Raw genomic sequence first — 53,906 nt, forward strand, 5'->3', positions numbered from 1 at the left:
GCCACGCCCGCCCCTGGCGGCCCCGGTCCCCCCCCCGCCCCCGGTCTGCCGGGGCCGGGCCCCGCCGCCCACGCGCGGGGGCGCGTCACCGTGCAGACCCTGCACGAGGTCACCGACGTCGAACGCGGCGCCGACGGCCGCTGGATCGTGCACGTGAACCGGATCGACACGGCGGGCACGGTGCTGGAAAACAAGATCATCACCACCGGCACGCTGATCATGGCGGCCGGAAGCCTCAACACGACCCGCCTGCTGGTCCGGGCCGCCGCCACCGGCCGCATCCCCGACCTGCCCGACGGTCTCGGGCAGGGCTGGGGCACCAATGCCGATCGCATCTACGTATGGCGAAGTCCCGCAGAGGATTTCGGCGCGGCGCAGGGCGGCCCGGTGGTTTACGGCAGCCTGAACTGGGACGACCCGAATTCCGCCCACACGGTCATCCATGCCTCCATCCCACCGCTGCCGGTGGACTCGAGCGGCACCATGATGGTCGGATACGGCGTGAGCGCCGGGCGCGGCGGCTTCGTCTACGATTCCGCCGCCGACGACGCGATCCTGCACTGGCCCTCCGACGGGGATGCCGACATCCAGGACAACCACATCGGCCCCACCGTGCAGCGGATCGCGGGCCCGGGCACCGCGCTGATCGACACCAACGCGCTGTTCCCGTCCACCTGGCATCCCCTCGGCGGCGCCTGCATGGGAACGGTCTGCGACCTCGCGGGCCGGGTGCACGGCCAACGCGGCCTGTACGTCCTCGACGGCGCGCTGATGCCCGGTAACACCGCCGCCTGCAATCCCTCGATGACCATCGCCGCGGTCGCCGAACGAGCGCTCGACCACATCGTCGCCCGAGACATCGGAACCGTCATCTGACCGCGGGTCTGCTCACCCGGTATCGCCGTGTGGTGCCCACGCGCTGGACGCCGAGAACCCCGGCGTCGCGCAGGTTGCGCGGCGGACCGGTGTAGTGGGCGCGCCGGAGTCGGCCTGGCCCGGGGCTATTGTCGAGGACGTGTGCTGCGGGAAGATGTGGGTCGGGTTGTAGAGGGGAGGTTGGTGTGGCGGTGACGAGCGGGCGGTCGGTGCGGGAGGTGCGGCGGCTGCAGACCCGGGAGCGGTTGCTGGGTGCGGCCGTATCCGAGTTCAAGCGGACCGGGATGGCCGAGGCGGACGTGCGCGCGATCGTGGCGGCGGCCGGGGTGGCGCACGGCACGTTCTTCTTCCATTTCCCCACCAAGGAGCATGTGCTGCTGGAATTGGAGAACCGCGAGGAGGAGCGGGTGGCCGCCCAGTTCGAGCGGTTCTCCGAAACCGGCCACGACCTGGCGTCGGCGCTGCGGGAAGCGGTGCGGCTGGTGCTGGATCTGGAGCGGCGGCTGGGTGAGGTGTTGTTCAAAGACCTGCTGGCGCTTCATTTCTCGCAGACACGGACCGCGGTCGAAGCGGAGGACAGCGAGCAGGCGCATCCCTTCATCGTGCTGGTGGGCCGCGAGTTCGCGCTGGCCCGGGAGCGCGGCGAGGTCGCCGACAGGGTCGACCCGATGAACAGCGCGGTGTTCTTCCTGCTGGGGTTGTACGCGCTGCTGATCACGATGAGCGCTCGGACCACGCGGGACGAGGTGATCGAGGACTACCTGGCGCGGACGCTGGACAGCGTCCGGCCGCATTGAGCCCGGACGCGAAGGGGGCCGATGGTCATCGGCCCGGCCCGATCACCTTGTCGTGCAGCCGGTTCAGGGTGTAGGTCAGCGAGCCGATGAGGTTGGTCCAGTCCGTGGCGTCGGGCGGCCTGGCCCCGGAATCGGCCGGGGTGTTCGGATCCGCGGTCGCGCCGATCGCGAGCTGGGCGATATCGATGTTCATGTGCGCGGACGACGCGTCGGTGCCCTTCAGGATGATCGGAATGATCGAGATGAGCCCGTCGAGATTGGCGTCGGGGGTGTTCGAGGCGGTGTCGAGCCCGTCGGCGACCCTGTTCACCGACTCGATCAGGCTGCGGTCGTTGGTTCCCCGCACCGACGGGAACGCGGCGAGCTGCGCCGAGATCCGGTTCACCCGGCCGACGAGGTCGATGATGTTCCGGGTGTTGTCGCCGATGATCTGCAGCGCCGGACCGGCCGACGCCATCGCGTCGGTCACGCTGTGCCGCTGCCCGGCCAGCGTCGCGCTCAGATCGCCTGTGGTCGTGAGGATCTCACGGATTCGGTCGGAGCGGGCCGCGATGCCGTTCACCAGGTCCCGGGTCTCGCGGATCATGTCGGCCAACCGGTCGCCGCGGCCGCCGACGGTCTCACCGAGGCGGTTGGCCAGGCTCGTCATGCTTTCGATGGCGCCGCCGCCGACCAGCAGCGCGGCCCGGGTGAGCACCTCCTCCACGGTCGCCGCCGCGGAGGTCGACGCCAGCGGAATGCTCGCGCCGTCACCGAGATTCGGAGCACCGGAATCCGGCGTGGCCGGGGGTGTGAGCCCGACGAAGACGTCACCCATCGGGGTGGCCGAGCGCAGTTCGGCGGTGGTGCCCGCGGGCAGCCGCACGCCGGAGCGGATGCGCAGCGAGACCACGGCCCTGTAGTTCTCGGCCCGCATCGATTCGACCTGTCCGACGTCGGCGCCGTTGAGGCGGACCTTCGCCTCGGCGGGCAGATTGAGCGCGTCGACGAAGGTGGCCGTCACCGTGTAACCCTCGACGCCCGGCGCCGGGAGCGGCAGGCGGTCCAGGCTCACCGAGCATCCGGTGGCCGACAGGACCACCACCGCGGCGACCCACGAAAGGCGCTGTCGTCGTCCGGAACTCGGCATTACTCGCTCTCTGCTGTCCGGGCGGCGTTGCGGGCTTCGCGTTCGTCGTGGATGCGGACCAGTTCGCGGAATCCGAGCCGGTGGTATCGGGGTGTGGGCTGGGTGCCCCACGTGTCCTGCGCGGTGTCCTTGGCTTGCGCGCCTTCGGGCGATCCGAGGATCGGGTAGGGGACTTGGCATTCCAGGGTGTCGTCGGAGTATTGGTTCTTCAGCAGTTCGCTGCAGATCTGGGTGAGGCTCAGGGTGGGGTAGCCGTAGTAGACGGCCATGAAGGGCAGCGTGAACGCGCCCTCGAGGACGAGCGCGACCAGACATATCAGGGTGGCTCGCTGAATCCATTTGTGCATGTTCGCGTAGTACGGCCGGGTCCCGGCCGGTAGCGCCCGGTCCGGTTCGGTGGGTGACGTCGTCATGGCGGTGCTCCTCGCAAAGGTGTTCAGTCGGTGAAGATTTCGCGGTTGACCGTGTGCAGGTAGGGGATCGCGAGGAAGGGGCTGATGTAGAAGATGTCGTAGAGCCACCAGCCGATGACCGGGAACACGGTGCCCGCGAACCGGACATCGGCGTACATCGTCATGTTCAGCACATACGCGCACCAGATCACCACGCCCATCCAGCAGGTGATGATCATCCACTGCTGGCCCCACCGCTTCATCTGCAGGAAGCCGATGGCGGCGGCGACCCGCATCGAGAACACGGTGAGGATCAGCCCGATCACATACGATTTCTCGCCGGGCCCCGCGGCGCCGCCGACCCACATCTCGTTGAAGTGCCAGTAGTAGCCGCCGTCGAACATGTTGCCCCACCCGACCAGTAGCACGCGGCTGAGCAGGGTGTGGTTGCCGATCATGTCCATGGCCCAGCCGAGGCTGTTGAGGCAACCGTCGATGAGCACCAGGTAGCCGAGCAGCGTCACGATCATCGGCCGCACCGACAGCCCGGCGCGCAGCGCGCGGCGTTGCAGCCACACCCCGCGCAGGAAGATCGGCAGACCGATGAGCCCGGGAGCCCACATGCCCATGAGCGCGGCACCGGCGATCATCCATTTGTCGGCGTGGCGCTGCGCGGTGCGCGATTGTTCGTCGTGGTCCTCGAGCCCGACCGGGTTCACCGGTCCCACCAGCCTCGGGCGAAGGACATGTAGAGCTGGATCAGGAACATCGTCAGCAGATAGCCGTAGATGACGACCTGCAGCACGATGAGTGCCCGTTTCCTGTCGCGTTCTTGGTGGTCCATGGCGGGGCCCTTTCTCGACTCAGGGGGCGTCGGTGGTCAGCAGGGCGGCCGCGGCGACCTCGCGCAGGCCGTCGGTGATCGCTCCGTCGGTGCTCAGCGGGGCCAGGACGCAGGCCTCGGCGGCCTCCAGCTCCGCGGCTCCGGCCGCGATGAGGTGCGCGGCGGTCACCAGGACGCGGGTCGAGGGCGGCTCGAAGTGAAAGACCGCGTCGGCGGTGCGGATGGCGTTGGCGCACCGGACGAGTCGCCGCGCGGTGGCCGAGGCGACCCCGGTCTCGGCGATGATCACCTCCGCTTCCCGATCGGGCGGCAGGTAGCTCATGGCGATCGTGACGAATCGTTGCCGCAGCGACGGCTTGAGCTCCTTCAGCGAGCTGCGATACGCCGGGTTGTAGGAGCAGACCAGCATGAATGTCTCCGGCGCGGCGACGACCTCGCCCGCGCGGTCCAGATAGAGCGCCCGGCGGTGATCGGTCAGCGAGTGGAGGATGGCCAGGGAGTCGTGCCGGGCCTCCACGATCTCGTCGAGGTAGCAGATCGCCCCGGTCTTGACCGCGCGGGTCAGCGGGCCGTCGGTCCAGGCGATGTCGCCACCGGTGACCATGAAGCGCCCGACGAGGTCGGAGCTGGTCAGATCGTCGTGACAGCTGATGGTCACGACGGACCGCCCCAGCAGCTCACCCATATGCTCGACGAACCGCGTCTTACCGCATCCGGTGGGCCCGGTGAGCATGACCGGAATGCGTTGGCGGAACGCTCTTTCGAACAGCTGCGGCTCATCGCCGCCCGCACAGTAGACAGCTCCGGCCATGACTCACCCCCGTGCGGTTCTCATGCGGCGACCAGTCGTCGGTGCACGTGGGCCAGCACCTGCGGCAGCTGGTCCACGCGCCGGATACGTCGGCTGCGCCGCGGTCCGAAGACCTCCGGCAGCGGATCGACACGCGCCGGTCCGACGCCGATGTAGTAGGCCGACACCCCGGCCTCGTCGGCCTCCGCCACGGCGTGCGCCGCGTCGGCCCAGGCGTAGCGGCCTTCGTACCCCTCGTCGGAGATCAGGCCGTCGCCGATCACGACGAGCAGCCGACGGTGCGCCGGCTGCGCCAGCAACCGGCTGGTCAGATGCCGCAGTGGGGCACCGAGCCGGGTGTATCCGCCGGTGGTCAGGCCCTGCTCGCCCGGCGGCAGCAGGCGCGGATCGTCGAAGTCCTTGAGGCAGCGCACATCTACGTGATGTCGGGTGTTGCCGGAGAACACGAATATCCCGTGCCGCTCGCGAGCGCGGGCCATCGCATGCGACAGCGCATCGGCGCAGGCCAGTTCCAGCCGGAAGACACGGCCGCCGTGCACGCCCAGCGAGGCACTGCCGTCCAGCAGTAGCGCGGTCACCACATCGCGGCCGCGCGGTGCCAGGTCACGGAAGATGCGTGGCTGGGCCGCCGCCCCGAGCACCGAGTCCAGGTAGTAGCCGACGTACCGATCGACGTCGAGGTCGGCACCGTCTTCGAGCCGACCGGCCATCGCCCGGTCGGTATCCCGCTCGAACCACCGGAGCAGGTCGGGGGAGACGGGCCCGGTGCGGTGGGTGCGCCCGGTGGCGGCGCGTTCCAGCACCGCGACGTGACCGGGCAGGAAGCGTGCCGTCCAGGCATTCCACTCCGGATAGGGGATGCCGGGGCGCCGCTCCGGTGTCGCGTCGTCGTCCTGCGGCCGGCTCGGCGGCGGCAGGTTCGGGTTGGGCACGCCGCCGTCACCGCCCACCGGCACCGAGTGCGGCCGCGGGAGCCGCTTGTGCCGCGTGGTCCACGGCATCCGGCCGTACCGGCGCCGCAGCGCACCGGTCAGGCTTGTCGGTGTCGTGTATGCCACCGGCAATCGACCCAGCAGCGGATGCACGTCCAGCGGGCCGCGTCGCGCGGCGAGGGCGATCGCCCGGTTGAGGATCTCCGCGCCGTCGGTGTCGGCGGGCGCGACCTCCAGATCGGGTAGCACCCTGCGCATTTCGCCGAGCAGCCCGGGCCAGCGCGACGCGATCCAGCCGAGCGCGACGCTGGCCTCGACGCACACCAGCGCCCGCAGCTCGCGGGCCGACAGGTCGCCGATGCGGTAACCGGCGACCCGTTCCTTCGAGGGTGCGCACTGCAGCGCCACACCGCAGGTCACGGTCCGGCGGGTCCAGTCCCGCGCCGCCCACGGGTGCGGGACGTACACGAAATCCAGTGCGGCACTGAGGCCGAACCCACGCCGCTGCCCGGTGACCAGCCGCGCGCCCGCACGTCGGCCGTCGCTGAGCGACACGGCGGTCACCGCGCAACTGCGCTCGACGGCCGCCGCGTCCGAGGGCCCACTCATCGCGGACCCCCGCCGCGGGCGCTGCCGCGCTCAGAACGTGCCGAGCCGCTCGAACATCCAGTACCAGAACGCGATGACCAACCCGGTGCCGCCGTACGCCGCCAGATATCGGACACCCTCCCAGACCCACAGCATGATCGGACCTCTTTCGTGCGGGACAGCGACATCGGACGGGCGGAGCTTCCTGCTCGAGCTGTCATAGTCAGTCATTGCAGATGACTCACTGACTAAAGTCAATATATTGACAGAAGGAGTGCGCGCTGAATTGACCTATGAGCTGGTGTGATTCGCACGGAGTCTGAGAAAAATACTGATCACAGTCAGTCAAATCACCGACGCCGTACCGCGCGCCCGACTCCGACGACGGTCGAGCGCGGCGCGCCCAGGGATCCTCGGCGCCGTTCACTTCGTCGGCAGGGCGTTCTGCAACCCGCCCACGTCGGTGATCTTCCACCCGGCGTTGCGGTCGATGGTGAGGGCATAGGTGACGGTGGTCTGTGCGCCGTCGGGGGTTTGCGCGCTGGTCGAATTCACGTTGAGGTACGCGTTGACCTTGTAGATGCCGCCGGATTCGGAGGTGACCGCCGCCGAGAGCGGGGTCGCCTTCGAGGTCCACTGCAGGGGCAGCAGGATCTGCTCGAGTTGTGGGGCGGTGGCATCGAACTTCGCGGAGAGCTGGGCTGTGGTGCCGGATTGCAGGCGGGCGATCCATGCCTTGACGTCGTGGAAGTCGATGGTGGAGGCGCCGACCGCGTAGTCGGTCGCGATCTGCTCGGCGTGCCGGGCGTCGGCCGCGCGGGCGTCGCGGTCGGCGAGGTCCGAGCGCGCCGACCAGTAGAGCGCCGCGAAAACCACTGTGGCGACCAGGAGTCCGGCGATCGCGAGGGCGGTCGGTACCGTCGACAGCCGGATCGACAGGGTGCGCGGGGACTTGTACCCGGTGGCGGGCGTGTCCTCGGTGCCGGTGGAGTCTTCGTGTGTTGCTGTGGTCATGCTCTGTTCCTTGGCTGGTGGCGGTCCGGGCTATTTGACGCTGATTCGGAAGCGCACGGTGCCATCGGCGCCGACGCTGTTCAGCGCCTGATCGATGAGCGTGCCGAGGTCGATGCCGGGCGTCCGGCGCACCGCGTCGGCGACCACGGGCTGCAGCACCGGTCCCAGTGGGGCGATGCCCGGCCCGATCTTGTTCAGCAGCGCCGTCGTGCTGTCGAGGAAGGGCACCACGCCGTCGCCGGTGAAGTAGGCCGCCGTCGGGCGGGCGTCGACCAGCCCGGAGCCCTGCTCGACGATGCTGTTCAGATATCGGCCGAACTCGCCGAATTCCGGTCCGGCGGCGGCGAGTGACGGCCCGAGCCAGTCGATGTCGCCGCCCATCGCCTGGATGTCGGTGAACAGCTGGCGGATGGCGGGTGTGCGGCTGAGTAGCGTGGTGGCCAGCAGCGTGGTGGACCGCTGCAGGGTCTGCATCGTCGCGTCCGTGCCGGACAGGGCGCGGCCGAAGGTGTCGACCAGGCGGCCCATCACCTCCGGATGGATCTGGTTCATGAGTTCGACCAGCCGGGACGACAGTGCCGTGATCGTCATCGGGGTGCGGATCCGATCGGTCGGCACGAGCTGACCGTTCTCGAGGTACGGTCCGCCGCCGTCGATCGGCTCGAACTCGATATAGGGCTCGCCGAGCGCCGACAACTGCTCGATGACGACATCGCTGGCGACCGGAATCCGGTACCGGTCGTCGATCTCGAGCCGCACGAGCACACCGGTGGCCTGCTTGCGCACCTCCTGCGTGCGACCGACCTGCACCCCGCGCAGGAGCACCGGAGCATTCGGTCCCAGCCCGCCCGAATCGGCGAGCCGCATCTCGGCCGTGATGTGCGATCGGCGCGGATCCAGGTGCAGCACACCGACGGTCATGTAGGTGGCGCCGAGGATCAGCACCGCGGCGATCGCCGAAAGTGACACGGCGGCACGGAGGTTCATCGCACCAGTCCGATCATGCGCAGGGTGTCGACGATGCGGCCCGTCTGCTCCGGTGGGCTGAGTTCGACCAGGTCGACCTTCGGCCCGTGGTCGGTGAACGGAATGATCTTGGTGTTGATCAGGTCGACCAGCTTCTTCATATTGGACGGCGAACTCGTGTCGAAGGGCCGGTTGCCGAACAGCATGGGCACCACGGCGCGGGCGGTGCCGTCGAGCGACTGCAGCAGCGGGCCCAGCCAGGCGGCGGCCGGTCCGATCGGCCCCAGCGCGGTCAGGACGAGGATGACGCCGATCTGGGCATTCACCGACGCGGTGGTCTGCCGGACGCCGTAGGGGGTGAGCAGTTCGTCCAGATACGGTGTGTTGGCGCCCACTCCGTCGGTCACGGTGGCCTGCAGTCCGTCGAGGACATGGTCGACGGAGTCCAGATTGGTTCCCAGATCGGTGAGGTCGGCGCCGAGCGTGCCCGCGATCGTGGTGGTGTCGCGCGGGTCGCTCGGCAGGACCGCGTTCATCTTGCGGACGATGTCCTGGGCGTCGGTCACGGCGCCGCTGCCGACGAAGGTGGACAGCCCGGCCAGGATGTCCTCGATGGGCGGCGACTGGGTGGTATCGGCGAGCGGGATCGTCGCGCCGGGCCGGAGCCGGTCCGCCGCGGGTAGGGCCGGTTCGGTGAGCGCGATGTGCACATCGCCGAGCGGAGTCTCCTGGCGCAGTTCGGCGGTCGTGCCGGTCGGCAGCCGTACCGAGTCGCGAATGTCCACCTCGGCGACCACGAATCCCTTGCTGCGGGCCGGATCCGGGCCCACGACGGTGACACCGCGCAGCTGGCCCACCCGGACGCCGTTTGCGATGACCTTGGCGCCCTGGGGGAGGTTGAGCACATCGGCGAACTCGATGCGCAGGCGGTAGGTCGGGCCGTCGACGCCGACCCCGGGCACCGGGACGTCGGCGGGCTGGACCTCACATCCGGCGGCGAGCACCAGCGCGAGACCGAGGGCCGCTCGGGCGAGGACACGCCGGGGGCGATGGCGTTTCATCGGGCACTCACCCCCGCGAGCAGCGCGGGCAGGGCGGGCAGGGTGACCGTGCCGTTGTCCGCCGCGGCGCATCGCTGTCCGGTGACGGCCTGCAGAGCGGCGCAGACTCGATCGGAATCCTGTTGCGGCAGTGCGAGTTTCGGCGGCGCGTAGCCGATCCTCAGGCGGCCGTCGACCGGGTCGATCGCACCGGCGAAGCCCGTGGCGACGGCCGGTGTCATGCGGAGGAGATCGGTGAGCGATTCGACTCCGGCCGTGATCAGCCGGGGCAGACCGGGAGTGGCGTCGAGCGCTCGTACCGCCGGGGTGCCGAACATCATGAATACGTCGTTGAGCTGCGGGAGCACGTCGGCCAGTGCCGCGACGATCTCCACGACCGGCGGGAACGCGAGCACGTTGATGTCGTGGAAGGCCCGGGGCAGCCGGATGATCGTGTCCTTCACCTGCGCCCAGCCGCCGTGGGCGCGGTGCGCGAGTTCGCTGAGGGCATCCAGCAGCCGCCCGATGTGCCCGATGGCCGTGTCCGGCGCGGCGAGTGCCTTGCCGAGCTGCTGGATGACGGCGTTGAGGTGCTCCCCGGTGCCCGCGGTCGCGCGGTCGACCGCGTCGAGCCCGGCCCCGAACGCGTTGCGCTGCGCGGGATCCGCGGCGCCGTTGAGCTTGTCGGCGAGCCCGGCCAGGGCGTCGAAGGTTTCCGAAAGGCTTTTGGGCGTCAGGGTTTTGGTGATGCAGGCGCCGGGATCCCGGCCGGGCCCGGCCGGTTCGGCACCGATGAGCGCGAGATTCCGATCGGCGATCAGGTTCTGGCTCACGGTCACCGCCCCGACATCGGGCGGGAGCTTGCGGTCGGACCGGACGGTGAACTCGACACGGGTCGCGCGACCGGCGGGCCGGATATCGGTGACCTTGCCTACCTGTACCCCCATGACGGTCACGGCGCTGCCCTCGTACAGTCCGATGCTGTCGGGCATCTCGGCGCAGTAGGCGCGCGTGCCGGGACCGGATCGGGTCACGTGCAGCGCGGTGGCGCCCGCCGCGACGAGGACGATCACCACCGCCGCGGACATCAGCCCCCGCGAGCCGAGGATCTTCGCGAGCATCAACAACCTCCGCCCGGAACGGGAACGCAGACGCTGGGCAGCGGGATCGTCGCCGCGGACTGGTCGACGGTCACGCCGCCGCCGCTGGGAAGCAGGGGTAGCAGCCGCTGCTCCAGATCGCGCACGGCATCGAGCAGCGTGCCCAGGCGGGCGCCGAGTTCCTCGAGCTTCGGGATCGCCTCGTCGGCGAGCGGGCGGGCGCGCTCCTTCAGCCTCGCGTCCCACGCGCGTCCCAAGGGGGAGAAGCCCTTCAGGACCGTCGCCAGGTCGTCGAGCGCCTGCGAGATCTCCGCCCTGTTGTCGCGGATGACATCCTCCATGCCCGCCAGCGCGGTGATCAGTCGCACCAGCACGTCGGAGTTCTCGCGGAGCGCCGTCAGATGCTCGTCGGCCAGCGCGAGCGTGCGCGAGATGTCGGCGTTCTGCCGGTCCATGATCCCGGTCAGGTCGCCCACCGCCGCGAGCGCGGCGCGGAAGGCGTCCGGGCCGCCGTCGACCGCGGTGGACAGGGAGGAGAGGGTCCGGCGAAGGACGTCGCCGTCGATTTCCCGGACGGGCCGCACGGCATCCTGAAAAACCTGAGTGAGGTTGTAGGGCAGCGTGACTCGCTCCCTCGGTATGCTCGCCGAGCCCAGCGGCGCGGTGCCCGCGGGCCGCACGGCCAGGTAGTAGCCGCCGACGACGGTCAGCATGCGGATGTCCAGCGCCGTCCGGTCCCCGACGAACACCGTGTCCTCGACCGTGAAACGCATCCGGACCCGATCCGGCAGCAGCGTCAGCGATTTCACCTTGCCGACCGGAATCCCGGCGACCCGGACGTCGTCACCGGTCCGGATCGACCCGGCCTCGGCCAGATCGGCGGAATACTCCCGCTCCGGGGTGGTGCCGGTGACGTACACCGCGCCGATCGCGATGATCAGCAGCACCACGGCACCCAAACCCGCTATGCCCCAGCGCAGTTCGGTGCCGCGGGGATCATCCGCGAAACGCGCTCGGCCCCTTACCTTTTGCATAGCGTGATCCTCTGTCCGGAGATGAGCAGCTGCAGGGGCTCGGGTGCCGCGGCGGGTCCGCGCGAACAGGTGGGCGCGGCGTCGGGGCCGCTGGGCGGGACGGCCGCCGCCAGCGCCTGGATCAGGCCGGGTAGTCGCCCGAACACCACCGCGGCCTCGTGCGGATCGGGAATCGCGTTCTGCAGCAAGGCGTCCAGGTCCCGGTCGCGGTCGCCGCTGACACCCAGCGTGGCCAGGGTGCTCCGGAGCGGTTTCAAGATCGGTGGGATGGTGCGGGAGAACTGGACGAGCCCCGGGAGCTTGTCGGTGATGTTGACGAACAGATTGGTCAGATTGGCCATCAGCTCCATGGTGCTGCCCGATTTGCCGCCGAGGTGATCGGAGATCGTGGCGAGGTTCGAAACCAGCGTCGACACCACCGCCTGGCGATCGGAGACATGGCGACTCAGCTTGCCGACGGCGTCCAGCGCCGGTCCCAGACCCGTGCCGTCGCCCTGGATGACCGCGAGCATGCTGGTCGCGAACTGATTGATCTCGGCGGGGGACAGCTCGGCCAGCACCGGCTGCAGGCCCTTGAACAGCGTCGTGATGTCGAAGGCCGGGATCGTGTCGGCGGTCTCGAAGACGGCCTTCGGATCGCGGTGCCGCTCCGGCCGTTCGGGCTGCTGGATTTCCAGATAGCGGAAGCCGGTGAGGTTCTGATACCGGATGGCGACCTTGCCGCCGTCGAACAGTGCATGGTCGCGGGTCACGGTGAATCGCACGCGGGCGAGCGTTCCGGCCAGCTCGACCACCCGGACCTTGCCGACCTGAACCCCGTACAGGCGGACGTCGTCGCCGGTGCGGAGCCCGTTGGCGTCGGTGAACATCGCGGTGTAGGTCTCGGTGTCGCCCCGGACCGGCCGCTCGATCACCCGCAGCACACCGGCCAGCACGACGACCGTGAGCGCCGCGGCCACGGCGAGTCGGAGCAGCAGCGAACGGGTCGTCATGGCTGGCCCCCACCGAGCGTCGCCGACAGTGGTGCGAAAAGCCCCGGGACCGAGTCCAATTCGACTCCGGCGTGCAGCACCGGACCCGTCGGCGAGTCGTGAAACGCGGTGTCGAGCCGGTCGAGCAGCTCGCCCAGCCGACCCGCCGAACGCTCCGGGGTACCGACCGACGCCGACAGCCGATCGAGAATCAGCGGCGCCATGGGCAGCAGCTGGCCGAAGTACTCCCGCGCGGTGCCGAGCGTCCGAGTTGCCGCGGGCAGCAACAGGTTCTGCACGTCGGTCCACAGCTCGCCGTACCGGGTCAGGTTGTCCGGATTCGCGAGATAGGCGTTCTTCAGGTCGCCGTACAGCAGGGTGATCGCGCCGGTCAGCATGGGTGGCAGGCCGGTCAGCACCGAGCCGTACCGGTCGAACAGCAGCGACGGTGGCAGCTGCTGCGTCTCGGTGAACGAACGGATCGTCGTGCCGATCGCCTGCAGCAGCGGGGTGAAGGCCGTGAGATCCTGCGAGGTCTTGCGCAGCAGTTCGGACAGCTGCGGGGTCAGGACGTCGTTGGTGAGCCGCCCGGTCGATCGCAGCAGCGCCGAGAGCGTGGCATCTTGCACGCGGTCGGCGTTGCGGCCGGTCAGGTCGATCGTGGACCCGTCGGCCAGCGTCGCCCCGCCGCCGCGCGAATGCAGTTGCACCGCACTGATTCCGAACAGATTGCCGGGTGCGTAGTCGATGGTCAGAGCGTCGGACAGGCCGAACAGCTGCGAGCGCAGCAGCCCCAGCTCGACGCGCTGGCGGCCCGGCGCCGCGGCGTGGATCGCGGTGACCGAGCCGACCCGCACGCCGTCGAGCCGGACATCGGTGCCCGGTTCGATGCCCTCGCCGACGTGGCCGGTGACCAGCGCGACCCGGATCTCGTCCGCCGGTCGGCGGTCTGGCTGCACGCGCCAGCCGACGACGAGGGCCACGGCCAGCAGCACCGCGCAGGCGCCGAGAACGCGGGCGCGGCGCGGCCCGACCTCGGTGCCGGGCAGGATGTAGGGCGGCGGCATGGGATCACCCGGTGAATGTGATGGGGGACTGGAAGCCCCACAGAACGATGGTGGCGAACATGTCGAGTGCGATGATCGACACCAGGCTGGCGCGGATCGCGCGGCCGGAGCCGATGCCGACGCCCTCGGGACCGCCGGTGGCGAAATAGCCCTGGTAGCAATGGATCAGCACGACGGCGGTCGCGAAGATCATCACCTTGATGGTCGCGGCGACGACGTCCCAGCCGAGGACGAACTGGTCGAAATAGTGGTCGTAGGTTCCGGCCGGAGTGCCGTGCACGGTCGTCACGATCAGTTCGCACGACAGATAGCTGAGGATCAGCGCGACCACGAATGCCGGTGCCACAGCGACGATTCCGGCGATGATCCGCGTCGTCACGACGAACGGCACCGACCGGATGCCCAGCGATTCCAGCGCGTCGATCTCCTCGGAGATGCGCATCGATCCGATCTCGGCGGTCATCCGGCATCCGGCCTGTGCCGCGAATCCGACGCCCGCGGCGATCGGCGCCAGCTCGCGGGTGACACCGAATGCCGAGATGAGGCCGCTGAGCTGGCCCAGGGACAGGAGGTTGAGCGCGCTGTAGGCCTCGATGCCGATCGAGGCGCCCATCGCGGCACCGAGCAGCAGCATCAGCGGGACCACGCCGCCGCCGATGACGACCGAGCCGCGGCCCCAGGTCATGTCGGTGATCACCATGATCGTCTGGCGCCGGTATCGCAGCAGCGTGTAGGGCACCGAGGCGAACACCTGCCAGCAGAAACCGATCACGAAGCCGATCGAGTCGATCGGGCCCAGCGGGTGTACGCGGTGGCGTAGCCGGTTGGCCCACCGCAGTCCGGCCGGAAGGTACGGCGTCGCGGTCATCACGCCATCCTCACCGGGATGAACATCGTGACCACCTGGGTGATCGCGGTATTGAGGAGGGTGACGGCGGCGATCGACATGACGACGGCGGCGTTGACACCGTCGGCGACGCCGCGCGGTCCGCCCTCGGCCTCGAGCCCGCGCTGGCATGCGATGACGACGACCAGGAATCCGAACAGCAGCGACTTGATCAGCGCCACCCACAGGTCGACGGGAAGTGTGAAGGCGCCGAACGAATCCCAGTAACTCCCCGGCGTGACATCGAGTGCGGCGACGGCGACGGCGAAACCCGAGGCGATACCGACGACGATGATGAGCGTGGTCAGCATCGGTGCCACCAGCATCATCGCGGCGATGCGCGGTACCACCAGGCGCTGCACGGGATCCACGCCCATGACGCGCATGGCGTCGACCTCCTCCCGGATGGTCCGGGCGCCGAGGTCGGCCGCGATGGCCGCCGAACCCGCCCCGCCCAACAGCATCGCCGCGGCCATCGGCGCGCCCTGCTTGATCACACCGAGACCGCCCGCCGCGCCGATCATCGAATCGGCGCCGAGCTGCGACACGATATTGCCGACCTGGGCCGAGACGATCACACCGAACGGGATGGCCATCAGGACGCTGGGTATCGCGGTGACTTTGATCAGGAACCATGCCTGCGAGAGCGTCTCGTGGACCTGAAATCGCAGGCGGATCGCGTCCGTCGCCGCGATTCGGGTCGCCTGGGCGCCCATGTGTAGCGCTCGGCCGAGAGTGGCGAGGCTCGACAGCACTGTCTCGGAGAAGTTTCGGCGCAGCGCCGCCGTCGCGGTCGCCTCTTCCTCCACCGGAACAGCCGGATCTGCCGTCGACACCGAACCTCCCTGTTCGACGAAGTCCCGCGAACGGTCCAGTACTGGACAGAGGGCCGGACACTTGTCTGGATGCTATTTCAGGAGGGGGTCCACATCAAGCGATTCGGCGGATTTCGCTGTTATGTACGGGCTGCGTGCGCTCAGCAGGTGAGGTTCGCCGCGGCGAACGACGAGAACGAGACGTGGACGTGGTCGTAGTGATTGGCGGTGGGGGAACCGCGGTCCTCCATGGTGGACCAACCGCTGCCGTCGTTGTATCGCTGCTGCCAGATCACGTAGCTGACGCCGAGGCGGTCCGAGTTGGCCAGGACGAACTCGGCGATCGCGTCGCCCTGCGCGGAATCGGAGACCATGAAGTCGAGGGCGAGACCCGCACCGTGGTCGCCGTCGGAGCGACTGTCGGGGGTGCCACCGACGTCGGCGACGCCGAACGCCCGCGAGAGCAGGTGCCCCGCCTGTGCCACATGGGGTTTGGCGCCACCGAGGGTCGTCGGACATGATTCCTTGAGCATCTTCGCCATGAACGCCGTGTCATCGTCGGCGGGCGGCGGCCCCGAACCGGTCGGCGCGGGAGCCGGTCCGGTGGGGGCGACCGAGGCCGGGGGTGGCGCGACGGCGTCGGCTCGCTCGACCGGACCGGGCCGCAGTGCCATCCACAGCAGCGTGGGAACGGTCGCCGCCACGCCGCACGCGACCAGCGCCTTGCGGCCCATCGGAGCCGTCGTCGGCCTGCGGTGTTGCGCGTGCACGATACCGATCACCAGTCACTGTCGAGAGCAGATCTCCGTCACATTACGAAACGGTCCCGGAGATGTCACGCCCGACCGGACAGGATCGGAGAGCGGCCACCGTCGATACCCGGAATGACGGGCCTGGCGGTGGAGTGGCGATGTCAGGCGGGGGCGCCGAGCGGGGGGTGCTCGAGGATGCGGGGCTTGTACTCGACCAGCTGGATGCGGCCGTCGAAGGTGCGGTGGTCGATCATGTCGAGGGCAACGTCCGGATAGCCGTCGTAGATGCGTTCCGCGCCCGTGGCGCCGGTGATGACCGGGAACATCACGACGCGGAATCGGTCGACGAGTCCGGCTCGTAGCAGGGACCGGCACAGGCTCAGGCTGCCGATCGTGGTGAGCAGCCCCGAACCACTCGATTTCATGGCGCGGACCGCCTCGACGGCGTCGTCGCGGACGAGCGTGGAGTTGGCCCACGTCAGTGGCTCCTCGAGCGAGGAGGAGAACACGACCTTGGACGCTTTGGTGAGCCCGTCGACGGATGCCTCTTCCTCCGGCCTGAACTCCTCCTGGCCGTCGGGGACCTCCCCGGCGGCGAAGCCCGACATCAGCCGGTAGGTGTTCGCTCCCATGAGATGGGTGGCCTCGGGCTGTTCGCCCAGCCATGCGAGGTACTCCGGGCCCTCGAGGCCCCAGAACCCGGGCCATCCCTCTCCCGACGCGTAGCCGTCGAGGGAGGTGATGAAGTCGACGAGAAGCTCCGACATGGTGGTGTCCTTTCCTAGGGTGTCATGAGCTTCGACCGGCCGGGAGCCACAAACTCATCGGTCGATGTGAGTGAGCCGGTGGGTGTGGGCGTAGACCGCGGCGTGCACGCGATCGCGGACACCGAGTTTCGCCAGCACGTTGGACACGTGGGTCTTGACGGTCTGCTCGCCGATGCCGAGGATGTCCGCGATCTCCGGGTTGGTGTGCGCCGCGGCGATCAGGAGCAGGACCTCGGACTCGCGCGTGGTGAGCGAATCCGCTTCCGGCGCGGGCGGAAACGGGTTGGTTCCGTTGGCCAGGCGCGCGGTCACACGACGGGTGAGGCGTGGGTCGATCAGGGCGTCCTCGAGCGCCGTGCGGTGGATGGCCGAGATCAGCTGCCGCGACCCCAGGTTCTTCGTGAGGAGCCCGCTGGCACCGAGACGCATTGCGCGGTAGACGTTCTCGTCGGTGACGTGGTCGGTGAAGGTGAGGATTCGAGTGCTGCCGAACGTCTGTTCCGGGTCGGCGGTGATCATGGCATCGAGGCTCGGGATGTCGAGATCGAGGAGCGCGATGTCCGGCCGCAGGCGCCGGATGTCGGCGGGGAGAGTGGCCGCGTCGGTGGTCTCCGGCAGGTAGCGCAGGTCCGAGCGGCCGCCGACGACCGCGCGCAGGCCCGAACGGAATACTCCCTGATCGCCGACGACCAGTACCGAAATCGTTGCGTTTCGTGCGGTTTCGGCACGCGGTACCGTATCGCATCGGTCGCATTCGACGTTCCGTTCGCCCGGCGCGGCGGCGACCGCGGGATCCGAATCGCACTGGACCACCGTCGAGTCGCCCTGCCCGGCGATCGGGATGTCGGCGTGCGCGTAGCCCGCCGTCAACGCCGTGGCGGTCAGGGCGAGTCCGAACGACGATGCCGCCCGGGCCAGGAAACGACGTGCGGAAGCGGCCATGGTGTGTCCCTCCGGTTCAGCGCAGAAAGCCCGCGTAGCTCTTGCTCATCAGCCGACTCTCGATCTGTTTGATCGTATCCAGACCGACGCTCACCACGATCAGCGCCGAGCTACCCGCGAACATCATGTTCTGCGCCGCACCGGATCCCATGTTCAGCAGCAGGGTCGGCAGGATCGCGACCGCGCCGAGATAGATGGAACCGGGCAGGGTGATGCGGCCGAGTACGTGACTCAGGTGGTCGGCGGTCGGCCGACCGGGGCGGTACTGAAATTGATGTAAGGGGTGAATTGGTGGAAGCGTCCGAGGATGTCCTGGAGTGGGTCGAACGGGTCGCGATGTACGTCGCCCGCGATGGTGTGCCGCCTATCGCCGGGCGGGTACTGGGCTGGTTGATGGTGTGCGATCCGCCGGAGCAGTCGGCCGCGCAGATCTGTGCGGGTATCGGCGCCAGCCGGGCATCGCTGACGTCGAACCTGCGGCTGTTGCAGGGCATGGGATTTCTGACCTGGCGGACCCGGCGCGGGGAGCGGACGGTGTACTACCGGCTGGCCGACGACGCGTGGGCGGTGGTGCTGCGGCAGCAGATCGCCGGGATCGCGGCGTTTCTCGACATCACCCGCGACGGTCTTACCCTGCTAGGTCCCGGGAACGACCGCGCCGATCGAATCCGGCAGGCGCACAACACTTTCGAGTGGATGGCCAAGGTCTTCGACGACGCGCCGCCGCTGAACCACGGAACCGAGGAGGAGTCATGACCGGACGGGCCATTGTGGTCGGTGCGGGAATCGGCGGGCTGGCCGCAGCCGTGGCCCTGCGCCGGATCGGCTGGCACGCAACGGTATTGGAGCGTGCGTCGGAACTCGGTGAGATCGGCGCCGGGATGTCGCAGGCTCCCAACGCGATGCGGGCGCTGGACGAACTCGGTGTCGGCGAGCAGGCCCGCGCGACCGGGGTGCCGACCCACGCCTCCGGCAACCTCCGTGTCCCGGACGGGCGTTACCTGCAGCGCGCCCGGCTCGCCGATACACCGGCGTTGCTCGCATTCCATCGCGCCGACCTGCATCGAATTCTGCTGGACGCGCTGCCCGCCGACTACGTGCACACCGCGCACACGGTCACCGCGGTGCGGCGGCACCGGGACGGGGTGACCGTGGCGTGCGGAGACGCCGAATTCACCGGCGACCTGGTGGTCTCCGCGGACGGCATCCACAGCACGATCCGGCAGTACCTGTGGCCCGGCACCACGCCGCAGTTCCTCGGCCGCACGGCATGGCTGGGCGTCACGGAGGTCCCGGACCTGCCGGGCAGTATCACCCTGGGACGCGGCGGATACTTCCTGATCCACCCGATCGCCAGGGGCCGTACCTACTGGGCCTACGTCACCACCGCCGACACCCCGGGAATCCGCTACCGGGACGAGAAGTCGGAACTGTCCGCCCGCATCGGTGACTGGCACGACCCCATCCCGCAGCTGGTCGCCACCACCGCATCCGACGCGGTGATCCACATCGACATCCACGATCTCGACCCCCTGCCCAGCTATATCGCCGACCGGGTCGCGCTGCTCGGCGACGCCGCCCACGCGATGAGCCCGGACCGTGGACAAGGCGCGGGTCAATCCCTCGAAGACGCCGTCGTCCTCGCCGCGGCCCTCGCGACCGAACCGACCATCGATACCGCACTGCGGCACTACGACACCCAGCGACGGCCCCGCACCCAAGCCGCCGCCCGCGGCGCCCGATCCGACGGCCGCCGCACCACCTCACGATCGGCCTACCGCCCGATGACCACCATGATCCGCATGATGCCGGCGGCCCTGTGGCGCCGCGGCATCGCACCGGACTCGAACCCGACCTGGCGTTGGAAGCCACCGCACCTCCCGGCCGTCACGCCGTGAGACACGGCAAGTTCAACCGGCCCCGAGCGACGAAGGCGAGGCGGCCCGCCCGCTGGGAGCCGGGACCGATTTCGACGGTGGCCTAGTTCTCGCCGCAGCGTTCTGTGGGAGAGCGCAGCCTGCCCGCGTGATCATGCTCGACGGCGAGCCCGGCATGGTACTGGCCCCGCGCGGCACTCTGACGCTGGTCGTGACCTTCGCGGGCGAACGCATCGCCGAGATCAACGCGGTCGCGGACGAGGACCGATTGACGGGAATGGAACTCACAGTGCCGTAGTCCGGGCTCGAATCTGCCCGGTTTCGTGTTCGCCCGTTGTGTCATTCCCCGAATAGTGCGCACGGCGAGCGATGCTGGTCGAGGTCGACCGGCGGGGCCCTGTCGCTCAACAGGATTCGTCGGCCGGTGCCGACGTCGTCCCGGCCTCTCGGTGTCGCGGCCCGGAAGACCGAGCAGTACCGATGTGGTCATCGGCCGATATGTCTTGCGCCGCAAGACGTATGGTTCCGTGGCGTTCCCACAGCCCGGCCAGCAGCGCGGCGACCGCTACGTATATCGCGCCGAGCAGGACGTCGACGACGTAGTGCTCGCCGCCGTAGACGAGGGTGAACCCCATGGCAATCGGGAACAGCGCCAGCGGCAGGCGCAGCCACCACCGTCGCGCCAGTGGCCACAACGCCGTCGCTACCAGGACCGCGAACGCGGTATGCAACGACGGCAGCGCGGCGACGTAGTTGCCGTGCTCTTCGAGCCAGCGCGCACTCACATCGGGGTCCACCACGCCCAGCCCGAACCCGGAGATGCGGTGGACATCCTCGGTGATCGCTCCCTCCCGGCCCGCGTACCAGGGCGGTGCGGCGGGCACGAGAACATAGGTGATCAGCGCGAGATACGACACGACGAGCAGGCGGCGCATATACCGCGACCACAGCGGGCGTGAGTACAGGTAGAAGATCGCCGCCACCGCCCAGGGCAGGACGAAGTGGGTGGTGTACACGACGCCGATGATCGGTGTCCACCAGGGCTGACCGTCGGCGGCGAGGTGCTCCTGCAGCCAGACCGTCGGCACGGTACCGCCGAACAACCAGCGCTCGGCGTCGACGAGTTCGCTGATACGGACGGGCATTCCGGCGGTGTCGGCGAGGTCGCGGGTGTAGTCGTACAGCAGCAGCGCACCGATGAGCGGAAGCCAGTCGACAACGACCCGGACGTGATCACGCCACGGCCGATCGATCGCGAACGCGACGATCCCGGCGAGAATCCACACGGCCTCCTGCAGCCGACCGGCCGGAAGAACCCCGGTGACCAGCGCGACGACCAGCGCGATCAGATACGCATACCGCACGACATTGCGCATCAGCCAGCGCCCACTCACGGCCCCGGTCACCGATGCCGCCGCCCGGGACGGTTCTGTCGACAACCCCGCCATTCACCCAGTGTTCCACGCGCGTTCAGACGGGTGGACGCCTGCGGCTACCGGGGTGAGTTCAGGGCAGGTAGGTGACGTGCGCGAGGTTGACGTGGCGGCTGGTGCCCGGCCGTGTACCCGGGCTGTCGCCGACCCCGGTGGCGACGCTGGAGAATCGTGCTGTGCGTATCGAGGTTCTGGGTCCGCTGCGGGTTGTCGCCGATGACCGGGGCGTGGTGGTGGGTGGGGTGCGGTCGCGGGCGCTGCTGATACGGCTGGCGCTGGAGGCGGGCCGTGTGGTGTCCGCGCGGACGCTGGTGGAATCGGTGTGGCCGGAGAATGTTCCGGCTCATCCGGACGCCGCGCTCCATTCCCTGGTGGCGCGGCTGCGGCGATCGCTGCCGGAATCGTCGGTGCTGCGTGCGGAGACGGCGGGATACCGGTTGGACATTCCGGTCGACGCGGTCGACGCCCTGCGTTTCGAGCGGCTGGCCGCGGAGGGGCGTCGGGCCCTCGGCGCCGGACACCACGGCGCGGCCCAGGACCTGCTCGCCGAGGCGTTGGGGTTGTGGCGGGGCGAGGCGCTGGCCGATGTCGCGCATCTGCCCTTCGCGGCCGCGGTGGCTGCGCGGCTGGACGACCTGCGGCTGGCTGCCGCCGAAGACCGGATCGAGGCGCTGCTGAGTGGGTCTTCCCCGGAGCGAGCTCTGCTCCCGGTGGAGCTGAATCAGCTGATCGCCGCCAACCCACTGCGGGAACGGTTGCGGGGCCTGCTCATCCGTGCGTTGGCCATGAGCGGCAGGCAGACCGAAGCGCTGTCCGCGTACGAGGACTACCGCGCCGTGCTCGCCGAGCATTTGGGTACCGATCCCGGGCCGGAGCTGCGCGAACTGCATCTGCGAATGCTGCGCGGCGACACGGAGTGGTCGCACGTCCGCGGGAACCTGCGCGCGCCGTTGACGAGTTTCGTCGGCCGCGAGGCCGATCGGCGTCAGGTCGGCCGACGGTTCCTGGACAACCGGCTGGTGACCCTGGTCGGGCCCGGCGGAGTGGGTAAGACCCGCCTCGCCACCGCGACCGGCGCCGGTCTCGATATCCCGGTCTGGCTCGTGGAGCTCGGGCCGGTGACACGTCCCGACGATGTGCCCCGCGCCGTCGTGGCCGCCCTCGGCCTACGGGACTCGGTGGATGCGACATCTCGTCTGGTCGAGACGCTCGCGGACCGTGAGGCGGCGGTCATACTCGACGGATGTGAGCATGTGGTCGCGGCGGTCGCGCGGCTGGCGGCGGAGCTACTCGGCCGATGCCCGCGGCTGCGGGTGCTGGCGACCAGCCGCGAACCACTAGGCATCACCGGCGAGGCGCTGTTTCCGGTCGCGCCGCTGGACGTGGATTCCGCGGCGCAGCTGTTCGCCGAGCGGGCGCGAGCTGTGCGACCCGACTTCGTGCCGACCGGCGATGTCGATCGGATCTGCCGCCGATTGGACTGCTTGCCGCTGGCCCTCGAGCTGGCCGCCGTTCGCCTGCGATCGATGTCGATCGACACGCTCGCTACCCGGCTGGACGACCGATTCCGACTCCTGACCGGCGGCAGCCGCACCGCGCCTGCCCGGCATCGGACATTGCGTGCTGTGGTGGAGTGGAGCTGGGACCTGCTCACCGACACCGAACGTGCCGCGGCGGAACAGGCAGCGGCATTCTCGGGCAGCTTCGGCGGTGACGCCGCCGAGTATGTCGGCATCACGGCAGACGCCCTGCATGCTCTGGTCGATAAATCGCTGCTGGAGTACGCGGAAGGCCGGTATCGGATGCTCGACACCATCCGCGAGTTCGGAGTGGAGCAGCTGACCGCGACCGGCCGCCTCGCCGCCACTCGCACCACCCACGCCTCCTACTACCTCGAGCTTGCCGAACGGGCGGAGCCACACCTGCGCGGCGCCGGACAGCTTTCGTGGCTGACTCGCCTTGCGGCAGAACGAGACAACATGAACGCGGCACTCGCGTTCGCCGTGGACGCCGAAGATACCGATGCGGCCATCCGGTTCGGCGCCGCACTCGGCCAGTTCTGGACCGTCCACGGCGATCACGCGCAAGCCACCGGGAAACTGCGCGAGATCCTCTCGATGTCCGGTCTCGCCCCGGCCGACGCGCGGCTGCGCGCAACCGCCGTCTACCTGCTCAACGCGACCTTCGCGGGCAGTCTCGGCACCGCCGCGGCGACCGTGGAACGCCCCGGCGCCGTGCATGAACCGACCGCCGCGTTCATCTGTGCCCTGCTCGACCTCGCCACCGACAACACGGATGGCGGATTGGCAACGCTGGAACCGCATCTGGAACACCCAGATCCGTGGACGCGAGGACTGCTGTGGTTCGCGCGCTCGCTGTTGCGCGGCGCGGCGGGCCGGGGAGATGACGGCCGACGCGATATCGCCGCAGCCGTCGAGAGCTTTCGCGGCAGCGGTGAGCGATGGGCGTTGTCGTTGTCGCTGATGTCGCTGGCCAGTGCGTTGATCACTGCCGGTGACACCGCCGCGGCCCTGACCGCGCTGGACGAGGCGGAATCGCTCGCCCGCGAACTCGGCACCCACGACGGTCAGCAAGTCTGGCTGGCCATGGTCCGTATCGACGCCGGGGATGTCGAGACCGCGCGCAAGCGATTGTCGGAGGTGCTCACCCGAGGCGCGGCCCCGCACGAGATCACCCTTGCCCGGATCTCCCTCGCCGACCTGGCCCGCCACGAGGGCGACCTCGCCGAGGCGCAGCGACATCTCGGCTACGCCGCGGGTGCCGCCGATCCGCCCGAGCGCGCCCTGTATGCGGCCGGTGCGGGATATCTCGCACTGGCTACCGGCGATTTCGCCGCCGCGGCAACGTATCTGAGCGAAGCGCGGGATATCGCCATCGCCCTGCCCGATATGCCGATGCTCGCCCACGTGGCGGTGGGGATGGCCGATCTGGCCCACCGGCGCGGCGAGCCCGAACGGGCGGCCGAGATCCTCGGCGTCGCCCACGCGCTGCGCAGTGGCCCCAACTCCGGCAACCCCGACGTCGCGCGGCTGACGGATGCTCTGCAGGGCTACCGAAACGAGTACGAGCGCGGATGTGGTCTGGACTCCGCGAACGCCCTTGCCACAATCCGGGCCTACTGATTCCGCTCGAGGTCAGGCCCGCGCTGCCTTCTCCCGTTTCGCCACGTACTCGGCGCGACAGCCGCGGCAACAGAACGCATACAGCTCACCGTCGATCTCGAGTGTGGCGGTGTTGTCGTCGAGCGGGACGAGCACGCCGCACATCGGGTCTTGCAGCGCTTTCCCCGACTCCGCGTCCGCCCGATACGGATCACTCAACATCTCGACGAGGTCTTCGGATTTCATCATCCGCCCGAGCATCCCGACGCTTCCCTCCGAGATCCCGACGACGTGCACCTGCACCGTCGGTCGGCGGTACGGCAACTCCGTGTCGTCGAACTCGTCGGAGACGATCCGGGTCGCGTAGGAGATCAACGTCTCGCTCATATCCTTGCGCCACGGTCCCGGAACATGAATTCGGATCAGGCAGTGCGGAGGATCCTGCGCGGTGAGCGCGTGCTCACCGGCGACCCAGAGCTGCGGCTCGTGCACCACCACTTGAACCATCGATGCGAATACGGCCGCCGACCGGGGTGCCATGTGCTCCTCGTCGCTGCCGGGTTCACCGGCGCCCAACTCGTGAATGGTGCCCAGACGCTGGGCAACCCGCCGCCGTTGCGCCGGATCCAGCGCACCCGCGGACAAGAACAATTCGATGAACATCATCGTCGATCACCTCCCCGCACAGCATCCCGAAGCGGTCTGCCGGATCGCTGTCGAACCACTGCCGCCATAAGGTTCCCGATCCAGAGGAGACGGCACATGCTCATGTCACGGAGCAAGCGCAGGCGGTCGATGGTGGTCGTCGGCTTGATGGCGGTGGGAGCGACACTGGCGGCCTGCGGCGACGATGAAGGCGGCGCCCCACCGCCACGGTGACGACATCGCCCATGGCGACGACAACGACCGGTACCGACGACGAGGATCACACCTGCGGCCGCACGGCAACCGTGCGACATGATCGCCCCGGACATCGATACGTGGCGTGACCATGGTTCCGTCGCCGGGAGGGCCAGCTTCAACGGCACGGTGCACAATTGGGCTGCCCGCACCGAGGGGCTCAACTACGAGGTCGTCCGCGACACCTCGATTGTCGACGACGCCACAACCCGCACCTGCCCCGAGGTGCGTGATCAGGCATTACAGGTGCTGGAGGTCCCGGAGCTGGCGTCGACCCTCGTAGGCTTCGGTCGCTGACGTCCGCCGCGCCGATTCTTGTGCGGCAGATTGGTTGAATCTGCTGTGCGGCAAGTGGTTTCGCTGACGAGGCGAGTCGCCGACCTGTGTGCGCGCGGTCGTCGGTAGTCTTCATCGGGGCATCGGCTGTGTATCTCGCTTGCCGGACAGAACCTTTCGTCGCAGAGTCCTGAGTGGGTAGGCGCATCGCCAGTTGCCGAATTGCTTTCTACGGACGGCGTGCGGTGGTGAGGGCGGCGAGGGTGGCCAGGGTGAGGGCGACGGTCATGACGGCTGCCATGGGTGCGGGGGTGTGGGTTCCGAAGAGTCCGACGATCGGGGAGGCGGCGGCGCCGAGGAGGAATTGGCCGCTGCCGAGGAGCGCGGAGGTGGCGCCGGGGGCGGTGCGTCCGCGTTGCTGGGCGATGGTGACCACGGCGGGGAAGAAGACGCCGAATGCGGTGAGCGACAACAGAAGACACACCCAGGTGAGGGCCATGGGGGAGCCGATGGTGGCGGAGGCGAGGAACAGCAGCGCGGATCCGGTCGCGGCGACCGCGGCGCTGGCGACGAGCAGTGTTTGCGGTGGCCGATGTTTCACCAGTCGTCCGTAGGTGAGGCTGCCGAGCATGTTTCCGATGGCGTTGCTGCCGTAGACCAGGCTCGCTGTCGCGGGTGTGAGGTGGTAGATGTCCTGGAAGACGAAGGTCGTACCGGCGATGTAGGCGAAAACCGCTGCGCCGCCGAATGATAACGCCAGCACCGGCGCCATCACCGCGCGGCGGGTGGCCAGGGCGGCGATCGCGCGCAGCCCGCCGGTGATGCCGCCGGACAGCCGGGCCTGCGGCGGGTGCGATTCGGGGATCCACCGCCAGACGCCGACGACGAGGATCAGGCCGAAGGCGGCGAGTACCGCGAAGACGCCACGCCACGGCAGGATCAGTAGCAGAGCTCCGCCTGCCATCGGCGCGAGAACCGGTGCGGCGGCGGTGATGGCGCCGAGGCGGGAATACATCGCGGCGATGTCGTGGTCGTCGAACAGGTCGGCGACCACGGCGCGGGCGACGACGATCCCGGCGGCGCCGCTCACGCCCTGCCCGAACCGTGCCACGTCGAGGACCGCGATGGTCGGGGCCAGCGCGCAGACCGCGGACAGGGCGGTGAATCCGGTGGTGCCCGTCAGCAGGACCGGGCGGCGGCCGACGGCGTCGCTGAGTGGTCCGAGGATCAGTTGGCCGACGATGATTCCCACCAGGAATCCGGTCAGCGACATTTGCGCGCCGGAGGTGTCGGTGCCCAGCGAGGCGGCCAGGTCCGGTAGGCCGGGCACGTACATGTCGGTGGCCAGTGGTGCGGCGCCGCTGAGCCCGGCGAGCACCAGCAGCAGTCGAAACCTTCGCTGCGCCACCGGTTTCGGGGCCAGCGCCCTATGGGTGGTCATAGCGCGGGTGCCGCACCGTCGTCCCGGGACGGGGCCGTGGTGCCCGTGGTGACGTCGGTGTCGGCGACGTCGCGGAGCAGTCCGGCGGCGATCGCGAGCACGCCGCGTTCGGCGTCGCTGAGGCCGTGACGCAGCGCGGCGGCCAGCCACGCGTTGCCGTCGCGCACATGCTCGCGCAGCGCTTCGCGTCCTGCCTCGGTGATCACGATGTTGTGCTGCCGGGCATCGATGTCGCTGCGGGAGCGGCGAATTCGGCCGAGGTCGTCGAGTTCGTTGAGGACGCGGGTCAGCGACTGCGCTTGCAGTCCCTCGATGGCCGCCAGTCTCGATGCCGTCAACGGGCCACTGTGCGCGAGGTTCGCCAGCACCGACGCCGCCAGCCGCGTCAACGGTCTCCCGCTGCCCGGCTGCTCGGCACGCAGCCGCGAGGACAGCCGCGACACCGCCCACCGCACCGACTCGGCCAACCGCAGATCCTCGGCAGCGTGATCATCGACATCCATAATTACAAGCTAACGCTTTCTATTAAGGACAGTCAATGCGTAATTCATCGAATAGTGCTACGCATGGGCTTAATAAAGTTGTCGTGCGCCGGGCCGTTGCTTCCGGTTCCCGTGGTGGTGTGGTCGTGTGCCGATTCAGAGTCCGGTGCTCGGGAAGACGTGGTCGAGGTGATCGTGGAGCACGGCGAGGGCGTAGTCGGTGGTGTGGTGCCCGGCCAGGGTGCTCGTTCCCAGGCCGTTGACCATCATCACCAGTCGTGTCGCTTCGAATTGCGGGTCGAGGCCGGGGGCGAGGTCGCCGTGGTCGCGGGCGCGGGTGAGTGTCTCGGCGAGTTGGTGTTCGAGGCGGTCGATTCCGGCGGCGAACGGTTGTGCGGCGAGTTCGGGGTCGGTGAGTGCGAGCATCGCGTACGAGGTGCCGACGAGATGGAATACCCGGCTGGGTTCATCGGTCGGCAAGGCCTCGGCGAGGAACGCTTCCACGAACGCACGCGGGGGTGGTGGATCCGGCAGTCCGCGCAAACGATCGGCCCACCGCTGCCGGGACTGCTGTTCGAGATGTCGCAGTGCGCCGATCAGCAGGCCGGTCTTGGTCTGAAAGTAGTACTGCACCAAGCGAAGTGACACCGCGGCCTCGCTGGCGACCGACCGCATCGATACCGCGTGCAGGCCGTCGCGGGCGGCCACCCGGATCAGTGCGTCGGCGATCTGCGCGCGTCGCGCGGTGTGGTCGGCGGTCCTCGGCACCTCGGCGTTCCTCCCTGCTCGCAATTCTGATACAGATGTATAGGGTACAGGTGTATCACTATTGGCGGGAGGTGGCCGATGGCGACCGTGGATTCGGCGGCCGGAGATCGCACGGGCACCGTCGGGCTGGGCGCGCTGCTGGCGGTGGTGTGCGCGGCGCAGTTCATGGTGGTGCTGGACGTGTCGGTGGTGAACGTGGCGCTGCCGTCGATCCGTGACGGGCTGGGGTTCGCCGAGACCGGCCTGCAGTGGGTGGTCAACGCTTACGCGCTGACCTTCGCCGGACTGCTGCTGCTCGGCGGCCGGTTGGCGGACCTGGTCGGGCGGCGCCGCGTGTTCCTGGCCGGGCTCGGCGTGTTCACCGCGGCGAGTCTGGCGGGTGGCCTGGCGACGTCGGCGGCGGTCCTGGTGGTGGCTCGCGCGGGACAGGGTGTGGGGGCGGCGGTGCTGGCTCCGGCGACGTTGACGATCCTGACCACGTCGGTCGGTGAGGGTCCGCGGCGGACGCGGGCGCTGGCGGCGTGGACGGCGGTCGGGCTGGCGGGTGGTACGGCGGGCAACCTCCTCGGCGGTGTGCTGACGGAGTTCCTGTCGTGGCGGTCCACACTGCTGATCAATGTGCCGGTCGGTGTCCTCGCTGCGCTGGCTGCGCTGCGGTTCGTTCCCCGGGATCGGTTGCGCGACAACGGCAGCCGGATCGATGTAGCCGGGGCTGTGCTGGCCACCGGCGGGCTGGGTGCGCTGGCGTTCGGTGTGGCGCAGGCCGCGACCGCTGGCTGGGCGGCGCCGTGGACGCTGGGCGGGATCGGTGCGGGGCTGGTGCTGCTGGCCGGGTTCGCGGTGGTGGAGGCACGCGTGGCGGTGCCGTTGGTTCCGTTGCGGCTGTTGCGGATTCGGTCGGTCGGGGTGGGGAATGTGATGATGCTGCTGGCGGGGGCGTGCCTGAATCCGATGTGGTACTTCCTGACCCTGGGCATGCAGAACGTCCTCGGCTACACCGCGCTGCAGACCGGCCTGGCATTCCTGCCGCACACTCTGGTCGCGGTCGTGGTCGCTACGCGCGTAACGCCCTGGCTGATGGCACGCATCGACTCGCGGGTGGTGATCGCGGCCGGTGGCGTGCTCGCGGCGGCCGGTTTCTGGTGGCAGAGCAGTCTCGGTCCCGGCGCCGGGTATGTCGCCGGAATCCTCGGCCCCGCAATAGTTTTCAGTGTCGGCAGCGGACTGCTGAACACTCCGGTGACCACGGCGGTCACCTCCGGTGTCGACACGGCCGAGGCGGGGGCAGCGTCGGGATTGATGAACACCACCAAGCAGATCGGTGGCGGACTGGGCTTGGCCGTCCTGGTCGCCCTCGCCGTCCCGGCCGGTATCGGGGCGTCCGCGTACGGGCGGGCGTTCGAGGCGATGGCGGCGATCATGCTCGCGGTCGCGGCGCTGGCGTGGCTGTTGCCCGGCCATCGGTGTGGGCGGCGAGGAGGTCGGTGAATTCCTCGGCGTAGGCGAGCTGGCGGGCCGGCGTCGCGCATCGGTCGCGGGCTTCCCGCACAGTGACCCGTGGCCGTCAGCGGATGCCGGACTGTGGTACGCCGACGATCAGGTCGAGCGCCCGCCACCGACGCGAACGAAGGACAATCAGCGCTGATCCGCTTTTACGTCGGCGCGGTCTTCTGCTGATCACCAAGCTGCCGATCCTGCGGGGGCGCCGGTCCCACGCTGACCGGCTGCCGGAACCCCTGTTGCGATCGTCGGTATTGCTACCCTCCCGCACCTATTGAAAATCAGGTCATCGCCCGTTCGCGGAGCCGAGTCCGCTGATGGTTACCGAGTTTCCGTCGCCTGCTCGGCTATAACGGACTCGAATCGATTTCTGCAGGACTCGACGGAGCATGCGCTGTGCGCGATGATGGCGGGCGTCTTCGACCGGCCCGACCTGCCGGGGTACCGGCAGGTGGTCCATGGTCGGGCTGACAGGATTTGAACCTGCGACCACTTGACCCCCAGTCAAGTGCGCTACCAAGCTGCGCCACAGCCCGTTGCTCCCGCTTGCGGCGGGTGCTCGATGAGATTACCCCAGGACCCCCCGATGTCGCCAAATCGCCACGATGTGGGGGTGGTGGGGCGTGTCGGGTGGGGAGTTGTCGGGTTCGGGGGGCGCGGTGGGGCGGGATGTGCAATCTTGTTATCGCCCAACGATATTGATCGCCGGATCGGGTGGTGAGGCGGCGCGCATCGGAAAGGGGTGCGGTGGGCATGGTGCAGCGGAGGTCGCGTCGGCGGTCGTCGGGGAGTGGGGTGCCGAGGGCGGGCGGGCCGCTTCGGGATCTGGCTCGCGGGGCCGGGCCCGCGCCGGTCTGGCCCGGAATGATCACGACGGCGCGGGCGCGGCGGCCTGTCCGGCGGCGGGGGATGCTGGTGGGGTCGGCGGCGATGATCGGGTCGGTGGCGGTGGCCGGGCTGGTGGTACTGGGGAGGGTGGACGCGCATACGCCGTTGCCGAGGCCCGAGGCGCTGGTGGGCGCGGCCGACCTGACGCTCGGCGGCGGGCCCGAGTGCCTGCCGACCCGGACGGCGCGGCTGGTGCGCGGGAACGGTACGGGGTCGACGGTGTCGGGCCCCGATGTGATCCTGGCCTTCCAGCACGCCTACTACGTGGCCCGCTCCGGAATGCGGGCGCGGGCGGTGACGACGCCGGACGCGTGGGTGTCACCGGCGGCGGTGATCGACGTCGGGATAGCGACGGTTCCGATCGGCACCCGCCACTGCGTGGAGATCGCACCGATGCCGGACGGTCGGTTCGCTGTAACGATCATCGAAAACCGGCTGGACCGGTCGGTGCGCACCTATCGCCAGGAAGTGGCCGTCGAGGTCCGCGAGGGTGCGACGGCGATCACCCGAATCGACCCGGTACGCCCGCGCCGATAGCTACAGCCCAACCGACGCGCGCACCGAAATGACGCGCAGCGCGGCGCCGGTGCGACCGTGTACTCGGACTCGGAGGGCAGGGGAAGGCGTCTTCCGAGGGCCTAGACTCTGCTCATGGGTAGGACCGACCGTGTCAGCCGGACCATCGCGGCTTCGCCCGCAACCGTCTACGACGCTCTCGTCGATCGGGATTCCCTCGAGGCATGGCTGCCGCCGTCAGGGATGCGCGGCCGCATCACCGCCTGGGATGCACGGCCCGGCGGCGGATTTCACATGGTGCTGACCTACCTCGATCCCGTCGACAACCCCGGCAAGACCTCCGGGGCGACCGATGTCGTCGACGTCGCCTTCGCGGAGTTGATACCGGCGCGACGTGTCGTGCAGAAGGCCGTCTTCGACGCCGAGGATCCGTCGTTCGCCGGAACCATGACCATGACTTGGAGCCTCACTGCCTCGGGCGAGGGCACCGAGGTGACCGTGACCGCGACGGACGTGCCCGCCGGGATCGACCGAGCCGCCCATGAGGCCGGAATCGCATCCTCGCTGGCCAACTTGGCGTCCTTTGCCGAAGGGCGTTCGCACGCCGATTGAGAGCCGGACCGTCCAGGACCGGGCCTCACGCCGACACGCCGGGTTCGCAACCAGTCCGCCCAGTCCACGGTACGAAACGCGGGCATGCTCGTTGCCCAGGCCGGGTGCATCCTCCTTTCGACCCGACAGACCCATGAAGCGGCGTGTCGCGATAGCGGTGATGGCGTGCCGAGGTGAGCATGGAGGACGTTCGGCGACCCGAGGTTGACCGAGTGGTCGGTCGGGTAGCCTCGGGCGGGATACGCAGTCGACAGGAACGGGGCGGCGCATGGACGACCGGATCGAGGAGTTGCTGGCGAAGCTGGATCTGCCGGGCAAGGTGCGGCTGATCTCCGGGGCCGGAATGTTCCGCATGGCGGGCGATCCGGCGATCGGGCTGGCCGAGATGCCGGTGTCCGACGGTCCGTCGGGGGTGCGCGGCGAGAACTGGGACGAGCGCGACCCGTCGGTCAGCCTGCCGTCGGGTACCGCGCTGGCCGCGACGTGGGACCGGGACCTGCTCGGCGATATCGGTGGCCTGATCGCGGCGCAGGCGCGCCGCAAGGACGTGTACGCGGTGCTGGGCCCGACCATCAACCTGCATCGATCTCCGTTGGGCGGCAGGCATTTCGAATGCTTCTCCGAGGATCCGATGCTCACCGCCGAGATGGCCGACGCGTACGTGCGGTCCGTGCAGCGCCACGGGGTGAGCGCGTGCCCGAAACACTACGTGGCCAACGATTCCGAGACCGACCGCTTCACCGTCGACGTGCGCGCGGACGAGCGCACGCTGCGCGAGCTGTACCTGTATCCGTTCGAGCGCAGCGTGCGGGCGGGCGCCTGGATGGTGATGGCGGCCTACAACTCCGTCGACGGTACCACCATGACCGAGAACCCGCTGCTGGACGAACCGCTCAAGGGCAGTTGGGGTTTCGACGGCGTGGTCGTGTCGGACTGGACCGCGGTGCGCTCGACCGAGGGCGCGGCGCGGGGGACGGATCTGTGCATGCCCGGACCGCCCGCGCTGTGGGGCGAGCCGCTGCTGCAGGCGGTGCGCGCGGGGGCGGTGCCGCAAGCGGCGATCGACGAGAAGGTCCGGCGCATCCTGCGTTTCGCGATGCGCGTCGGCGCGCTCGACGGAACCCCGAGTCCCGCACCGGATTTCACCGACGAGCAGGCGCGCGGACTGGTGCGCCGTGCCGCCGCCGAGGCGATGGTGCTGGTGCGCAACGACGGCGTGCTGCCGCTGCGCCCCGGCACGACGGTCGCGCTGCTGGGCGCGCCCGCCGCCGAGCCGCGGTTGATGGGCGGCGGCAGCGCCACGGTGATCCCGGCGCACACCAGCACCCCGCTGCGGGGGCTGCGAGAGGTCCTGCCGGTCACCTACACGCCGGGCGTCCGGCTGTCGGATGCGCTGTCCCCGGTGCCGCTGGACCTGATCACCGACCCCGAAACCGGCACGCCGGGACTGTGCCTGCGCTATCTGGACGGTGACGCGGTCCTCGACACACAGCATCGTGCCGCCGGGAATCTCGTCCTCTTCGGCGATCCGTCGGCCGAGCGCGCGTCGGCGGTCGAACTGCGCGCGCGCTTGCGCGCCGACCGGTCCGGGGAGTGGCGGATCGGGGTCGGGGCGCTCGGGCACGTCCGGCTCGACCTGGACGGGGAGACCGTGGCCGAGGGCGACGTCGGATTCGAGGGCAGCGATCCCGTTGCCGCACTGCTGGATCCGCCGCAGCGCGTGGTGACCCGGGTGCTGACCGAGGGCCAGGAGGTCGATGTCCGCATCACGATCGGCAATCTGACGGCGATGCCGGGACTGGGTGTGTTTCTCGGCGTGACGCTCGGCGCGGACCGTCCCCGGCGTGCACCGGAGGAGGAGTTCGCGGCGGCGGTCGAGGCGGCGCGGACCTGCGATGTCGCGGTCGTGGTGGTCGGCACCACCGAGCAGATCGAGAGCGAGGGCGTGGACCGGGCGACTCTGCGCCTGCCGGGCCGCCAGGACGAGCTGGTCGCCGCCGTGGCGGCGGTGAACCCCCGCACCGTGGTGGTGGTGAATTCCGGTGCGCCCGTGGAGATGCCGTGGCGCGACGACGTCGCCGCGGTAGTGCTGTCCTGGTTCCCGGGCCAGGAATTCGGGGCGGCGCTGTCCGATGTTCTGACCGGCGTGCGCGAACCCGGCGGCCGCCTGCCGACCACGTGGCCCAAGACCATGGCCGACGTCCCGGTGCTGAACACCACCCCCGACGACGGCACGCTGACCTACGCGGAGGGCGTGCACATCGGCTACCGGGCATGGCTGCGCGCCGGTGTGGAACCCGCGTACCCGTTCGGGCACGGACTCGGTTACACCACTTGGGAATTGCGCAATCTGGATGTCAGCGGCAGGACCGTCACCGTCACGGTCACCAATATCGGCGAGCGCGCGGGCAAGCAGGTGGTGCAGGTGTACCTGTCCCGCGAGCACAGCGCGATCGACCGCCCGGTGCGCTGGCTGGCCGCCTTCGCCACCGTGACGCTGGAGCCGGGGGAGTCCCAGCGGGTCGAGATCGCGTTGCCGCAGCGGGCATTCGAGCACTGGACGGCGGACGGGTGGGCGGTCGAGTCCGGGGTCTTCGGCGTGCACGTCGGCACTTCGGTCATCGCGCTGCCCTTGGCGGCCGAGGTCGTCGTCTGACCACAGGCTCCGGGCGCATCGTTGCGAGCGAACGCGGCGCGGTAGGTTCGGGCGCTGCGCGTATCGCGGCAGGTAGGGCCGCTACTTGCCGCACAACCCTAGCAAGCTGGACGATCGTCCAGTACGCTTCCGCGAACGAGACGTACAACGAGGGCGACGGGCTCGCTACCGATCTCGCGTCCCGGAGCCGAAGGAGCGACCGTGGTGGTTTCCCGGCGATCGATGCTGGCCGGTACGGCGGCCGCCACGCTCGCGGCCGGTGTGGCGGGCGGGAACCCCGCTGCGGCCCAGCCGGTCCCGCGTACCGGCGCAGCCGAGGGGTACCTGGTCGGGTGCGGCATGGCCGATGTGACCGGCGCGGTCGCCGGGCAGGGCATGATGGGCTACTCGGAGCTGGATCAGGTGGCCACCGGCCTGCTCGGCCGCTGCTGGGCCCGCGCCTACATCGTCGTCGACCAGGCCACCGGGGACCGGATCGTCTTCGTCACCGCGGATATCGCCTGCCTGTTCCAGTCGGTGCACCTGGCGGTGCTGCAACGGCTGGCGCGGCGGTTCGGCGACCTCTACACCGAGCGCAATGTCAACCTGAACGCCACGCACAACCACAACTCGTGCGGCGGCACCGCCCGCGAATACGCCTATTCCCTTGCCGCCTACGGGTTTCAGCAGAATTCGCACGATGCCGAGGTGAACGGGATCGTCGCCGCGATCGTCGGCGCGCACGAGCGCCTGGCGCCCGGCACCGTCCTGCTCGGCCACGGCGAACTGCACGACGCCAGCGCCAACCGCTCGCGCGAGGCCTTCGAGCTCAACCCCGCCGAGGACAAGGCGGAACTGCCGGGCGGCATCGACCCGCAGGTGACGGTGCTGCGACTGCGCCAGGGCGGCAAGGATGTCGGCGCGATCACCTGGTTCGCCACCCACGGCACCTCGCTCACCGACCACAACACCCTGATCTCGGTCGACAACAAGGGCTACGCCAGCTACCGCTGGGAGCACGACGAGATGGGGGTGCGTCACCTGGACGGCCCGCCGAGTTTCGTGGCGGCGTTCGCGCAGACCAATGCGGGCGATATGACGCCGAACCTGAACCTGACGCCCTGGCGTCCGTCCGGGCCGACCGACGACAACCGAGCCAACTGCGCGCTCATCGGGGAACGCCAATATCAGGCGGGCCGTGCGGCTTTCGCGTCGGCGCGGCCGATGGGCAGCCGCGGTGTCGACGCCGTGCTGCGCTATGTGGACATGGGCGATACCGCGATCGACGGTGCCTACACGCCGGACGGAAAGCCCGCGCGCACCGCCCCGGCGATGATGGGAACGGCGGCCGCGGCCACCAGTTCCGAGGACAACTGGAAGACTCAGCTGCCGTTCCTGCACGAGGGCGACACCAACCCGGTGGTGGCCGCGCTGGGCGGCGTGGACGCGCCGATCGAGCAGTGGATGCGAGATGCCCAGGCCCCCAAGCTGATTGTCGCACCACTGGGCATTCTCCCGCCGCGGCCGTGGGTCCCGCTGGTGGTGCCGATCCAGATCATGCGCATCGGCGATCTGGTGCTCGCCTCCGGGCCCGCCGAATACACCGTGGTGTCGGGACTGCGGATCCGGCGCCTGGTGGCCCGGGCGCTGTCGGTGCCGGTGGAGAACGTGCTGCTGCAGGGCTATGCCAACGGCTACAACGGCTATGTGACCACGCCCGAGGAGTACGTCTCGCAGCAGTACGAGGGCGGGGAGACCCTGTACGGGCGCTGGACGCTGTCGGCGTACATGCAGGAATTCGACCGGCTCGCACGGGCTTTGGCGGCGCGGGTCGACCTCGGCCGCGGACCGGCGCCGCTGGACTGGACCTCGGGCGCGCAACCGAATCTGCTGCCCGCGGTGCCGCCGGACGCGCCCCCGCCCGGACGTGCCTTCGGCGATGTCCTGACCCAGCCGCGGCCGGGCTATGAAACGGGACAGACCGTTTCGGTGGAATTCGTCGGTGCCCATCCGAACAACGATTTCCACACCGGCGGAACCTATTTCGAGGTGCAGCGCAGCGTGGGCGGCGGCTGGCGCCGGGATTTCGACGACAACGACTGGTGCACCGAACTGCACTGGGCGCGCCCGGACGGCCAGCCCGCGGCCTCGGTGGTCGAGATCCGCTGGACGGTGCCCGACGACGCCGAGCCCGGCCGCTACCGCATCGAGTACACCGGCGACAGCAGGGATGCGGCCGGGGTCGTCGCGCGGTTCACGGGAACCTCGGCGGAGTTCACCGTCGGCTGAGCCCGTCGTCCCGCAGCGCGCCGGTGGTGTCGAGTATCGCGCGCACGACCCGTCGCGGATTGTCGATCATCGGCACGTGACCGGCACCGCCGAGGATCTCGAAACGCGCCCGCGGCAGCCTTTCTCGCGCGACGGCGCCGTTGACCGAGATCGGCAGGATGCGATCGCGGGCGGCCCATGCCAGCGTCACCGGGCACGGCAGCGGATCCAGCGGCGCGATCTGCGATCGGGTGGCGAGGACGTCGCCGAGAATCGGACAGTCGAGCAGATCGTCGGCGATGCCGAGCGCTGCCCGCGGCGTCAGCCGGTCGCCCCGCGCGCAGACGTCACGAAACGCGGTGCGGCGCACGGCCGCCGAGCGTAGGCCGAGCGGCGCGACCGGGCGGGTGAGCCTGGTGAGCAGGGCGGCTCGGGAGATGACCGAGGTCCCGCCGGTGTGGCTGGGCGCGCCCGCGTCCCAGAATCCGGCGGGGGAGAGCGCGCAGACGCTGCGGGCCCGTCCGCGCCGCGCGAGTTCGATCGCGATCCATCCGCCGAGCGAGTTCCCGGCGAGATGGGCTGTGTCCCAGCCTCGTTCGTCCATCCGCCGTTCCACGTCGTCGACGAGATCGTCGATGCGCACCGGGCGGTGTGGCGGAGGTGGCCCGCCGCGATGGCCGCACAGCGTGGGCGCGAGCACACGGTGGTGGCGCGACAGGGCGGGAACGAGGGCGTCCCACACACGGCCGGACATGGTGACGCCGTGCAACAGGATCAGCGGTGATGCGGTCACGGGCCGATTCTCTCCTGCGGTCCCGCCGCCGCGCAGGGCGCCTCGGCGGGGCACTTGTGCCGCATTGGAGTGGCGTTCTAGAGTGGTGCTCTAATGAATCGGCAATCCACTCGCCCCGATGCCCGTGCCGCCGTGCTGAGCGCGGCGGCGGAGCTTTTCGACGTCCGCGGCTACGACACGGTGTCGATCGCGGAGCTGACCGCGGCCTCCGGGGTGAGCAACGGATCGCTCTACCACCATTTCGGGTCCAAGGACGGCGTGCTGGCGGCGCTGGTCGTGGACGCCCTCGCCGGATTCCAGGAGGGCGTCCTTGAGACACTGGGCGCCCGAACCGACGCGGCGTCCGCGATCCGCGCCCTCGTCGAGTACGAGCTGCGGTGGTACGAGCAGCATCCGCGCGCCGCTCGCTCGGTGATCGCCCACCGCGACACCGTGGCGGCCAGCGCGCGCGGCCGCGAACCGCTGCGCGAGATCAATCGGGCGTTCGGCCGCCGGTTGCAGGCGTGGCTGCGCGAACAACAGCGCTGCGGTGCGCTGCCGGAGGCCGTCGACCCGAACCTGCTGTACGCCATCGTCTTCGCGCCCGCGCACGAGACGGGCAAGCTGTGGCTGGCCGGGCGAATCAGGAAGCGTCCCACCGAGTTCGCCGCGTCCCTGGGCGCGGCGGCGTGGGCAGGTTTACAAGCTGTCTGACGAAAGGACGTGCGTGCCATGACGATCGATGTCTGGGCTCAGCATCCCACCGCCGAATTCCTGGCGCAGGACATGTTCGCGGCGCTGCGCCGCTGGACCGGCGGCGGCATCCCGTCCGGGCCGATTCCACTGTCGGCCACCCTCGATGCCATGGACGCCGGGGGAGTGGACCGGGCGTTGATCACCGCCTGGCATGCGCCGGAGGGTGAGCTGATCTCCAATGACGAGGTGGCACGGTGCGTCTCGGCCGCGCCGGATCGGCTGGCTGGGATCGCCTCGGTCGATCTGCGCAGGCCCATGAACGCCGTACGCGAGCTGCGCCGGCGCGTGCGCGACGAGGGGTTCAAGGGCCTGCGGGTGCTGCCGTGGCTGTGGGAGACCCCGCCGACGGACCGGCGGTTCTATCCGCTGTTCGCCGAATGCGTGGAACTCGGCATCCCGTTCTGCACCCAGGTCGGGCACACCGGACCGCTGCGGCCCTCGGAAACCGGGCGGCCGATACCGTACATCGACCAGATCGCGCTGGACTTCCCGGAACTGACCGTCGTGTGCGGTCATGTCGGCTATCCGTGGACGGAGGAGATGATCGCGGTGACTCGCAAGCACGAGAACGTCGTCATCGATACCTCCGCCTACACCACCGAACGGCTACCGCGGGAACTGATTTCGTATCTGCGGACCGGCACCGGCCGCCATCGGGTGCTGTTCGGATCGAACTTCCCGATGATCGCGCCCGCCCAGGCCCTCGCCGGGCTGGACAAGCTCGGCCTCGACGACGAGGTACGGGAGCTGTATCTGGAAGGCAACGCGCGCAGGGTATTTCGCCTGTGAGCGCGGGTATCAGTAGCGCCGCCGTGACCAGACCTGTGCGGAGACGCGGGCCAGCAGGCGCGCTGCCGGGTCGCCGACCGCGCGGCCGTTGGCGAGCGGGCCGGTGTAGCAGACGGCCAGCGCGTACGGCGGGGCGTCGGGCGGGAAGACGAGCGCACCGCTGTGCCGCAGGTGGTGCCCCCAGCTGTTCTTGACCGCGACGCGGGCGCCCGCGGGCAGGCCGATCGGCAGGTCGTCGCGGAAGGTGTTGCGCTCCAGCAGGTTCAGCTCGTCGGGCCGCAGTGCCAGCAGCAGCCGTGCGAACCCCGCGGCCGTCACCTGGTTGGCGGCGCCCGCCTCGCGTGCCGGATCGTCGCCGGGCAGCCGAGCCATCCGGGTGCCGGAGATTCCCATGTCCTGCAACACCCGGGCGACCGGCTCCAGGCCGATCCGCTCGACGCAGAGACCGGCGGCCAGATTCGACGAGTGCGTGATCATCCGCTCGGCCAGCCAGCGCACCGTCGCCCGGCCGCCGATGCGCCGCCACGGAATCGGATCGCTGTCCTCGTCCGCCCGCAGGTGGAACGACCGGCCGGGAATCTGCGACGCGAACCGATCGTGCACGGGCACCGAGACATCCAGGTCGGTCCCGCTGCGGTACAGCGCCGCCAGCACCGCGGTCTTCACCGTGCTCGCCGCGTCGTGGGTGGCATCGGCGTTGATCGCGTAGAACGGAGCCTCGCCGTGCCGGACTGCGCAGATCGACAGCATGCTCACAGCCTATCGACGGCGCCGGTGAGGTTTATTACGAATCACCGCATTTCGGACAAATATACGATTCTGGTCCCCTGTCGCGTCCCGCTACTTCTCCGATGCCCGCAAACGCCGCGTCGAGATGGACCGCCATCGCGCGCCCGGCGGCGTGCAGGGTTCGGTGGATCGCGGACGGCTGGTCGAAATCGATGATGCCTATGTGCTGTCCATGCTCGACCAGCCGCAGGCGGTCGCGAAGGCGATGGGGGAATTCCTGACCGGCGGTCAGAAGTAGTGTCGTCGCCCTCCGACCGGGCGGCCGATGCCGCCCAGCAGGACCAGCACCGCACCGGCGACGGCCAGGACGACGCCGATCGTGGTGAGAAGGGGAATGCCGAGCAGATATCCCACGATGATCAGCAGGATTCCGAGAATGATCATGGTGTGCCCGTTCTGTCAGCCGTGTGACCGTGCGTGATGGGTGGTCTGCGGGGAGCCGGGACGGCCGAACAGGCGGCTCCACGGCCGGGCGTGACGTTCGGCCGACGGCACGCGCGCAGGCTCGATATCGCCCCGGGCGGAAGGCGTTTCGCGGCGGGAGCGGCGAAGTTCGCGGCGCACCTGGGCATTACGCCGGGTGGCGGTCAGCGCACCCGTCAACAGCAGTGCCAGGCCCAGCATTCCGGCCGCGCCGACCGCGGCACCGGCCGCGAACAGTTCGCCCTCCGAGCCGGTGAACGGCTGGTCGAAGACGGTGAACTCGGTCGACAGCAGATGCGCGTCGCCGAGGTTGGCGGCCACCGCGGCGACGCCGATGACGACCGCGGCGATCAGCACGATCAGTCCGATGAGAACAATCATGACAATTCCAAATCTTGTCGGACGGTTGTGTCCTGGCAATGCCCGTGACCGTGCGGTTCAAACGGCCTGGCGGGGTTGCTGTCCGGGCGCGAAACCGTATGCCTATACGGTGAAGGGGTGCCGAGGAATCCATTGCCCGCCGTGGGGCGCGCCATCGCGCGCCGCCCGTCGGTGATGCGCGCCGCACCCGCCGTCGCGGTCCTCGAGCGCGTGGTGCGCCGGCTCAGTCGCGGCCGCCACGGCGTACTCGATCTGGCCGGGCTGCCATCGATGGAGCTGACCGTGCTGGGCCGCAAGACGGGCCTGCCGCGCACGGTGTCGCTGCTGTACGTCCCCGACGGGCCCGGCTCCTACCTACTGGTCGGATCGAACTGGGGCAGGCCCGAACATCCGGCGTGGTCGGCCAACCTCAACGCCGCAGACCACGCTGAAATCCACAGCGGCGGAGAACGTTTCAAGGTCCGCGTCCGCCGCCTCACCGGCCCCGACCGCGACCGCGCCTGGCACCGCGCCACCACCTACTGGCCCGGCTACACCATGGAACAACGCCTGACCCCCACCCGCCCCTTCCGCCTCTACGAACTAACCCGCATCTAACCCCACCCCGGGTCGGCAGGCTTCCCGCACCCCATGCGTGACCTCGCACCCCCTACAGGACCTCGTAGGGGGTGCGCGAACGGATAAGGGGTGCGGGAAGCGCGGTGCGGGGGTGGTTAGCTGCGGCGGAGGAAGCGGCGGCGGGGTTTGCGGTGGGATTCGGCGCGGTGGGCCAGCTCGGTGCTGTGTTCCTTGGCGCGGTCGGCGAGTTCGGCGGCGTGCTGGGAGGCCTCGGCGGCCAGGGCCCAGGCGCGGTCCCGGTTCGTGTCCGCCAGCTCGCGGCTGCGCTGCCGGGCGCGGCGGGCCAGCTTCCGCCCCCGCCGCCGAGTACGGGCAGTGAGATCCGCCCCCTGCTCCTGAGCCACCTCAGCCCACTCGGCCCCACGACCCTGCGCAACCTCCAGCAGTTCGGTCCCGCGGTCCTGCGCGGCTTCGAGCAGTTCGGTCCCACGGTGGCGCGCGGTCTCGGCCAAGTGCTTGCCGCGTTGCTGGCCGGTCTCGGCTAGGTGCTTGCCGCGTTGCTGGCCGGTCTCGGCTAGGTGCTTGCTGCGGTCCCTGCTGGTCTCGGCTAGGTGCTTGCTGCGGTCCCTGCTGGTCTCGGCTAGGTGCTTGCCGCGGTCCCTGCCGGTCTCGGCCAAGAGTTTGCTGCGAGCCCGAGCTGTCTCGGTCAACAGTTTGCCGCGGTCCCGTCCGGTGTCGGCGATGCGCATGCCACGCTGTCGACCGGTGTCGGTCAGCTGCCTGCGGCGATCGCGACCGGTCTCGGTGAAATCGGAACCGCGACGTCCGGTGCGGCCCTGTGCGGTTCGCGCCAGCTCGGCTCGGCGCCGCTCGGCCTTCGCCGCCCAGTCGGTGTCCGCACGCCGCCGCCGTGCCCGTTCCGCCAAGTCGCGCCCGCGGCGCCGCGCGGCTCGTGCCATCGCGCCGCCGCGCTTCTTGGCAAGATCGGCGTATTCACCCCCGCGATCCCGGGCGGTCTCGGCGTCGCTCCGCTGCCGCGCCCGCTCCGCCAAGTCACGCGCGCGGCGTCGCGCGGCTCGGGCTGCGGCCCCGCCGTGTTCCCTTGTGAGACCGGCGAATTCGCTGCCGCGATGCTGTGCGGTATCGGTCAGCTCGGCGCCCCGGTGCTTGGTCTTGTCGGCCAGGTCGGCGCCGCGGTGCCGTGCCTGCTCGGCCCAGTCGGCGCCGCGGTGTTCCGCCGCGTCGACCCATTCGCTGCCGCGGTGCTTCGCCGCCTGCGCCAGCTTCTCGGTGCGATGCTGCGTGGCCTCAGCGAGTTCGGCACCGTGTTGCTGCGCCGCTTCCGCCAGTGCTGAGCCGCGGCGCTGTGCGGCTTCGGCGAGTTCGGCGGCGTGGTGTTGAGCCCTGTCCGCCCAAGTGCTGGCGCGATGCTGTGCTGCCTCGGCCCACTCGCCCCCGTGATGTTCGCCGCGGTCTGCCCACATCTCCGTGCGGCGCCGCGCGGTATCGGCGAGTTCGGTGCCGTGCTGCTGTGCGGCTTCGACGAGGTCGGCGCCGCGGTGTTTGGCCGCCTCGGCGAGTTCCGCGCCGCGGTGTTCGGCGGTCTCGGCCCATTCGCGGACGTGGTGTTTGGTGCGGTCCGCGAGCTTCTCCGTGTGACGCTGTGCGGCCTCGGCGAGGTCGGCGGCGCGGTGTTGGGCTGCGTCGGCCAGTTCGGTGGTGTGGTGTTCGGCGGTTCGGGAGAGGTCGCGGGCGTGTGAAGCCTGGTGTTGCAGGCGCTCTCGCCATGACTCGCCGGCGCCGATGGGCAGGGCGGTGGCGGCGCGGTGGGCGGCGCGACGGCCGCGCCAGCCGAGCGACGGCTTGCCCTCGGTATCGGCCGCGGCGATCATCAGCCCGCCCAGCAGGCCGAGGTCCTTGAGGAAGGCGATGCGTTTGGCGGCGCGGCGGTCCGGGTCGGACTCGTTCCAGAAGTCCTGTTCGGTCACGGTGGCGGGAACGACCGTCACCGCCAGGACCAGCGCGGACAGCCGCGGCACCCGGCCCATCGCCAGCAGCACACCGGCCCCGACCTGGGTGGCGGCATTGACGCGCACCACCTGCCCCGGATCGCCGGGCAGCTTCGCGGCCAGTTGCGGTGACAGTTTCTGCTCGCCGCGCGCCACCAATGTCGCCGCGGCCTTCGTGCGCGGCTCGGGATGCATCAGCGTGTCGACCCCGTCGACGACGAAGGCGGTGGCCAACAGCGGGCGGGCAAGTCGGCGGATGATCATGACGAGAACCCTTTCCTCGAGGCTGTTCGGGCGGGTTCCCGCAGTTGTGCGGGTCAAACGCGGGCGGACCGGGGAGATACGCCGCGGATCCGGCTCAGGGCACGACGGTGACCGGCCAGCGCCCCGCCTTGACCAGCCGCACCGCGACCGAGCCCACCAGCCGGTGCCCGGCCTTCTCCGAGGCCCCGACGACCACCGCATCCGCCTTGAGTTCGTCTGCGGCACTGGCCAATCCGGCATACGGGTCACCGCGCCGGGTGAGGAATTTCCAGCGTGTCGCGTAGACGTCGCGGACGCGCTCGGCGTGCTCCTGGATCTGGCGGGCCAGATCGTCGGCCATCTCCGCGGTCACGCCCTGCACATCCGCGCCGTACGCGCCCGCCATCGCCATCCACGGCTGCACGTAAACCATTGCCAGCAGCGCGCTCTGGCGCCGGGCGAGCCCGGCGGCGTAGGCGGCGGCGCGCCAGGAGGCGTCGGATCCGTCGATGCCGACCATGATCACGTTCGGTCCGTCGGTGCCCAGTTCGAAGCCGGACGATGCGCTGGGCGCCCATTCCGGTGTTGTCTCCTCCGCCACGCTGTCGAGCGTAGAACAGGTCGGCACGCGCTCCCAGCCCTGATCCCGGCGCTGCGTGACCGAGTGCCCGAAAGTAGCCGGGCGCGGCCACGCGCCGAACAGGGCGACCTCCGGGTTAGTGTCGGGTTCATGACCGACCAGCGATCAATCGTCGTGATGGGCGTCTCGGGCGCCGGTAAGACGACCGTCGGTGAGCGGCTGGCCGCGGCGCTGGGCGTCGAGTACGCCGACGGCGACGACTTCCATCCCGCGGAGAACGTCGCCAAGATGTCGGCCGGAGTCCCGCTCGACGACGCGGACCGGTGGCCCTGGCTCGATGCGGTCGGCGCCTGGCTGGCCGAGCGGCCGGGCCGCGGTGTGGCCAGTTGCTCGGCGCTCAAACGCGAGTACCGCGACCGGCTGCGCGCCGCCGCGCCGACCGCGTTCTTCGTCGACCTCGAGGTCCCCTACGACGAACTGAAACGCCGGATGTCCGCGCGCACAGGCCATTTCATGCGGGCCCGGATGCTGGATTCGCAGCTGGCCATCCGTCAGCCACTGGCTCCCGGCGAGCCGGGTATCACCGTCGAGGGCGCCCGCCCGGTGCCCGATGTGGTGAAACAGATACTCGCCGAGCTGAATTCACCCGAGTGAGGGCGGGGGTCAATGCTCCAGCTTGCGCAGCAGATCCCGCAGCGCACGTAAGTCGGTGGGGGACAGGGTGGTCAGCGAGTCCGGGGCCGGATCCGGTGTCGCCAGGGCGTCGGCCAGGACCGCGCGCCCGGTCTCGGTGATCGACACCAGCTTCGAGCGCCGGTCCGCCGGATCGATCTCACGCACCACCAGCCCGCGCTCCTCGAGATCGTTGACGGTGACGGTGGTGGCGGGCGCGTCCATGGTGGCCGCGTGCGCCAGTTCCTTCACCGTCATCGGACCCGGGCGCAACCGCCGCAGCACCCGAATCCGGCTGAACGGCATGCCCGTTCGCTCGACGACCGCCCGCTTCCACTGATCGCGGGTATCCATCACCACGTGGGTGAGCAGCCGCCAGACCTCGTCGGCGGTGGGGACATCCGGCGGGGCGTTATCCGACACTGGCAGGAACCTTCTGTTCGAGCAATGGCGCGACCCGATCCCGGGACCGCTCGGCCCACCCGGTGTTGGCGGCGACGCCGAGAACGGCGATGCTCGCGGCGAGCCCGGCCAGCACCCACCACAGGCTCGCGCCGGTCAACAGGCCACACAATGCCACACCGATGCTGACGCCGACCTGGCGGCTGGTGGAGGCCAGCGCCGCGGCGGCACCGGCGCGATCGAGCGGCATCCCGCTCACGGCCGCGGTGGTGATCGGCGCGTTCACCATGCCGAACCCGATCCCGAACACCGCGAACATGATGATCAGCTCCCACACGGGAGTGCCGGAGTGCAGACCGGTCAGCAGCACGGCGGCGGCCGCCATGAACGTCCCGGCCACCAGCAGCGAGGGCCGCGTGCCGTACCGCCCGACCAGCCGCCCCGACAGCGGTGAGAAGATCAGCATGCCGATGGCCATCGGCAGGTACAGCAGCCCGGTGTGCACCGCCGAATAGTGCCGTGTGTCCTGCAGATACAGCGACGCGCTGAACAGGAAGGCGCCCAGCCCAGCGAAGGCGCACACCGCGATGACGGTGGCCGAGCTGAACGGCACGCTGCGGAAGAAGCGCAGGTCGATGAACGGCGACGGATGCCGCCACTCGTGGAAGACGAACGCCGCCAGCGCCACCGCCGTCACCGCGAACACCAGCGGCTGCCGCTCGATCAGTCCGAACACCAGCGTGAACAGCACGACGACGGCCAGCGCCTGCCCGATCCCGTCGATCCCGCGCATGGTCTGTGATTTCGTCTCCGGCACGTACACGGTGGTCAGCACGAGCGCGATCGCGCAGATCGGCAGGTTGATCCAGAACACCGACTGCCAGCCGAGGGTATCGATGAGCCCGCCGCCGACCATCGGCCCGAGCGCAGTGGAGATGCCGACGACCGCGCCCCACACCCCGACCGCGCGGGCCCGCTCGACCCGCCCGGTGAACACGGTGGTGATGATCGACATCGCCACCGGATTGAGCATGGATCCCCCGATGGCCTGCACGAACCGCGCGCCGATCAGCACCTCGACCGAGGGCGCCAGGCTGCACAGCAGCGACCCCACCGCGAAGGTGGACAGTCCGATGCGGAAGACCCGCTTGCGCCCGAACCGGTCCGCGGCCGCCCCGGACAGCATCAGCAGGCTGGCGAGGGTGAGGGTGTAGATGTCGATGATCCACTGCAGCCACGACAGCGACGCGTCCATCTCGGCGCGAATGGTGGGGATCGCGACGTCGACGATCGTCGCGTCCATGGACGAGATCAGCAGGCTCAGGCAACACGTCACCAGCACGATGGTCTTCCGGCGCGCGCTCAACCCCTCGGTAGTTGTAGGCACACAATGATTGTGAATTCACAACTATCTGCCGACAACCCCTGCCGCTGTGGGATGGGTCACCGGTATCCGGCTCGGTTGATCTCGATCGCGGCGGGTAGCACCGGGTTGTGAGCACGCTATGAGGAAGGGAGTCAGGTCATGGCACAACCGATCACCACGACCCTGGACACCGAGCAGCAGCGCATCGCGGGCGAGGCCCTGTGCGGCGCCGTCGTCGATCTGATCGACCTGACGCTGATCGCCAAACAGGCGCACTGGAACGTGCTCGGACCGCGCTTCCGGCCGGTGCATCTGGCCCTGGACGAACTGGTGACGGCGGCACGGAAGTTCACCGACGCCGCCGCCGAGCGGGCGGCCGCGATCGGGGTCAGCCCGGACGGGCGCGCCCGCACCGTCGCCGAGGAGACCTCCGCCGAGGGCTTCCCGGCGGGCTGGCAGCGTGACACCGACGTCGTCGAGGCGATCACCGGCAATCTCGCCGCGATCATCCGCCGCATGCGCGCCCGCATCGATGCCACCGACAAGGCGGACCCGGTCACCCAGGACCTGTTCCTGGACATCACCGCGCGACTCGAGCAACTGCACTGGATGTGGGAGGCCCAGCTGGCCTGAGATCACCGCGATGTCGGCAAAGCGCCATTAACAAGGTCGCGGTAGCGTGCCGGTCATGACGACCGACCGCAATACGGCGGCGCCGAGCGCGCCACCTCTCGCGACCGCGGGTGAGGAAGAGGGCTACAAGCGTGGCCTGAACCCGCGGACTATTCAGATGATCGCCATCGGCGGCGCGATCGGCACCGGCCTGTTCTACGGCGCGGGCGGCGCTATCGAGCAGGCGGGGCCCGCGCTGATTCTGTGTTATCTGGCTGCCGGTTTGGCGATCTTCGTGATCATGCGTGCCCTCGGCGAGCTGCTGACCTACCGTCCGGTGTCGGGCAGTTTCGCCGAGTACGCCAACGAGTTCCTGGGCCGGTTCGCCGGTTTCGTGACGGGGTGGACGTATTGGGCGGTGTGGGTGGCGACCTGCATGGCCGAGATCACGGTCGCGGGCAAGTATGTGAAGTACTGGTTCGCGGTGCCGGAGTGGCTGACGGCTTTGGTGGTGCTGGGTGTGTTGTTCGCGGCGAACTTGATCTCGGTGAGGATCTTCGGTGAGGGCGAGTTCTGGTTCTCCGCGATCAAGGTGACCGCGATCGTGGCGATGATCGTGATCGGTATCGGGGTGCTGGCGTTCGGGTTCGGGCACACCGATCATTCGTCGGTGACGAATCTGTGGGCCGAGGGTGGGGTGTTCCCGAACGGGTTCGGGCAGGCGATGCTGGCGTTGCAGATCGTGGTGTTCGCCTATGTCGGTGTGGAGTTGGTGGGTGTGACCGCGGGTGAGGCGGAGAATCCGCGTCAGACGTTGCGTAAGGCGATCAACACGTTGCCGCTGCGGATCGGGTTGTTCTATGTGGGTGCGTTGATCATCATCATGTCGGTGGTGAGCTGGACGCAGTTCCATGAGGGCCGTAGCCCGTTCGTGGAGGTGTTCTCGCAGATCGGGATTCCGGGCGCGGCCGGTTTGATCAACTTCGTGTTGCTGACCGCGGCGTTGTCGTCGTGTAACTCGGGTATCTACTCCACCGGGCGGATGCTGCGCAGCCTGTCGCTGCGTGAGGAGGCTCCGGCGGCGTTGTCGGGGTTGAGTAAGCGGCGGGTGCCGTATGCGGGGATCGTGGTGTCGGCGGCGATGATGGTGATCGGTGTGATCGTGAATGTGGTGTCGCCGGACAAGGCGTTCGCCTACATCACGTCGGTGTCGACGATGGGGATCATCTTCGTGTGGGGCATGATCCTGGTCTGCCACTTCCTGTACCGCGCCAAGGTGCGCCGCGGGGAACTCCCGGCCAGCGACTACCGGCTGCCGGGCGCGCCGGTGACCAGCGCGCTCGCATTGGGCCTGCTGGGCCTGGTCGTGGTGCTGCTGTTCTTCACCGACAGCGGCCGCACCGCACTCGTCGTCGGCGCGGTGTGGGCGGTGCTGGTGTGCGCGGGGTACCCGATCGTCAACCGCCTCGTCCACCGGCGCGAAACGGCAAGCGCCGCTTAGTATCTCGATGATCGGCCGGTGGCGCTCAGCCACCGGCCACCATCGAGCCGATGGCCAGGAAGGCCAGCGTCACCGTCATCAGGAACCAGCCCGCGCCCTGCCAGATCGGCCAGGCGCGGTGGTGTTTCCACGCGCGATAGGTGGTGATGAACGCGCCGACCGTTCCCGCCACCAGTACCGCTCCGGGTCCCGCGAGAATCGTTGCGCGCGAGGCGGTATCGCAGAACATCCCGGCCGCCGAGGCGCACGGCTCGCGCCGCCCGGCCCAGGCCGAGACCGCCGCACCCACCAGGACGGCGATCGCGAGCACGACGGCGACGTAGGCGGCGGCCCGGCGGAACATGCCGGGATCGTGCCAGCGCTTCTCGACATCGTCGATCATCCGTATCACCTCCTTACCGCCCGTGATTACCCGGTGCGGGGCGATGCATCCACCGATGCGGGAGAAAGATCGACGAGATTCTATGCGTATACGTATACTGTCAGTCATGTTCGATCCCTTCAGCCTCGCGGTCGGTGCCGGGCTGCTCGCTCTCGGCTGGGCCGTCGGCCGGATGAGCCGTCGCCGACGCGGCGACAAGCTGCCCGCGGCGTGCGGGTGCGGTCACGACCTGGCGCTGCACGATCGTGAATCCGGCAACTGCCACGCCGAGATCTTCCGCAAGACCGGCCACGGCCTGCGCGAGTGGGTGGGGTGCAACTGCCGCCGCTACACCGGACCGACCCCGCTCGACGAGGTGTTCACACCGCCGCTGCTACCGCCGGTCTCCTGAGCGGCCGAGCGCCGCGGCGATGCCGTCGAGCACGACATCGAGCCCGAAGCGGAAATCCGCGGCGGCCATATCGTGTCCCGGCTCGACCGATTCCGGAAAAGGGTTGGCGGCGAACAGTTTCGCGGACTCCGGGAAGCGCTCGGCATCGATGAGCCGTGCGAGTGCGGCGCCGTACTCGTGCTCGACATCGGCCTGGTCGCGCCCGCCGCGCGATACCAGCATCTGCTGCTCGGTCAGGCAGGCCTGGCGCACATAGCCGCCCAGCGGCATCAGCAGGCCCAGTTTGGTGCCCCAGTCCAGATCCGCGCCGCGCAGCGCCCGCAACTGCACCTCCATCCAGCCGATCATGTTGGGGCCCTGCGGCGGTCCGGCGATCGGCACGTGCAGCAGCCAGCCGCGGCGGGCGTAGCGTGCACGCAGCGCGAGGGCGCAGTCGGTGAGTGCCGCGCGCCACTGCCCGGGCGCGCGGCGGATATCGGGCGGCGCGTCGATCGCCTCGTCGGCCATCAACTCGAGTAGCTGCTCCTTCGAGCCGACGTGACGGTACAGCGCCATCTTGGTGAAACCCAGTGTCTGCGCGACCTTTTCGAGGGTCACCGCCGCCAGCCCGTGCCGGTCGGCCAGCTCGATCGCGGCCGCGACGACCTGATTCACGTCCAGGACCGGCGGGCGCCCGGGCCGCTGGGGGATGGGCAGGCGCCACAGCCGCGCCAGTTCGGCCGGGATCGTCCGCTCGCTCACCGTTGATCTCCTCGCATCGGGATCCATCTTGGCATCGGCCGCGCTCCCGATATAGTATCCAACCGAAAGTATCCAGCGGATATTAACTGCCGCGGCCGGTCCGGTGAGAGGTAGATCAATGACTGACCAGCGCATTCACGATGTCGATGCGCTGCGCGGATTCGCGTTGCTCGGCATCTTCCTGGTGAACATCACCTTCATGGCCTCGGGATATCCCGGGAATCTGGTCGACGATCCGGCGTACTCGAGCGCGCTGGACGACGCCGTGCGCGGCGCGATCGAACTGCTGGCGAGCATGAAGTTCTACCTGCTGTTCTCGTTCCTGTTCGGCTACAGCTTCACCCTGCAGATGTCGGCCGCCGCGCGGGCCGAGGCCGCCTTCCGGCCGCGCATCCTGCGCCGCATCGCCGGGCTGTTCGCATTCGGGGTGCTGCACACGGTGTTCGTCTACGGCGGCGACATCCTCGCCACCTACGCCGTCGCCTGCCTGATCCTGCTGGCGCTGCGCGGTACCGGGGACCGCACCGCGATCCGGATCGCCTGCTGGATCTACGGCGTCGTCGTGCTGGGCACCGCGGCCACCGGGCTCCTCGTCGATACCTCGTCGTTCCTGCCGTCGGCCGATCAGGCCCGCGCCAGCGCGGCCGAGCAGACGCAGGCGCTGCTGGGCGGCTGGGCCGACATCATCGGCCACAACCTCGCGGGACTGCCCCTGCTGCTGATGCAGTCGCTGACCCTGCAGGGCCCGACGGCGCTGGCGATGTTCCTGCTCGGCATGGTCGCCGGGCGGCGCGGACTGCTGGCCCGCGTGCGCGGCGACGAGCCGGTGCTGCGCCGGATGCAGTGGATCGGCTTCCCGCTGGGGCTGGCCGGTGGCCTCGTGTACGCGCTGGGCGGCGGACCGTCGAGCACGCTCGCCGCGGCGGCGGGGATCGCGAGCGCACCGCTGCTGTCGGCGGCCTATGTGGCGACACTGCTGCGGGCGATGCACCACCCGCGCGGTGGACGGCTGCGGCGCGCGCTCGCACCGGCCGGGCGCATCGCCCTGACGAACTATCTCGGGCAGTCGGTGATCGGCCTGCTCATTTTCACCGGAATCGGCTTGGGCGCAGCGGGTTCGGTATCGCCTCCGGGGCTGCTGGTGCTGGCGTTCGCGATCTTCGGTGCGCAACTGGTGCTCAGTGCGCTGTGGCTGCGCCGCTTCCGCTACGGTCCGGCCGAATGGGTGCTGCGCTGGATCACCATCGGCCACCGTCCCGCGCTGCGCGAGCGCTCACCTGCCGTCTCGGCGTAGGACGGGACGGCGAAACACGCTGGGGTGTCGCGAGATTGCGCGGGCCGCGTGGCGCTCGGGGCGGTATGTCCGGATGCTCCCGCGGCGCGCGCCAGGTAGGTTGTCGACCATGCGTACCGAGGGAGATGCCTGGGATATCACGACCGGGGTCGGGTCTACCGCGCTGTTCGTCGCCGCCGCGCGAGCGCTGGGCGGTGATCAGGAACAGGCCCTGGCGGAGGATCCGTTCGCCGAGGACTTTCTGCGCGCCGCCGGGGACGAGTGGGCGGCGTTACTCGACGGGGAGGCGCCCGAGCACCCCCTCACCGCGACCGAATTCGGCCGCGACTTCCAGGAATTCCAGGTCGCCCGCACCAAGTACTTCGACGACTACTTCCGCGACGCGACGGCCGCCGAGGTGCGGCAGGTGGTGATCCTGGCCGCCGGACTGGACGCCCGCGCCTACCGCCTGCCCTGGCCCGACGGCACCGTCGTCTATGAGCTCGACCGTCCGCAGGTGCTGGAATTCAAGCGCAACGTGCTGGCGGACAACGGCGACAAGCCGCGCACCGACCGGCGCGAGGTGCCGGTGGATCTGCGCGAGGATTGGCCGCGGGCCCTGCGCGAGAGCGGATTCGATCCGTCGGCGCCCACGGCCTGGCTGGCCGAGGGGCTGCTCATCTATCTGCCCGCCGCCGCGGTGGAGCAGCTGTTCGAGACGATCGAATCGCTGAGCGCGCCGGGCAGCCGGGTGGCCATCGAGCAGATGGATCCGCTGCCGGAGGAGGCCGCCGCGGCGCTGGCCGAGAATTCCGGCGAGGCGGACGCCGCGCGCAACGAGTGGCTCGGCCTGATCTACAACGAGCCGCGCAGCGAGGCCGCCGGTTGGTTTACCGCCCGCGGCTGGACCGCCGAGCGCGTCGACGTCCCGGATTACCTGCGCGCCCACGGTCGCCCGGCGCCGGGCGGCTCCGACGGGTCGATCTCGAATCTGATCAGTCTCGTGACCGCGGTGCGTCCCTGACACCGGCCCGATCGAAGATGTCGAACCCGATCGCCACGGCGGCCTCGCCGCACTGAGCGTCGGTGAGATCCAGGTCGCCCATCAGGCCCACGCTCCAGGACACCGCCGCGAGGGCCTGGCGGGCGTGGAACACCGCCATCGGCGCGTGATCGGGCTCGGTCATGGCCTCGGCGACCGCGCGGAACTGGTAGCGCAGGCCCGCTCCCACGCCCAGGCGGCGGAAGGCGGCCTGGTTCTCGTACATGAAGCGGGTCATATCGCGGCCGGTGTCGTGCAGGACGGCGGCGTAGCGGCGCAGGATCTCCCGGCCGGTGGTCCGCCCCGGCGGCTGGGTGGCGGCCCAGGCCAGGATCTCGTCGACGCCCGCGCGCAGGTCGTCGGCGAGGCTGACGACGATGTCCTCCTTGGCCGGAAAGTGGTAGTAGACGGCGGCCTTGGTGATGCCGAGGCGTTCGGCGATCTCCCGGATCGACGTGCGCTCGTAGCCCTGGGCGGAGAACAGTTCCATCGCCACCGAGCGGATCCTGTCCCGGGTGTCGGTGCGCCGACCTGCCACCTGCCGCCTCCACTTCCGCATCTGCCGACCGGTCGGCACGAGCCTAGCGCCCGCGGCGCCGGAGGGCGGCCGAGGTGCGGGTGTGGTTCGAAAACTACTGTCCGAGAATCGAATTCATGATGGTGCCCGCGCTGGTCGCGAGGACGCCGCCGATCAGCGCCCCGGCCACCATCTTCGGCGATTCCAGTCGCCCGCCGCTCCACTTCTCCCAGCCGAACCTGCCCCCGGCGTAGATGATCGCCGTGGTGCCGGACAGCAGGACGAACCACGTGAAGTAGCGGACCAGCTTCAGGATCTTGTCGGCGGCCGGAGGTGTCTCCGGCGTCGGGTTCATCACCTGAGCCAGGAGGATCTCATGTGCGGCTTGGAGGATCATGATGCGCTCGTTCCGCGCGACGGCAGTCGTCCCCTCCATGGTAGATCTCGATCGGAGGACTCGGACCCCACGGATCCCTTGCCCGCGCGCATCTTTCGCGTTCAGCGGGCTTGACGGCGGCTACTCGTCGTCGAGACCCGCGGAGAGATATGCGGCCGCGGCAACCCACTGCCTGCAGCCGACATGGCGATCGTGTGCGCGCAGGATGGTGCGGGCCCTGCGGTAGCTGAGATCGCGAGGTTCGTCGGCGCAGTCGTCGAAGCTATCTGAGCCGGTCGCGGATGCGCAGGTACCGGAATACTGCAATAGCTGGTTCATGGGCTGCCTCAGGCCGTTCGCGGAGGGTCGTCTAGCGACGCTGGCGCGGGCTTTCCGAACGATCCGGCGCTATCCGGGCCATTCTCGTCAAGAGCGAGTTTAGGCCGCTGCGTCGTGCAGATGCAAGTACATCTGCACGGTCGAATTCCGGGTGAAGGGAGAAACAGACTGGTCGGATGAGAAAGTCCGCCCTGTTCCCGGCGACGCGCGAGGATGACGGGTCAAGATCAAAGCCATTGCCGCTCTTACGGTTCCGCTACATCGGAGGGGTCGATAGCTGGCAACTGGCGTGCTATCGTCTGAGTGTCGGTTTCAACTGTAAGAACATTTGCGCGAACATATGCAAGCACCGGCCCCCCGCGCCAGGCGGCGGGGCCGCCACCACCGAGCAGGGAGACACCCATGTACGAAACAAACGCGATTGGGGCCGTGGGGGGCCGTTGCGTCTCACCAGCCGGCTTGCCGAGGTTCCGGGTCGAACTGGATTCGCTCGGCATCTACCCGCCACCCGAAGAGGGAAATGCGGACTAGACGAGTCACGAGGGTCACAT

58 protein-coding genes, 1 tRNA gene and 1 pseudogene are annotated in these 53,906 nt (G+C 69.5%); 22 read left to right on the plus strand and 38 right to left on the minus strand.

What is annotated here, in order from left to right; translation table 11 throughout:
• Both QH290_RS34375 and QH290_RS34380 read left to right on the plus strand, forming a co-directional pair.
• A partial coding sequence (locus QH290_RS34375) for a GMC oxidoreductase (protein WP_280387482.1) occupies positions 1-876 on the plus strand: 876 nt, incomplete at its 5' end.
• Between the two features lie 185 nt (positions 877-1,061).
• Entirely contained in the window at positions 1,062-1,673 is a 612-nt protein-coding gene (locus QH290_RS34380; protein WP_280266501.1) for a TetR family transcriptional regulator, read from the plus strand.
• 25 nt (positions 1,674-1,698) lie between these two features.
• Here QH290_RS34380 and QH290_RS34385 read toward each other — a convergent pair whose 3' ends face one another.
• From QH290_RS34385 to QH290_RS34475, 19 genes and pseudogenes are all read right to left on the minus strand, one after another.
• Complete coding sequence (locus tag QH290_RS34385) at positions 1,699-2,802, minus strand: MCE family protein (protein ID WP_280387484.1); 1,104 nt, start codon at positions 2,800-2,802, stop codon at positions 1,699-1,701.
• Entirely contained in the window at positions 2,802-3,215 is a 414-nt protein-coding gene (locus tag QH290_RS34390) for a hypothetical protein (protein WP_280387486.1), read from the minus strand. Before QH290_RS34390 ends, QH290_RS34385 begins: the two co-directional genes overlap by 1 nt.
• A 23-nt stretch (positions 3,216-3,238) precedes the next feature.
• Positions 3,239-3,844 (minus strand): hypothetical protein, encoded by a 606-nt coding sequence (locus tag QH290_RS34395; protein WP_280266503.1) that lies wholly within the window; start codon positions 3,842-3,844, stop codon positions 3,239-3,241.
• A gap of 65 nt (positions 3,845-3,909) precedes the next feature.
• Positions 3,910-4,038: a hypothetical protein gene (locus QH290_RS34400; RefSeq protein ID WP_280387487.1), complete on the minus strand. Its 129-nt coding sequence runs from the start codon at positions 4,036-4,038 to the stop codon at positions 3,910-3,912.
• Positions 4,039-4,057: 19 nt separating this feature from the next.
• Positions 4,058-4,849, minus strand: coding sequence for an AAA family ATPase (locus tag QH290_RS34405; RefSeq protein ID WP_280266497.1), 792 nt, complete (start codon positions 4,847-4,849; stop codon positions 4,058-4,060).
• 20 nt (positions 4,850-4,869) lie between these two features.
• Positions 4,870-6,390: a nitric oxide reductase activation protein NorD gene (locus QH290_RS34410; protein WP_280387489.1), complete on the minus strand. Its 1,521-nt coding sequence runs from the start codon at positions 6,388-6,390 to the stop codon at positions 4,870-4,872.
• Between the two features lie 402 nt (positions 6,391-6,792).
• On the minus strand, positions 6,793-7,383 hold the full coding sequence (locus tag QH290_RS34415) for a hypothetical protein (protein WP_280387492.1): 591 nt from the start codon (positions 7,381-7,383) through the stop codon (positions 6,793-6,795).
• Positions 7,384-7,413: 30 nt separating this feature from the next.
• Entirely contained in the window at positions 7,414-8,370 is a 957-nt protein-coding gene (locus QH290_RS34420; RefSeq protein ID WP_280387494.1) for an MlaD family protein, read from the minus strand.
• Entirely contained in the window at positions 8,367-9,410 is a 1,044-nt protein-coding gene (locus tag QH290_RS34425; RefSeq protein ID WP_280387496.1) for an MlaD family protein, read from the minus strand. Before QH290_RS34425 ends, QH290_RS34420 begins: the two co-directional genes overlap by 4 nt.
• Complete coding sequence (locus QH290_RS34430) at positions 9,407-10,510, minus strand: MlaD family protein (RefSeq protein WP_280387498.1); 1,104 nt, start codon at positions 10,508-10,510, stop codon at positions 9,407-9,409. The genes QH290_RS34425 and QH290_RS34430 overlap by 4 nt, the downstream gene beginning before the upstream one ends.
• Entirely contained in the window at positions 10,510-11,523 is a 1,014-nt protein-coding gene (locus QH290_RS34435) for an MlaD family protein (protein ID WP_280387501.1), read from the minus strand. Before QH290_RS34435 ends, QH290_RS34430 begins: the two co-directional genes overlap by 1 nt.
• Positions 11,511-12,515: an MlaD family protein gene (locus QH290_RS34440; RefSeq protein ID WP_280387502.1), complete on the minus strand. Its 1,005-nt coding sequence runs from the start codon at positions 12,513-12,515 to the stop codon at positions 11,511-11,513. The genes QH290_RS34435 and QH290_RS34440 overlap by 13 nt, the downstream gene beginning before the upstream one ends.
• The gene (locus QH290_RS34445; protein WP_280387504.1) at positions 12,512-13,561 is read right to left on the minus strand and encodes an MlaD family protein; all 1,050 of its coding nucleotides are present in this window, start codon (positions 13,559-13,561) and stop codon (positions 12,512-12,514) included. Before QH290_RS34445 ends, QH290_RS34440 begins: the two co-directional genes overlap by 4 nt.
• A gap of 4 nt (positions 13,562-13,565) precedes the next feature.
• Positions 13,566-14,429: an ABC transporter permease gene (locus tag QH290_RS34450; RefSeq protein ID WP_280387507.1), complete on the minus strand. Its 864-nt coding sequence runs from the start codon at positions 14,427-14,429 to the stop codon at positions 13,566-13,568.
• Complete coding sequence (locus QH290_RS34455) at positions 14,429-15,163, minus strand: ABC transporter permease (protein WP_425301600.1); 735 nt, start codon at positions 15,161-15,163, stop codon at positions 14,429-14,431. Before QH290_RS34455 ends, QH290_RS34450 begins: the two co-directional genes overlap by 1 nt.
• A gap of 260 nt (positions 15,164-15,423) precedes the next feature.
• On the minus strand, positions 15,424-16,044 hold the full coding sequence (locus QH290_RS34460) for a VldE C-terminal domain-containing protein (RefSeq protein WP_280387509.1): 621 nt from the start codon (positions 16,042-16,044) through the stop codon (positions 15,424-15,426).
• A gap of 131 nt (positions 16,045-16,175) precedes the next feature.
• Positions 16,176-16,781 carry a dihydrofolate reductase family protein gene (locus tag QH290_RS34465; protein ID WP_280264602.1) on the minus strand — a complete coding sequence of 202 codons (606 nt, stop codon included), beginning with the start codon at positions 16,779-16,781 and terminating at the stop codon, positions 16,176-16,178.
• 54 nt (positions 16,782-16,835) lie between these two features.
• Entirely contained in the window at positions 16,836-17,723 is an 888-nt protein-coding gene (locus QH290_RS34470) for a LuxR C-terminal-related transcriptional regulator (protein WP_280387512.1), read from the minus strand.
• Positions 17,724-17,739: 16 nt separating this feature from the next.
• Positions 17,740-17,985 (minus strand): annotated as a pseudogene (locus QH290_RS34475) (preprotein translocase subunit SecY); the annotation flags it as partial.
• Positions 17,986-18,014: 29 nt separating this feature from the next.
• Between QH290_RS34475 and QH290_RS34480 the strand changes: the two are divergent.
• From QH290_RS34480 to QH290_RS34490, 3 genes are all read left to right on the plus strand, one after another.
• A complete protein-coding gene (locus QH290_RS34480) occupies positions 18,015-18,479 on the plus strand; it encodes a GbsR/MarR family transcriptional regulator (protein ID WP_280387514.1) in 465 nt (154 codons plus the stop codon).
• Positions 18,476-19,621 (plus strand): FAD-dependent monooxygenase, encoded by a 1,146-nt coding sequence (locus QH290_RS34485; RefSeq protein ID WP_280387515.1) that lies wholly within the window; start codon positions 18,476-18,478, stop codon positions 19,619-19,621. The genes QH290_RS34480 and QH290_RS34485 overlap by 4 nt, the downstream gene beginning before the upstream one ends.
• A 127-nt stretch (positions 19,622-19,748) precedes the next feature.
• Positions 19,749-19,898: a hypothetical protein gene (locus QH290_RS34490; RefSeq protein ID WP_280387516.1), complete on the plus strand. Its 150-nt coding sequence runs from the start codon at positions 19,749-19,751 to the stop codon at positions 19,896-19,898.
• 106 nt (positions 19,899-20,004) lie between these two features.
• Here QH290_RS34490 and QH290_RS34495 read toward each other — a convergent pair whose 3' ends face one another.
• On the minus strand, positions 20,005-20,976 hold the full coding sequence (locus tag QH290_RS34495) for a phosphatase PAP2 family protein (RefSeq protein ID WP_280387561.1): 972 nt from the start codon (positions 20,974-20,976) through the stop codon (positions 20,005-20,007).
• A 233-nt stretch (positions 20,977-21,209) separates the two neighbouring features.
• Between QH290_RS34495 and QH290_RS34500 the strand changes: the two genes are divergently transcribed.
• Positions 21,210-24,176 carry an ATP-binding protein gene (locus tag QH290_RS34500; RefSeq protein WP_280387518.1) on the plus strand — a complete coding sequence of 989 codons (2,967 nt, stop codon included), beginning with the start codon at positions 21,210-21,212 and terminating at the stop codon, positions 24,174-24,176.
• 12 nt (positions 24,177-24,188) lie between these two features.
• Here the strand turns inward: QH290_RS34500 and QH290_RS34505 are convergent, their stop codons facing one another.
• Entirely contained in the window at positions 24,189-24,821 is a 633-nt protein-coding gene (locus QH290_RS34505) for a hypothetical protein (RefSeq protein ID WP_280387520.1), read from the minus strand.
• 291 nt (positions 24,822-25,112) lie between these two features.
• On the opposite strand from QH290_RS34505, the gene QH290_RS34510 reads away from it, so the two are divergent.
• Complete coding sequence (locus QH290_RS34510) at positions 25,113-25,352, plus strand: hypothetical protein (RefSeq protein WP_280387522.1); 240 nt, start codon at positions 25,113-25,115, stop codon at positions 25,350-25,352.
• Positions 25,353-25,560: 208 nt separating this feature from the next.
• On the opposite strand, the gene QH290_RS34515 is transcribed toward QH290_RS34510, so the two are convergent.
• From QH290_RS34515 to QH290_RS34525, 3 genes are all read right to left on the minus strand, one after another.
• Positions 25,561-26,772 (minus strand): multidrug effflux MFS transporter, encoded by a 1,212-nt coding sequence (locus QH290_RS34515; protein ID WP_280387524.1) that lies wholly within the window; start codon positions 26,770-26,772, stop codon positions 25,561-25,563.
• A complete protein-coding gene (locus QH290_RS34520) occupies positions 26,769-27,275 on the minus strand; it encodes a MarR family winged helix-turn-helix transcriptional regulator (RefSeq protein ID WP_280387526.1) in 507 nt (168 codons plus the stop codon). The genes QH290_RS34515 and QH290_RS34520 overlap by 4 nt, the downstream gene beginning before the upstream one ends.
• A 135-nt stretch (positions 27,276-27,410) precedes the next feature.
• Positions 27,411-28,022: a TetR/AcrR family transcriptional regulator gene (locus QH290_RS34525; protein WP_280270109.1), complete on the minus strand. Its 612-nt coding sequence runs from the start codon at positions 28,020-28,022 to the stop codon at positions 27,411-27,413.
• A 78-nt stretch (positions 28,023-28,100) separates the two neighbouring features.
• Here QH290_RS34525 and QH290_RS34530 point away from each other — a divergent pair, with 78 nt between their 5' ends.
• Entirely contained in the window at positions 28,101-29,510 is a 1,410-nt protein-coding gene (locus QH290_RS34530; RefSeq protein WP_280387528.1) for an MFS transporter, read from the plus strand.
• 471 nt (positions 29,511-29,981) lie between these two features.
• Here QH290_RS34530 and QH290_RS34535 read toward each other — a convergent pair.
• A tRNA-Pro gene (locus QH290_RS34535) sits at positions 29,982-30,058 on the minus strand.
• A 328-nt stretch (positions 30,059-30,386) separates the two neighbouring features.
• Between QH290_RS34535 and QH290_RS34540 the strand changes: the two genes are divergently transcribed.
• The 4 genes from QH290_RS34540 (at position 30,387) to QH290_RS34555 (ending at position 36,462) form a co-directional block, all read left to right on the plus strand.
• A complete protein-coding gene (locus QH290_RS34540) occupies positions 30,387-30,947 on the plus strand; it encodes a DUF8176 domain-containing protein (protein ID WP_280387530.1) in 561 nt (186 codons plus the stop codon).
• A gap of 114 nt (positions 30,948-31,061) precedes the next feature.
• The gene (locus QH290_RS34545) at positions 31,062-31,538 is read left to right on the plus strand and encodes an SRPBCC family protein (protein ID WP_280387532.1); all 477 of its coding nucleotides are present in this window, start codon (positions 31,062-31,064) and stop codon (positions 31,536-31,538) included.
• 268 nt (positions 31,539-31,806) lie between these two features.
• Positions 31,807-34,194 carry a beta-glucosidase family protein gene (locus QH290_RS34550; RefSeq protein WP_280387536.1) on the plus strand — a complete coding sequence of 796 codons (2,388 nt, stop codon included), beginning with the start codon at positions 31,807-31,809 and terminating at the stop codon, positions 34,192-34,194.
• Positions 34,195-34,395: 201 nt separating this feature from the next.
• On the plus strand, positions 34,396-36,462 hold the full coding sequence (locus QH290_RS34555) for a neutral/alkaline ceramidase (RefSeq protein WP_280387538.1): 2,067 nt from the start codon (positions 34,396-34,398) through the stop codon (positions 36,460-36,462).
• Here the strand turns inward: QH290_RS34555 and QH290_RS34560 are convergent.
• Positions 36,449-37,234, minus strand: coding sequence for an alpha/beta fold hydrolase (locus QH290_RS34560; protein WP_280387540.1), 786 nt, complete (start codon positions 37,232-37,234; stop codon positions 36,449-36,451). The genes QH290_RS34555 and QH290_RS34560 overlap by 14 nt on opposite strands.
• A gap of 93 nt (positions 37,235-37,327) precedes the next feature.
• On the opposite strand from QH290_RS34560, the gene QH290_RS34565 reads away from it, so the two are divergent.
• Together QH290_RS34565 and QH290_RS34570 are read left to right on the plus strand one after the other, a co-directional pair.
• Positions 37,328-37,927, plus strand: a complete 600-nt coding sequence (locus tag QH290_RS34565; RefSeq protein ID WP_280270116.1) for a TetR/AcrR family transcriptional regulator — start codon at positions 37,328-37,330, stop codon at positions 37,925-37,927.
• A gap of 18 nt (positions 37,928-37,945) precedes the next feature.
• The gene (locus tag QH290_RS34570) at positions 37,946-38,758 is read left to right on the plus strand and encodes an amidohydrolase family protein (protein WP_280270117.1); all 813 of its coding nucleotides are present in this window, start codon (positions 37,946-37,948) and stop codon (positions 38,756-38,758) included.
• 9 nt (positions 38,759-38,767) lie between these two features.
• Here the strand turns inward: QH290_RS34570 and QH290_RS34575 are convergent, their stop codons facing one another.
• The gene (locus QH290_RS34575) at positions 38,768-39,508 is read right to left on the minus strand and encodes a serine hydrolase (protein WP_280387542.1); all 741 of its coding nucleotides are present in this window, start codon (positions 39,506-39,508) and stop codon (positions 38,768-38,770) included.
• A gap of 124 nt (positions 39,509-39,632) precedes the next feature.
• Here QH290_RS34575 and QH290_RS34580 point away from each other — a divergent pair, with 124 nt between their 5' ends.
• Positions 39,633-39,785 carry a hypothetical protein gene (locus QH290_RS34580; protein WP_280387544.1) on the plus strand — a complete coding sequence of 51 codons (153 nt, stop codon included), beginning with the start codon at positions 39,633-39,635 and terminating at the stop codon, positions 39,783-39,785.
• On the opposite strand, the gene QH290_RS34585 is transcribed toward QH290_RS34580, so the two are convergent.
• On the minus strand, positions 39,776-39,931 hold the full coding sequence (locus tag QH290_RS34585) for a hypothetical protein (RefSeq protein ID WP_280270119.1): 156 nt from the start codon (positions 39,929-39,931) through the stop codon (positions 39,776-39,778). The genes QH290_RS34580 and QH290_RS34585 overlap by 10 nt on opposite strands.
• Positions 39,932-39,946: 15 nt before the next feature.
• Positions 39,947-40,351 carry a hypothetical protein gene (locus QH290_RS34590; RefSeq protein ID WP_280387546.1) on the minus strand — a complete coding sequence of 135 codons (405 nt, stop codon included), beginning with the start codon at positions 40,349-40,351 and terminating at the stop codon, positions 39,947-39,949.
• Between the two features lie 117 nt (positions 40,352-40,468).
• Between QH290_RS34590 and QH290_RS34595 the strand changes: the two genes are divergently transcribed.
• On the plus strand, positions 40,469-40,948 hold the full coding sequence (locus tag QH290_RS34595; protein WP_280270121.1) for a nitroreductase family deazaflavin-dependent oxidoreductase: 480 nt from the start codon (positions 40,469-40,471) through the stop codon (positions 40,946-40,948).
• A 116-nt stretch (positions 40,949-41,064) separates the two neighbouring features.
• Here the strand turns inward: QH290_RS34595 and QH290_RS34600 are convergent, their stop codons facing one another.
• Together QH290_RS34600 and QH290_RS34605 are read right to left on the minus strand one after the other, a co-directional pair.
• Complete coding sequence (locus QH290_RS34600; RefSeq protein WP_280387548.1) at positions 41,065-43,182, minus strand: DoxX family membrane protein; 2,118 nt, start codon at positions 43,180-43,182, stop codon at positions 41,065-41,067.
• A 94-nt stretch (positions 43,183-43,276) separates the two neighbouring features.
• The gene (locus tag QH290_RS34605; RefSeq protein WP_280270123.1) at positions 43,277-43,762 is read right to left on the minus strand and encodes a universal stress protein; all 486 of its coding nucleotides are present in this window, start codon (positions 43,760-43,762) and stop codon (positions 43,277-43,279) included.
• A gap of 129 nt (positions 43,763-43,891) precedes the next feature.
• Here QH290_RS34605 and QH290_RS34610 point away from each other — a divergent pair, with 129 nt between their 5' ends.
• The gene (locus QH290_RS34610; protein ID WP_280387550.1) at positions 43,892-44,395 is read left to right on the plus strand and encodes a gluconokinase; all 504 of its coding nucleotides are present in this window, start codon (positions 43,892-43,894) and stop codon (positions 44,393-44,395) included.
• A gap of 9 nt (positions 44,396-44,404) precedes the next feature.
• Here the strand turns inward: QH290_RS34610 and QH290_RS34615 are convergent, their stop codons facing one another.
• Both QH290_RS34615 and QH290_RS34620 read right to left on the minus strand, forming a co-directional pair.
• Positions 44,405-44,767: a MarR family winged helix-turn-helix transcriptional regulator gene (locus tag QH290_RS34615; RefSeq protein WP_280270135.1), complete on the minus strand. Its 363-nt coding sequence runs from the start codon at positions 44,765-44,767 to the stop codon at positions 44,405-44,407.
• Between the two features lie 58 nt (positions 44,768-44,825).
• Complete coding sequence (locus QH290_RS34620) at positions 44,826-46,202, minus strand: MFS transporter (RefSeq protein ID WP_280387551.1); 1,377 nt, start codon at positions 46,200-46,202, stop codon at positions 44,826-44,828.
• A 138-nt stretch (positions 46,203-46,340) separates the two neighbouring features.
• Between QH290_RS34620 and QH290_RS34625 the strand changes: the two genes are divergently transcribed.
• The gene (locus tag QH290_RS34625) at positions 46,341-46,814 is read left to right on the plus strand and encodes a Dps family protein (protein WP_280270126.1); all 474 of its coding nucleotides are present in this window, start codon (positions 46,341-46,343) and stop codon (positions 46,812-46,814) included.
• A 55-nt stretch (positions 46,815-46,869) separates the two neighbouring features.
• Complete coding sequence (locus QH290_RS34630) at positions 46,870-48,294, plus strand: amino acid permease (RefSeq protein WP_280387552.1); 1,425 nt, start codon at positions 46,870-46,872, stop codon at positions 48,292-48,294.
• A 25-nt stretch (positions 48,295-48,319) separates the two neighbouring features.
• Here QH290_RS34630 and QH290_RS34635 read toward each other — a convergent pair whose 3' ends face one another.
• Positions 48,320-48,676 carry a hypothetical protein gene (locus QH290_RS34635; RefSeq protein ID WP_280387554.1) on the minus strand — a complete coding sequence of 119 codons (357 nt, stop codon included), beginning with the start codon at positions 48,674-48,676 and terminating at the stop codon, positions 48,320-48,322.
• A 106-nt stretch (positions 48,677-48,782) separates the two neighbouring features.
• On the opposite strand from QH290_RS34635, the gene QH290_RS34640 reads away from it, so the two are divergent.
• Positions 48,783-49,067, plus strand: a complete 285-nt coding sequence (locus QH290_RS34640) for a hypothetical protein (protein ID WP_280270129.1) — start codon at positions 48,783-48,785, stop codon at positions 49,065-49,067.
• Here QH290_RS34640 and QH290_RS34645 read toward each other — a convergent pair.
• Positions 49,050-49,808 carry a TetR/AcrR family transcriptional regulator gene (locus QH290_RS34645; protein ID WP_280270130.1) on the minus strand — a complete coding sequence of 253 codons (759 nt, stop codon included), beginning with the start codon at positions 49,806-49,808 and terminating at the stop codon, positions 49,050-49,052. The genes QH290_RS34640 and QH290_RS34645 overlap by 18 nt on opposite strands.
• Positions 49,809-49,926: 118 nt before the next feature.
• Here QH290_RS34645 and QH290_RS34650 point away from each other — a divergent pair, with 118 nt between their 5' ends.
• Both QH290_RS34650 and QH290_RS34655 read left to right on the plus strand, forming a co-directional pair.
• A complete protein-coding gene (locus QH290_RS34650; protein ID WP_280387556.1) occupies positions 49,927-51,102 on the plus strand; it encodes a DUF418 domain-containing protein in 1,176 nt (391 codons plus the stop codon).
• A gap of 109 nt (positions 51,103-51,211) precedes the next feature.
• A complete protein-coding gene (locus QH290_RS34655; RefSeq protein ID WP_280387558.1) occupies positions 51,212-52,105 on the plus strand; it encodes a class I SAM-dependent methyltransferase in 894 nt (297 codons plus the stop codon).
• On the opposite strand, the gene QH290_RS34660 is transcribed toward QH290_RS34655, so the two are convergent.
• From QH290_RS34660 to QH290_RS34670, 3 genes are all read right to left on the minus strand, one after another.
• Positions 52,077-52,661 (minus strand): TetR/AcrR family transcriptional regulator, encoded by a 585-nt coding sequence (locus tag QH290_RS34660; RefSeq protein WP_280266879.1) that lies wholly within the window; start codon positions 52,659-52,661, stop codon positions 52,077-52,079. The two genes, QH290_RS34655 and QH290_RS34660, sit on opposite strands and share 29 nt — an antisense overlap.
• Before the next feature lie 94 nt (positions 52,662-52,755).
• Positions 52,756-53,037 carry a hypothetical protein gene (locus QH290_RS34665; protein ID WP_280266882.1) on the minus strand — a complete coding sequence of 94 codons (282 nt, stop codon included), beginning with the start codon at positions 53,035-53,037 and terminating at the stop codon, positions 52,756-52,758.
• Positions 53,038-53,157: 120 nt separating this feature from the next.
• The gene (locus tag QH290_RS34670) at positions 53,158-53,355 is read right to left on the minus strand and encodes a hypothetical protein (protein WP_280266880.1); all 198 of its coding nucleotides are present in this window, start codon (positions 53,353-53,355) and stop codon (positions 53,158-53,160) included.
• Positions 53,356-53,906: the final 551 nt, after the last annotated feature.

The sequence above is a fragment of the Nocardia wallacei genome (assembly GCF_029869545.1).
In the GTDB taxonomy this organism is placed as follows: Bacteria; Actinomycetota; Actinomycetes; order Mycobacteriales; family Mycobacteriaceae; genus Nocardia; species Nocardia wallacei_A.

Coding starts and splice junctions, on each gene's coding strand:
- QH290_RS34385 (WP_280387484.1), bottom strand. CDS start 2,802: ATGCCGAGTTCCGGACGACGACAGCGCCTTTCGTGGGTCGCCGCGGTG.
- QH290_RS34390 (WP_280387486.1), bottom strand. CDS start 3,215: ATGACGACGTCACCCACCGAACCGGACCGGGCGCTACCGGCCGGGACC.
- QH290_RS34395 (WP_280266503.1), bottom strand. CDS start 3,844: ATGATCGCCGGTGCCGCGCTCATGGGCATGTGGGCTCCCGGGCTCATC.
- QH290_RS34400 (WP_280387487.1), bottom strand. CDS start 4,038: ATGGACCACCAAGAACGCGACAGGAAACGGGCACTCATCGTGCTGCAG.
- QH290_RS34405 (WP_280266497.1), bottom strand. CDS start 4,849: ATGGCCGGAGCTGTCTACTGTGCGGGCGGCGATGAGCCGCAGCTGTTC.
- QH290_RS34410 (WP_280387489.1), bottom strand. CDS start 6,390: ATGAGTGGGCCCTCGGACGCGGCGGCCGTCGAGCGCAGTTGCGCGGTG.
- QH290_RS34415 (WP_280387492.1), bottom strand. CDS start 7,383: ATGACCACAGCAACACACGAAGACTCCACCGGCACCGAGGACACGCCC.
- QH290_RS34420 (WP_280387494.1), bottom strand. CDS start 8,370: ATGAACCTCCGTGCCGCCGTGTCACTTTCGGCGATCGCCGCGGTGCTG.
- QH290_RS34425 (WP_280387496.1), bottom strand. CDS start 9,410: ATGAAACGCCATCGCCCCCGGCGTGTCCTCGCCCGAGCGGCCCTCGGT.
- QH290_RS34430 (WP_280387498.1), bottom strand. CDS start 10,510: ATGCTCGCGAAGATCCTCGGCTCGCGGGGGCTGATGTCCGCGGCGGTG.
- QH290_RS34435 (WP_280387501.1), bottom strand. CDS start 11,523: ATGCAAAAGGTAAGGGGCCGAGCGCGTTTCGCGGATGATCCCCGCGGC.
- QH290_RS34440 (WP_280387502.1), bottom strand. CDS start 12,515: ATGACGACCCGTTCGCTGCTGCTCCGACTCGCCGTGGCCGCGGCGCTC.
- QH290_RS34445 (WP_280387504.1), bottom strand. CDS start 13,561: ATGCCGCCGCCCTACATCCTGCCCGGCACCGAGGTCGGGCCGCGCCGC.
- QH290_RS34450 (WP_280387507.1), bottom strand. CDS start 14,429: ATGACCGCGACGCCGTACCTTCCGGCCGGACTGCGGTGGGCCAACCGG.
- QH290_RS34455 (WP_425301600.1), bottom strand. CDS start 15,163: ATGGGCGCCCAGGCGACCCGAATCGCGGCGACGGACGCGATCCGCCTG.
- QH290_RS34465 (WP_280264602.1), bottom strand. CDS start 16,781: ATGTCGGAGCTTCTCGTCGACTTCATCACCTCCCTCGACGGCTACGCG.
- QH290_RS34470 (WP_280387512.1), bottom strand. CDS start 17,723: ATGGCCGCTTCCGCACGTCGTTTCCTGGCCCGGGCGGCATCGTCGTTC.
- QH290_RS34485 (WP_280387515.1), top strand. CDS start 18,476: ATGACCGGACGGGCCATTGTGGTCGGTGCGGGAATCGGCGGGCTGGCC.
- QH290_RS34495 (WP_280387561.1), bottom strand. CDS start 20,976: ATGCGCAATGTCGTGCGGTATGCGTATCTGATCGCGCTGGTCGTCGCG.
- QH290_RS34505 (WP_280387520.1), bottom strand. CDS start 24,821: ATGATGTTCATCGAATTGTTCTTGTCCGCGGGTGCGCTGGATCCGGCG.
- QH290_RS34510 (WP_280387522.1), top strand. CDS start 25,113: ATGATCGCCCCGGACATCGATACGTGGCGTGACCATGGTTCCGTCGCC.
- QH290_RS34515 (WP_280387524.1), bottom strand. CDS start 26,772: ATGACCACCCATAGGGCGCTGGCCCCGAAACCGGTGGCGCAGCGAAGG.
- QH290_RS34520 (WP_280387526.1), bottom strand. CDS start 27,275: ATGGATGTCGATGATCACGCTGCCGAGGATCTGCGGTTGGCCGAGTCG.
- QH290_RS34530 (WP_280387528.1), top strand. CDS start 28,101: ATGGCGACCGTGGATTCGGCGGCCGGAGATCGCACGGGCACCGTCGGG.
- QH290_RS34540 (WP_280387530.1), top strand. CDS start 30,387: ATGATCACGACGGCGCGGGCGCGGCGGCCTGTCCGGCGGCGGGGGATG.
- QH290_RS34545 (WP_280387532.1), top strand. CDS start 31,062: ATGGGTAGGACCGACCGTGTCAGCCGGACCATCGCGGCTTCGCCCGCA.
- QH290_RS34550 (WP_280387536.1), top strand. CDS start 31,807: ATGGACGACCGGATCGAGGAGTTGCTGGCGAAGCTGGATCTGCCGGGC.
- QH290_RS34565 (WP_280270116.1), top strand. CDS start 37,328: ATGAATCGGCAATCCACTCGCCCCGATGCCCGTGCCGCCGTGCTGAGC.
- QH290_RS34570 (WP_280270117.1), top strand. CDS start 37,946: ATGACGATCGATGTCTGGGCTCAGCATCCCACCGCCGAATTCCTGGCG.
- QH290_RS34575 (WP_280387542.1), bottom strand. CDS start 39,508: ATGCTGTCGATCTGCGCAGTCCGGCACGGCGAGGCTCCGTTCTACGCG.
- QH290_RS34580 (WP_280387544.1), top strand. CDS start 39,633: ATGGACCGCCATCGCGCGCCCGGCGGCGTGCAGGGTTCGGTGGATCGC.
- QH290_RS34585 (WP_280270119.1), bottom strand. CDS start 39,931: ATGATCATTCTCGGAATCCTGCTGATCATCGTGGGATATCTGCTCGGC.
- QH290_RS34590 (WP_280387546.1), bottom strand. CDS start 40,351: ATGATTGTTCTCATCGGACTGATCGTGCTGATCGCCGCGGTCGTCATC.
- QH290_RS34600 (WP_280387548.1), bottom strand. CDS start 43,182: ATGATCATCCGCCGACTTGCCCGCCCGCTGTTGGCCACCGCCTTCGTC.
- QH290_RS34610 (WP_280387550.1), top strand. CDS start 43,892: ATGACCGACCAGCGATCAATCGTCGTGATGGGCGTCTCGGGCGCCGGT.
- QH290_RS34615 (WP_280270135.1), bottom strand. CDS start 44,767: ATGGATACCCGCGATCAGTGGAAGCGGGCGGTCGTCGAGCGAACGGGC.
- QH290_RS34625 (WP_280270126.1), top strand. CDS start 46,341: ATGGCACAACCGATCACCACGACCCTGGACACCGAGCAGCAGCGCATC.
- QH290_RS34630 (WP_280387552.1), top strand. CDS start 46,870: ATGACGACCGACCGCAATACGGCGGCGCCGAGCGCGCCACCTCTCGCG.
- QH290_RS34635 (WP_280387554.1), bottom strand. CDS start 48,676: ATGATCGACGATGTCGAGAAGCGCTGGCACGATCCCGGCATGTTCCGC.
- QH290_RS34640 (WP_280270129.1), top strand. CDS start 48,783: ATGTTCGATCCCTTCAGCCTCGCGGTCGGTGCCGGGCTGCTCGCTCTC.
- QH290_RS34650 (WP_280387556.1), top strand. CDS start 49,927: ATGACTGACCAGCGCATTCACGATGTCGATGCGCTGCGCGGATTCGCG.
- QH290_RS34655 (WP_280387558.1), top strand. CDS start 51,212: ATGCGTACCGAGGGAGATGCCTGGGATATCACGACCGGGGTCGGGTCT.
- QH290_RS34665 (WP_280266882.1), bottom strand. CDS start 53,037: ATGATCCTCCAAGCCGCACATGAGATCCTCCTGGCTCAGGTGATGAAC.
- QH290_RS34670 (WP_280266880.1), bottom strand. CDS start 53,355: ATGAACCAGCTATTGCAGTATTCCGGTACCTGCGCATCCGCGACCGGC.